The sequence below is a fragment of the uncultured Slackia sp. genome (assembly GCF_959608125.1).
Lineage (GTDB): Bacteria > Actinomycetota > Coriobacteriia > Coriobacteriales > Eggerthellaceae > Slackia.
In genome coordinates this window covers 1-57,671 of sequence record NZ_CAUHPG010000011.1, presented here as the reverse complement: position 1 = coordinate 57,671, position 57,671 = coordinate 1, and the positions used below count along the sequence as shown (strand labels likewise).

At 61.0% G+C, this 57,671-nt stretch carries 45 protein-coding genes (1 of these 45 running past the window's edge); 25 read left to right on the top strand and 20 right to left on the bottom strand.

From position 1 onward, the window contains the following. Together uvrC and Q6E04_RS04985 are read right to left on the bottom strand one after the other, a co-directional pair. A protein-coding gene (gene uvrC / locus Q6E04_RS04990) for an excinuclease ABC subunit UvrC (RefSeq protein ID WP_303249705.1) crosses the window boundary here: on the bottom strand, positions 1–1,511 show its 5' portion. The gene continues 427 nt to the left of window position 1, outside the view; only the first 1,511 of its 1,938 coding nucleotides appear in the window; it begins with the start codon at positions 1,509–1,511; the stop codon falls past the left edge of the window. An 87-nt stretch (positions 1,512–1,598) separates the two neighbouring features. After that, the gene (locus Q6E04_RS04985; RefSeq protein ID WP_303249704.1) at positions 1,599–2,537 is read right to left on the bottom strand and encodes a lysine exporter LysO family protein; all 939 of its coding nucleotides are present in this window, start codon (positions 2,535–2,537) and stop codon (positions 1,599–1,601) included. Positions 2,538–2,779: 242 nt separating this feature from the next. Here Q6E04_RS04985 and Q6E04_RS04980 point away from each other — a divergent pair, with 242 nt between their 5' ends. From Q6E04_RS04980 to Q6E04_RS04950, 7 genes are all read left to right on the top strand, one after another. Beyond that, positions 2,780–3,790: an acyl-CoA dehydratase activase-related protein gene (locus tag Q6E04_RS04980; RefSeq protein ID WP_303249703.1), complete on the top strand. Its 1,011-nt coding sequence runs from the start codon at positions 2,780–2,782 to the stop codon at positions 3,788–3,790. Next, on the top strand, positions 3,787–5,076 hold the full coding sequence (locus Q6E04_RS04975) for a 2-hydroxyacyl-CoA dehydratase (RefSeq protein WP_303249702.1): 1,290 nt from the start codon (positions 3,787–3,789) through the stop codon (positions 5,074–5,076). The genes Q6E04_RS04980 and Q6E04_RS04975 overlap by 4 nt, the downstream gene beginning before the upstream one ends. Further along, the gene (locus Q6E04_RS04970; protein WP_303249701.1) at positions 5,073–6,074 is read left to right on the top strand and encodes an acyl-CoA dehydratase activase; all 1,002 of its coding nucleotides are present in this window, start codon (positions 5,073–5,075) and stop codon (positions 6,072–6,074) included. The genes Q6E04_RS04975 and Q6E04_RS04970 overlap by 4 nt, the downstream gene beginning before the upstream one ends. A 120-nt stretch (positions 6,075–6,194) precedes the next feature. Next, positions 6,195–7,352, top strand: coding sequence for an exonuclease SbcCD subunit D (locus Q6E04_RS04965; RefSeq protein ID WP_303249700.1), 1,158 nt, complete (start codon positions 6,195–6,197; stop codon positions 7,350–7,352). After that, positions 7,349–10,597, top strand: a complete 3,249-nt coding sequence (locus Q6E04_RS04960; RefSeq protein ID WP_303249699.1) for an SMC family ATPase — start codon at positions 7,349–7,351, stop codon at positions 10,595–10,597. The genes Q6E04_RS04965 and Q6E04_RS04960 overlap by 4 nt, the downstream gene beginning before the upstream one ends. A 201-nt stretch (positions 10,598–10,798) precedes the next feature. Beyond that, on the top strand, positions 10,799–12,373 hold the full coding sequence (locus Q6E04_RS04955; RefSeq protein ID WP_303249698.1) for a right-handed parallel beta-helix repeat-containing protein: 1,575 nt from the start codon (positions 10,799–10,801) through the stop codon (positions 12,371–12,373). Positions 12,374–12,608: 235 nt separating this feature from the next. Continuing rightward, positions 12,609–14,270, top strand: a complete 1,662-nt coding sequence (locus tag Q6E04_RS04950) for a PLP-dependent aminotransferase family protein (RefSeq protein ID WP_303249697.1) — start codon at positions 12,609–12,611, stop codon at positions 14,268–14,270. A 365-nt stretch (positions 14,271–14,635) separates the two neighbouring features. Here the strand turns inward: Q6E04_RS04950 and Q6E04_RS04945 are convergent, their stop codons facing one another. Further along, positions 14,636–16,741 (bottom strand): FtsX-like permease family protein, encoded by a 2,106-nt coding sequence (locus tag Q6E04_RS04945; protein ID WP_303249696.1) that lies wholly within the window; start codon positions 16,739–16,741, stop codon positions 14,636–14,638. Continuing rightward, the gene (locus Q6E04_RS04940) at positions 16,731–17,510 is read right to left on the bottom strand and encodes an ABC transporter ATP-binding protein (RefSeq protein ID WP_303249695.1); all 780 of its coding nucleotides are present in this window, start codon (positions 17,508–17,510) and stop codon (positions 16,731–16,733) included. Before Q6E04_RS04940 ends, Q6E04_RS04945 begins: the two co-directional genes overlap by 11 nt. Positions 17,511–17,695: 185 nt before the next feature. Here Q6E04_RS04940 and Q6E04_RS04935 point away from each other — a divergent pair, with 185 nt between their 5' ends. The 4 genes from Q6E04_RS04935 to Q6E04_RS04920 all read left to right on the top strand — a co-directional run bounded on the left by Q6E04_RS04935 (position 17,696) and on the right by Q6E04_RS04920 (position 22,183). After that, positions 17,696–18,415, top strand: coding sequence for a response regulator transcription factor (locus tag Q6E04_RS04935; RefSeq protein ID WP_303249694.1), 720 nt, complete (start codon positions 17,696–17,698; stop codon positions 18,413–18,415). 2 nt (positions 18,416–18,417) lie between these two features. After that, the gene (locus tag Q6E04_RS04930) at positions 18,418–20,058 is read left to right on the top strand and encodes a sensor histidine kinase KdpD (RefSeq protein WP_303249693.1); all 1,641 of its coding nucleotides are present in this window, start codon (positions 18,418–18,420) and stop codon (positions 20,056–20,058) included. Between the two features lie 230 nt (positions 20,059–20,288). Beyond that, a complete protein-coding gene (sstT, locus tag Q6E04_RS04925) occupies positions 20,289–21,524 on the top strand; it encodes a serine/threonine transporter SstT (RefSeq protein ID WP_303249692.1) in 1,236 nt (411 codons plus the stop codon). Positions 21,525–21,637: 113 nt separating this feature from the next. Then, the gene (locus Q6E04_RS04920) at positions 21,638–22,183 is read left to right on the top strand and encodes a GNAT family N-acetyltransferase (RefSeq protein ID WP_303249691.1); all 546 of its coding nucleotides are present in this window, start codon (positions 21,638–21,640) and stop codon (positions 22,181–22,183) included. Between the two features lie 112 nt (positions 22,184–22,295). Here Q6E04_RS04920 and Q6E04_RS04915 read toward each other — a convergent pair whose 3' ends face one another. Together Q6E04_RS04915 and ahpC are read right to left on the bottom strand one after the other, a co-directional pair. Then, positions 22,296–23,939 carry an FAD-dependent oxidoreductase gene (locus tag Q6E04_RS04915; protein ID WP_303249690.1) on the bottom strand — a complete coding sequence of 548 codons (1,644 nt, stop codon included), beginning with the start codon at positions 23,937–23,939 and terminating at the stop codon, positions 22,296–22,298. 110 nt (positions 23,940–24,049) lie between these two features. Continuing rightward, positions 24,050–24,613 (bottom strand): alkyl hydroperoxide reductase subunit C, encoded by a 564-nt coding sequence (ahpC, locus tag Q6E04_RS04910; RefSeq protein ID WP_303249689.1) that lies wholly within the window; start codon positions 24,611–24,613, stop codon positions 24,050–24,052. A 786-nt stretch (positions 24,614–25,399) separates the two neighbouring features. Between ahpC and Q6E04_RS04905 the strand changes: the two genes are divergently transcribed. After that, positions 25,400–27,277, top strand: a complete 1,878-nt coding sequence (locus Q6E04_RS04905) for an MFS transporter (protein WP_303249688.1) — start codon at positions 25,400–25,402, stop codon at positions 27,275–27,277. A 65-nt stretch (positions 27,278–27,342) separates the two neighbouring features. Here the strand turns inward: Q6E04_RS04905 and Q6E04_RS04900 are convergent, their stop codons facing one another. The 3 genes from Q6E04_RS04900 to Q6E04_RS04890 all read right to left on the bottom strand — a co-directional run bounded on the left by Q6E04_RS04900 (position 27,343) and on the right by Q6E04_RS04890 (position 30,816). Next, positions 27,343–28,107 (bottom strand): TVP38/TMEM64 family protein, encoded by a 765-nt coding sequence (locus tag Q6E04_RS04900; protein ID WP_303249687.1) that lies wholly within the window; start codon positions 28,105–28,107, stop codon positions 27,343–27,345. 211 nt (positions 28,108–28,318) lie between these two features. Further along, positions 28,319–30,145 (bottom strand): HAMP domain-containing sensor histidine kinase, encoded by a 1,827-nt coding sequence (locus Q6E04_RS04895; protein WP_303249686.1) that lies wholly within the window; start codon positions 30,143–30,145, stop codon positions 28,319–28,321. Further along, the gene (locus tag Q6E04_RS04890) at positions 30,133–30,816 is read right to left on the bottom strand and encodes a response regulator transcription factor (RefSeq protein ID WP_303249685.1); all 684 of its coding nucleotides are present in this window, start codon (positions 30,814–30,816) and stop codon (positions 30,133–30,135) included. The genes Q6E04_RS04895 and Q6E04_RS04890 overlap by 13 nt, the downstream gene beginning before the upstream one ends. Positions 30,817–30,995: 179 nt before the next feature. Here Q6E04_RS04890 and Q6E04_RS04885 point away from each other — a divergent pair, with 179 nt between their 5' ends. From Q6E04_RS04885 to Q6E04_RS04875, 3 genes are all read left to right on the top strand, one after another. Beyond that, entirely contained in the window at positions 30,996–31,370 is a 375-nt protein-coding gene (locus tag Q6E04_RS04885) for a metalloregulator ArsR/SmtB family transcription factor (protein WP_303249684.1), read from the top strand. A 263-nt stretch (positions 31,371–31,633) separates the two neighbouring features. Next, positions 31,634–31,852, top strand: a complete 219-nt coding sequence (locus tag Q6E04_RS04880) for a cation transporter (RefSeq protein ID WP_303249683.1) — start codon at positions 31,634–31,636, stop codon at positions 31,850–31,852. A 32-nt stretch (positions 31,853–31,884) separates the two neighbouring features. After that, positions 31,885–33,789 carry a heavy metal translocating P-type ATPase gene (locus Q6E04_RS04875; protein ID WP_303249682.1) on the top strand — a complete coding sequence of 635 codons (1,905 nt, stop codon included), beginning with the start codon at positions 31,885–31,887 and terminating at the stop codon, positions 33,787–33,789. Between the two features lie 96 nt (positions 33,790–33,885). On the opposite strand, the gene Q6E04_RS04870 is transcribed toward Q6E04_RS04875, so the two are convergent. Beyond that, a complete protein-coding gene (locus Q6E04_RS04870) occupies positions 33,886–36,594 on the bottom strand; it encodes a hypothetical protein (RefSeq protein WP_303249681.1) in 2,709 nt (902 codons plus the stop codon). Between the two features lie 650 nt (positions 36,595–37,244). Between Q6E04_RS04870 and Q6E04_RS04865 the strand changes: the two genes are divergently transcribed. Beyond that, positions 37,245–38,546: a solute carrier family 23 protein gene (locus Q6E04_RS04865; protein WP_303249680.1), complete on the top strand. Its 1,302-nt coding sequence runs from the start codon at positions 37,245–37,247 to the stop codon at positions 38,544–38,546. Between the two features lie 92 nt (positions 38,547–38,638). Here the strand turns inward: Q6E04_RS04865 and Q6E04_RS04860 are convergent, their stop codons facing one another. Beyond that, entirely contained in the window at positions 38,639–38,890 is a 252-nt protein-coding gene (locus Q6E04_RS04860; RefSeq protein ID WP_303249679.1) for a hypothetical protein, read from the bottom strand. A gap of 138 nt (positions 38,891–39,028) precedes the next feature. Here Q6E04_RS04860 and Q6E04_RS04855 point away from each other — a divergent pair, with 138 nt between their 5' ends. Next, a complete protein-coding gene (locus tag Q6E04_RS04855) occupies positions 39,029–39,727 on the top strand; it encodes an HAD family phosphatase (RefSeq protein ID WP_303249678.1) in 699 nt (232 codons plus the stop codon). A 106-nt stretch (positions 39,728–39,833) separates the two neighbouring features. On the opposite strand, the gene Q6E04_RS04850 is transcribed toward Q6E04_RS04855, so the two are convergent. Further along, positions 39,834–40,595 (bottom strand): MerR family transcriptional regulator, encoded by a 762-nt coding sequence (locus Q6E04_RS04850; protein ID WP_303249677.1) that lies wholly within the window; start codon positions 40,593–40,595, stop codon positions 39,834–39,836. Positions 40,596–40,870: 275 nt separating this feature from the next. On the opposite strand from Q6E04_RS04850, the gene Q6E04_RS04845 reads away from it, so the two are divergent. Both Q6E04_RS04845 and Q6E04_RS04840 read left to right on the top strand, forming a co-directional pair. After that, positions 40,871–41,542 (top strand): NAD(P)H-dependent oxidoreductase, encoded by a 672-nt coding sequence (locus Q6E04_RS04845; protein ID WP_303249676.1) that lies wholly within the window; start codon positions 40,871–40,873, stop codon positions 41,540–41,542. 28 nt (positions 41,543–41,570) lie between these two features. Continuing rightward, positions 41,571–42,953 (top strand): NAD(P)H-hydrate epimerase, encoded by a 1,383-nt coding sequence (locus Q6E04_RS04840; RefSeq protein ID WP_303249675.1) that lies wholly within the window; start codon positions 41,571–41,573, stop codon positions 42,951–42,953. A gap of 14 nt (positions 42,954–42,967) precedes the next feature. Here the strand turns inward: Q6E04_RS04840 and Q6E04_RS04835 are convergent, their stop codons facing one another. The 3 genes from Q6E04_RS04835 to Q6E04_RS04825 form a co-directional block, all read right to left on the bottom strand. Beyond that, positions 42,968–43,612: a hypothetical protein gene (locus Q6E04_RS04835; protein ID WP_303249674.1), complete on the bottom strand. Its 645-nt coding sequence runs from the start codon at positions 43,610–43,612 to the stop codon at positions 42,968–42,970. 165 nt (positions 43,613–43,777) lie between these two features. Further along, a complete protein-coding gene (locus tag Q6E04_RS04830) occupies positions 43,778–45,037 on the bottom strand; it encodes a CynX/NimT family MFS transporter (RefSeq protein WP_303249709.1) in 1,260 nt (419 codons plus the stop codon). Positions 45,038–45,378: 341 nt separating this feature from the next. Next, positions 45,379–46,539, bottom strand: coding sequence for an acyl-CoA dehydrogenase family protein (locus Q6E04_RS04825; RefSeq protein ID WP_303249673.1), 1,161 nt, complete (start codon positions 46,537–46,539; stop codon positions 45,379–45,381). Between the two features lie 139 nt (positions 46,540–46,678). On the opposite strand from Q6E04_RS04825, the gene Q6E04_RS04820 reads away from it, so the two are divergent. Both Q6E04_RS04820 and Q6E04_RS04815 read left to right on the top strand, forming a co-directional pair. After that, entirely contained in the window at positions 46,679–47,134 is a 456-nt protein-coding gene (locus tag Q6E04_RS04820; RefSeq protein WP_303249672.1) for a PaaI family thioesterase, read from the top strand. 249 nt (positions 47,135–47,383) lie between these two features. Next, positions 47,384–48,694 (top strand): CaiB/BaiF CoA-transferase family protein, encoded by a 1,311-nt coding sequence (locus Q6E04_RS04815; RefSeq protein ID WP_303249671.1) that lies wholly within the window; start codon positions 47,384–47,386, stop codon positions 48,692–48,694. 279 nt (positions 48,695–48,973) lie between these two features. On the opposite strand, the gene Q6E04_RS04810 is transcribed toward Q6E04_RS04815, so the two are convergent. Both Q6E04_RS04810 and Q6E04_RS04805 read right to left on the bottom strand, forming a co-directional pair. Continuing rightward, positions 48,974–49,594: a flavodoxin family protein gene (locus tag Q6E04_RS04810; RefSeq protein WP_303249670.1), complete on the bottom strand. Its 621-nt coding sequence runs from the start codon at positions 49,592–49,594 to the stop codon at positions 48,974–48,976. A gap of 68 nt (positions 49,595–49,662) precedes the next feature. Next, on the bottom strand, positions 49,663–50,541 hold the full coding sequence (locus Q6E04_RS04805) for an enoyl-CoA hydratase/isomerase family protein (protein ID WP_303249669.1): 879 nt from the start codon (positions 50,539–50,541) through the stop codon (positions 49,663–49,665). A gap of 295 nt (positions 50,542–50,836) precedes the next feature. Between Q6E04_RS04805 and Q6E04_RS04800 the strand changes: the two genes are divergently transcribed. The 4 genes from Q6E04_RS04800 to Q6E04_RS04785 all read left to right on the top strand — a co-directional run bounded on the left by Q6E04_RS04800 (position 50,837) and on the right by Q6E04_RS04785 (position 55,252). Next, complete coding sequence (locus Q6E04_RS04800) at positions 50,837–52,048, top strand: acyl-CoA dehydrogenase family protein (protein ID WP_303249668.1); 1,212 nt, start codon at positions 50,837–50,839, stop codon at positions 52,046–52,048. A 117-nt stretch (positions 52,049–52,165) separates the two neighbouring features. Further along, positions 52,166–53,800: an AMP-binding protein gene (locus Q6E04_RS04795; RefSeq protein ID WP_303249667.1), complete on the top strand. Its 1,635-nt coding sequence runs from the start codon at positions 52,166–52,168 to the stop codon at positions 53,798–53,800. 330 nt (positions 53,801–54,130) lie between these two features. Continuing rightward, entirely contained in the window at positions 54,131–54,472 is a 342-nt protein-coding gene (locus Q6E04_RS04790; protein ID WP_303249666.1) for a hypothetical protein, read from the top strand. Between the two features lie 21 nt (positions 54,473–54,493). After that, positions 54,494–55,252 carry a phage tail protein gene (locus Q6E04_RS04785; protein WP_303249665.1) on the top strand — a complete coding sequence of 253 codons (759 nt, stop codon included), beginning with the start codon at positions 54,494–54,496 and terminating at the stop codon, positions 55,250–55,252. A gap of 113 nt (positions 55,253–55,365) precedes the next feature. Here Q6E04_RS04785 and Q6E04_RS04780 read toward each other — a convergent pair whose 3' ends face one another. The 3 genes from Q6E04_RS04780 to Q6E04_RS04770 all read right to left on the bottom strand — a co-directional run. Continuing rightward, positions 55,366–56,091 carry an MBL fold metallo-hydrolase gene (locus tag Q6E04_RS04780; RefSeq protein ID WP_303249664.1) on the bottom strand — a complete coding sequence of 242 codons (726 nt, stop codon included), beginning with the start codon at positions 56,089–56,091 and terminating at the stop codon, positions 55,366–55,368. Between the two features lie 128 nt (positions 56,092–56,219). Next, positions 56,220–57,083, bottom strand: coding sequence for an NUDIX hydrolase (locus Q6E04_RS04775; RefSeq protein WP_303249663.1), 864 nt, complete (start codon positions 57,081–57,083; stop codon positions 56,220–56,222). A 91-nt stretch (positions 57,084–57,174) separates the two neighbouring features. Further along, positions 57,175–57,671 (bottom strand): acyl-CoA dehydrogenase family protein (locus Q6E04_RS04770; protein ID WP_303249662.1); only part of this gene is annotated, 497 nt, incomplete at its 5' end.

Genomic DNA, 57,671 nt, shown 5'->3' with positions numbered 1-57,671 from the left:
AGCTGAGGCTTGCCGCCGTCGACGATCAACAGGTCGGGCTTCTTGCCGAACCGCTCGTCGGCCATGCGCTCGGGCGCATAGCGACGGCCGAGCACCTCGCGCATGCTCAAGAAGTCGTCGGCCTCTTCGAGCGGCGTCTTGATCTTGAAGCGCCGATACTGGTTCTTGTCGGGCCGTCCGCCCGTGAACACCACCATCGACGCCACCGTATACGACCCATGGATCGTGGAGATGTCGAAGCACTCGATGCGCATCGGCGGCGCATCGAGCGCAAGGGCGCTCTCCAGCTGCAGAAGCGCGTCATTGATGCGTTTGTCCTCATAGTTGGTACGCACCTTGTAGCGGTTGAGCGTATGCCCCGCGTTTTTGCGCGCCATGGACAAAAGCTCGGCCTTCTCGCCGCGCTGCGGCACCGTGAAGCGCACTTTCGCGCCATGGGGGCTTGCAAGCTTTTCGGTGAGCCACGCCTCCATGGCATCGACGTCTTCGAGTTCGCAATCGACGATGACCTCGTGCGGAATCGACGTGGTCGCATCGTAATAACGCAGAAGGAAATTGTGCAGCAGGTCGACGTCGGGCACGTCGCGGCCGCGGTCGAGCACGAACTCGTTTCCGTTGACGATACGCCCCTCGCGCACCATGAACACGTGGACGCCGGCGATAGTCTCCTCGCGCTCGATGCCGATGACGTCGGCGTTCAGATTGCGCGTGGACACCGCGCGCTGACGGTCCGTCAGCGATTCGATGGTGTCGATGCGCGCCTTGATGCGGCCTGCCCTCTCGAAATCGAGCTCGGCCGCCGCCACAGACATCTCTTCGGCGAGCTCGTCGACGAATTCACGGCGGTTGCCGGCCAGAAAGCGCTCGACGCGCGCGATGTTTTCGCGGTATTGCTCGGGCGTGACCCAGCCGCAGCATGCGCCCGGGCCCAGCCCCACATGGGCGTCGAAACACGGCCGGCAGGCCTCGTCGGCCAAGACCTCTTCGACCGTCGCCGTTTCGAGGCGGCGCTTGAGCCTGCGCCACTCGGCGCACTTCGATGCGCAGACCGGAACGACCCTGCGCACGATATCGACCAGATCCCGCGCGGCGCGGCTGTCGGTGTACGGCCCGAAATAGCGCGTGCCCGCAACGTGCTTCTCGCGCGTATATTTGATGGCGGGAAACACATCGCTTTTGGTGATTGCGATGAAGGGATAGCTTTTGTCGTCTTTGAAATCGGCGTTGAAGAACGGCGCGTATTGCCCGATCAGATTCTTCTCCAGCACGAGCGATTCGTGCTCGTTTTCGACGACGATGTATTCGAACGAATCGATCTGCTCGAGCATAAGAGGAATCTTGGCACGCTCGTCCTGCCCCATGACATACTGCTTCATGCGGGCGCGCAGCTGCTTGGCCTTGCCCACGTAGATAACACGGCCGTCTTTGTCTTTCCACAGGTATACGCCGGGAAGCGCGGGGACGCTTGCCAGCTCTTTTTTGATTTCCTGAATGCGGGTTTCGTTGCTCATGCGGGCAAGTATAGACCACAGGCGCGACTGCGCTCGACAGGGCGCAGGACTCGGCACCGTTTCGGCAGAATCGACGCGGCCGCAGACCTACATGAATGCGTGGAAGAACTCGATGAGCACAGGCACGAGAGCCGAACAGATCACGCCGTTGACGACGGAAAGCACCACCGTCTCGCCGTTCGTGCAGCGAATCATCATGGGCAGGGTCGTATCCTCGCTCGTCGCGCCGGCGGGCGCGATGCATGTGGGATAGTTGAGATGGCGCGCGATCCAGGGGATGATGAAGAACGAGATGAGCTCGCGCAGCAGGTTCGCCAGAAACGTGACGCTTCCCACCTGGGCGCCCGCGATCTGCGTCAGCATGACTCCCGCAAGGCTGTACCAGCCGAGACCGGACGCAATGGCGCCGCCGGCAGGCAACGAGAACCCGCACAGCGCGGCGGCGATCAGGCCGCCCGCCACCGAGCCGACCACGATGCCGAAAGGAATAATCAGCACGCGCACGTGATACTGCTTGATTTTGCCGATAAGGCCCTTGCTTCCGCCGACGCTTATGCCCACGAAGAACATGAGGGCGAACAGCACCCAGTCGGAATGAGCGACCAGGAAATCGACCGGCGCAAGCTCGAGCGGAGCCAATCCCGCCAACACGCCGAGAACCAGGGCGCCCACCGCGATCGCGATCATGGCCCCTTCCCCTCCGTCGGCATCGACCGACTCGCGCGCGGCGGCATGCTCGGCGTCTTCAGCATGGCGTTTGGTGATATCGGACATGAACGCGCGGGACAAAAGATAGACGACCGCCGTGGAAAACGCGATGGGAATGACAGCGAAGGCGAGGCTCGCGATACCAAGCTCGGCGAGCTCGTCGAGAAAGCCTTCCCTCCCTCCCAGCATGGCGCCCATCGAGAAGATCAGCACGCCCGTGGCGACAAGCGTCAGCGTGGAGTTGGCCTTGCGAAGCGAATCGGGAAACACCGTAGCGCCGATAGCGACTCCCACGCACATCACGATCAATATTTCCACGACGCATCCCTCTCGTCTCGCCCTTGATGAAATCTCCTGGATTTCGAAACGCACAGTATACCAACCGCACGCCGCATTTTCCGACCGACGACGCCATACGGAAACGAAAAAGCGCGAGCGCGAGCGTTCCGACGACGCCGTAAAAGAAGTTCACGATACGTTGACGGATCGCCGAATCCGACTCGCGCGCAAGATCGGGGCCGGCAATAATGAAGCACCGACCATATATAAGAAGGAATCCTATGCCCACGCAGAATAAAGACAGCGCCCCCTATGCCGACGTGCGCTCGATCGGCTTGCCGAGGGCTTTGATGTATTACCGCTATGCGCCCGCCTGGAAGGCGTTTTTCGAGGCTCTCGGCCGCGAGGTGGTGGTCAGCAGGCAATCCGACCTCGCGATGCTCGAGCGGGGCTCGGCGCGCTCCGTCGACGAATGCTGCCTCGCGTCCAAGATTTACATGGGCCACGTCGAGTCTCTTCTCGAGACCTGCGACGCCGTATTCGTGCCGAGCCTGGCCAACCTGGGACGCTTCAAGAGCTTTTGCACCAAATACCAAGCGCTTCCCGACCTCGTACGCAACACCTTCGACGAGGAATCGATCCGCATCGTGTCGTGCGTCGTCGAGAATCAGCAGTCGAAGGCGTCCATGAGAACGGCGTTTCTCGACCTGGCCGCGCAGTTCGGCGCGACGCCGAAAGAGGCGAAGGCCGCTTACAAGGCGGGAAGGATCGCGCTCGAACGCGCCGAGAAGAACGCGCGCGAATCGTTCGAGTCCTCCCTGCAAGACGTCGAGCGCGCCCGCGAACGCGAACGCGAAGCGGGCGAAGTCGAGCCGCTGGCCATCCTGGTGGCGGCCCATCCTTACGTGACGCACGACCGCCTGATCGGCGGACCCGTCGTCGATGCGCTGCACGACATGGGAGTCACGGTCCTGTTCGCCGACGAATTCGACCATGAGCGCGCCTACAAAGAGAGCGGCAAGTTCTCTTCGACGATGCCCTGGCTCGTCAACAGGGAGCTGATCGGAGCCATGCTGTGCCTGCGCGGACGCGTCGACGGCATCGTGGCGATCAGCGCCTTCCCCTGCGGGCCCGACTCCATGACCAACGACGCGGTCGCCCGCCGCGCCAGCAACACCCCCCTGCTCTCGCTGACCGTAGACGCCCAAAGCGGCACCGCCGGCCTCGAAACGCGCATCGAGAGCTTCATCGACATCCTTCGCTACCGACGGAAAGGAGGCTACCTGCAATGACGACGCCCGAATCGCCGCGCACGACCGCGCCTGAACGCGAGCGGCCCAACGACTCGCTGCCCCTGCGCGCCGCGAATTTCCTCGGCGACACGATTGACGCCCTGGACACCCTCGCCCGCCGCTACGACGACGGGCCGCGCGCCGACGTGCGCGCCGAAGATTCCGACAACGTACGCACGAGGCTGGTAGCCAAGCGCGCGAAGCGCAAGCGCGACCGCCACGCCAAAACCAAGGTCGCGTTCTTGCGCTACAGCTACTACGACGCGGTGTTTCGTTTCTTCGTCGAACGCGTTCTCGATGCCGAATACGTCGACCTGGGAGAACCGACCAAGGTCACGCTCGAGCTGGGCGCCATGCACAGCAACGACTTCGTCTGCGCTCCGTTCAAGCATATCCTGGGCGACTACATCGAAGCGCTCGACGCAGGAGCCGACGTGCTCGTGCAGTTCACGGGCCCGTGCCGTCTGGGCTACTACGGCGAACTCCAGGAGTCGATCCTGCGCGACATGGGCTACGAGTTCGAAATGCTCAACTTCGCCGAAATCGCAGGCCGCCCGCTGAAGGAGTACGCGACGACCTGCAAGAAGCTGGTCAACCCCGACCTTTCGGTAGCGCAGGGCGTCAAGGGCATGCTCGCGGCCTTCAAGATGGTCGAATGCCTCGACTCCTACCACGCCCGCTACCTCGCGCTCGCGGGATTCGACGCGCATCCGGGCGACTCGGACGCGGCGCGCGAAGAGTTCTTCGCTTCGATGGCACGCTGTGAAACGCGACGGGACGTGGAAGACGCGTATCGCGCGGGCATCGAGAAGCTCGAGTCTATCGAGCGGAACAAGCCCGCCGACGCGCTGCGCATCGGCATCGTGGGAGAGTATTTCACGGCGGCCGACCCACGCAGCAACCTCGACATCGAGCGCAAGCTGCTCGCGATGGGCGTCGAGGTGTCGTGTTCGATGAACGTCACCAACCGCAACATCCGCTACAACGAGCCCGAGCTGCGCCGTGAAATCGAAGAGTACGTCGCCTACGACATGGGCCCCACCTCGACGCTCACCATCGCATCGGCGAAACGCTACGCCGACGAGGGCTTCGACGGGATCGTGCACCTGAAGTCGTCGGGCTGCACCCCCGAAATCGACTGCATGCCCGTGCTGCAGCGCATCAGCCGCGAACGCAAGATTCCCGTGCTCTTCCTCAGCTACGACTCGCAGACCAGCGATACCGGCCTCGACACCAGGGTCGAAGCGTTCTATGACATGATCGCCATGAGAAAGGCTTCACGATGACCGACCGCACCTCCGCTTCCGAAAAGCGCCTCACGGCGTTTCTCGGCATCGATACCGGATCCATTTCGACCAAGGGCGTGATCATCGACGAGAAGGGCGAGATCATCGCCCGCACCTACCTGTGGACCGAGGGCGACCCCTCCCGCGCTGTCGGACGCGTCGTGGACGACCTCGCGTCCCAAATAGACCGCGATGGAATCGACGTAGTGGCCGTGGGCACCACGGGAAGCGCGCGCCGCCTCGTCGGCGCGATGCTCGACGCCCAGGTGGTCAAAAACGAGATTACCGCGCACGCGGTGGGCACGACGTTTCTGCATCCCGACGTGAGAACGATCCTCGAAATCGGCGGCCAAGACTCCAAGATCATCTGCGTCGAAGACGGCGTGGCGGTCGACTACGCCATGAACACCCTGTGCGCGGCGGGAACGGGCTCGTTCCTCTCGAGCCAGGCCCACCGCCTCGGCGTGGAGGTCGAGGACTTCGGCCCGATCGCGCTCACCTCGAAAAATCCGGCGAATATCGCGGCGCGCTGCACCGTGTTCGCCGAAAGCGACCTGGTCCACAAGATCCAGATGGGCTACGCCCGCGAAGACGTGATCGCGGGCCTATGCAAGGCGGTCGCCGTGAACTACCTGAACAACGTCGGCAAAGGCAAGAAGATCGTCTCGCCCGTGGTGTTCCAGGGCGGCGTGAGCAAGAACGTCGGCGTCGTGCACTTCTTCGAAGAGGCCCTCGGCTGCGAGGTGACCGTCGACGACGACGGCCACCTGATGGGAGCCTTCGGCGCCGCGCTGCTCGCAGCGGCGGCCCCGGAAAACACGCGCCGTTCCTTCGAATTCGACATCGACGACTTCGAATTCAAGACGAGAGAGGTCATCTGCGGCAAGTGCCCGAACCACTGCGAGATCGTCTGCGTCTACCGCGACGACGAGCGGATCGATTCGTGGGGCAACCGCTGCGACAAGGGAGCCCTGAAAACCTCGCGCAAACGCGCCTAGCATCGAGGACGCGGCGTTTCGACGCCGTGTCCTTTTATTTTCCCATGCATGAGGGGTTGCGCCGCGTTCGTCCGTGCGATAAATTACGAACATCGGTACGATACGAGCGAAAGGACCCTTATGCGCCTTCTGCACCTCTCCGACCTTCATATCGGCAAGCAGGTCAACGAATTCTCCCTGCTCGAAGACCAGGCCCTCATGCTGGAGACGGTCGTCGGCATCGTCGAGCAGCGCGACGTCGACGCCGTGATCATCGCAGGGGACGTCTACGACAGGTCCGCGCCGAGCGCCGATGCCGTCGCCTGCTTCGACAAGTTCCTTTCATCTCTCGCCGACACGGGCGCCGCGTGTTTCATCATCCCCGGCAACCACGACTCGGCGGAACGCATCGCCTATGCCGCGCACCTGCTCGAGAAGAACCGCGTCCACATAGCCCCCGTCTACGACGGAACCGTCGTCCGTCGCACGCTGACCGACGAATACGGCGAAACGACCTTCTGGCTCTTCCCCTTCATCAGGCCGGCAAGCGTCAAACGGTTCTTCCCCGACGACGACATCCCCGACTACACCGCCGCCATGCAACACGTCATCGAAACCTGCGATATCGACCCGACGCGGCGCAACGTGGCGATCGCGCACCAGTTCGTCACCTACAGCGGCATAGAACCCGATCGCAGCGATTCCGAGCTTTCGCTCGGCGGCATCGACAACGTGGACGCAAGCGTCTTCGACGCCTTCGACTACGTCGCCCTGGGCCACATCCACCGCCCGCAGCAGGTCGGCCGCAAAACGGCGCGCTACAGCGGGAGCCTCTTGAAATATTCGGCCTCCGAAATCGACTACGACAAATCGGCTCCGCTGATCACCCTGAAAGAAAAGGGCGACGTCGAAGTCGAACTCGTTGCGCTCGCTCCCGTCCGAGACATGGTCCGAATCAAAGGCCCCCTCGAAAAGCTGGTGTCGACCGAAGCGACCGCCGAACTCGACGAGCGCGACCGCAACCATTACGTCCACGCCGTGCTGACCGACGAGTTCGCGCCGATCGACGCGCTTTCAGCGCTGCGAGCCGTCTACCCGAACGTGATGAGCATCTCGTTCGACAACGCGCGCACCGCGGCGGCGCAGGAGGAATGCGGCGGCGTCGCCGAAAACGTCGACCGCATCGACCCGATCGACCTGTTCGCGCGCTTCTACCGCGAGCAGAACGGCGCCGACATGACCGACGCCCAATACGAAGCGGTACGCGAAGCGCTCGAAGAAAGCGAGGAGGACCGATGAGACCGATTCATCTGACCATGTGCGCGTTCGGCCCCTATGCGGGCACGACCGAAATAGATTTCACCGAGCTCGGACAAAGCGGCATCTACCTGATCACGGGCGACACGGGCGCAGGCAAGACCACCATATTCGACGCCATCTCGTTCGCGCTATTCGGCAAAGCCAGCGGCGACGGCCGCGATCCGAAGACGCTGCGCAGCGATTTCGCCGTACCGACCCTCGAGACGAGCGTCGAGCTAGAATTCGAATACCGCGGCCGCGTCTACACCGTGTCGCGCAGGCCCGCGCACGAACGCATGAAGATGCGCGGCGAAGGAATGACCCAGGTCGGAGCCGATGCCACGCTCACCATGCCCGATGGATCGGTCGTCGCCGGCTTGCGCGATGTCGACCAGGCCGTCGCCGACATCCTCGGCATCGAACGCGAGCAATTCGCCCGCATCGTCATGATCGCCCAGGGCGATTTCCGCAAACTTCTTTCGGCGAAGACCGACGAGCGGCGCGAGATATTCCGCCGCATCTTCGGAACCGAACGCTATCAGACCTTCCAGAGAAAGCTCGCCGAGCGCAAGCGCGCCCTCGACGACGAGCATAAAGCGCTGGCCGCCGAACTCGAGCTCCACGCCAAAGCCGTCTACGTCGACGAAGGAAGCGCCGAAGCCGCCGAGCTGCGCAGGCTCATAAAAGACCACGCGCTGCAGGCCGACTGGCTGTACGCGATGCTGCAGGAGGCCACGCAGCGCGACGCCGCCCTGCTCGACGAATCGGACCTGCGCCTCGCGAAGGCCGAAACGGAAAGCCGCGCCGTCGAAAGGGCCGAAAAGGAACACGAGCAGGCACGCAGGCTCCAAGACGAAATCGCCCTGGAACAATCGAAGAAAGAAGCCCTCGAGGCGAGCCTGCGCCAAGCGCGGCAAGCCCTCGACGCCGCCTCGGAATCGCTCGGACAGCGAGAGGCCTTGGCAAACAAGGCGGCCGTCGAACAAGACGCCCTGGCGCTCTACGACGCCCTCGAGGCGGCACGCGCCCAGGCGACCGAGGCCGAGGCGCGCATGCGCGACGCCGATGCGCGTCTCTCGAAGATCGCCGCGAACGAAACGGCGGCGTCGCAGAAGCGAGAGCAGGCGTCCCGCGTCATCGCAGAGCTCGCGAACGCCGACCAGGCGTACGCGGATGCGATCCTCGCCCGAAACGAGGCCAAAGCCGCTTTCGAGACGGCCGACCGATACCGATCCGCGTGGAACGAAGCCGCCGCGATCGGCAGAAGCGCACGCGACGCGCAGGCGGCGGCCGCACGCGAAGACGAGGCGTCTCGAAAGGCCGAAGAGAAACGCTGCGAAGAAGACCGGACCATCAAGGACGCAGATGCGCTTTGCGCGGCCTTGGCCGCCGCGCCCGAGCAGGCGGCGCGCCATAAGGCCGAAACGAAACGCCTGTCCGAACGCATCGAGCGCATCGAGGGGTCTCGGGCGAACGAGCGCGACGCCGCACGGGCAAGCATCGCGGCACAGGCGAAAGCGCGCGAAGCCGTCGCCTCCTACGAAGTCCTAAAGGAACGCTCGGACCGGGCGCAGCGCGCCTGGAGCAGCGCCAATGCCGCATATCTCGACGACCAGGCGGGCGTGCTCGCCGCAACGCTCGCTCCCGGCTCGCCCTGCCCTGTATGCGGCTCGACCGAACACCCCTGCCCCGCCGAAGCGGCCGCGGGCGCGCCGAGCAAAGACGAAGTCGAGCGCCTTCGCCGCGCATGGGATGCCGCAGCGGAAAAGACCGCCGCGGCATCGGCCGAAGCGGCCGCAGCGCGCGGAGCGGCCGAAGAGCGCGAACGCGCCCATCGCGCCATCGTCGAAGAGCACGGTTCCGCCGAAAGCCTGAAAGCGCAGGCCGAAGAGGCGACCGCGAATCTGCACGACGCCGAACGCAGCCTCGCCGAAGCGCGCGAAGACGCTCGAAGGCTCGATGAGGCGCGCAAGGGCGTCGAACGCGCCCGCATGCGCAAAGAGGAGGCCGAGAAGGCGGCGCGTGCGGCGCTTTCCCGGGCGGCGGACGCGCGCGCAGAGGCCGCGCGGCTCGACGCGGCCGCCAAGACGGCTCTCGAAAGCATTCCTTATGAAAACAAGGACCTGCTTGTCGACGCCTACCGCGCCGCGAAAGAATCCGTCGCGGCCGCCGAAGCGGGCGCGCAGGCGGCCGAGCGGGATCGCAGCAGGCTCGTCGAGGCGCGCAAGCTCGAACGCGAAGCCATCGAGGCGGCCGAAGCGGCCCGCACGCAAGCCGCCGAAGCCGAACGTGAACGCGCCTCGGCCCATGCCGAATACGAACGCGTCTGCGGAGAAGCCGAGTCGATGGCGAAGCGTCTCAATCACCCAGGCAAGACCGAGGCCGTCGCTTCGATCGAAGCGCTGCGCGGCCGCATCAAGGCCATCGACGATGCCTACGAACGAACCCGCGCGTCCGTCAAGAAGCACGAAGAGGACCTTGCCGCCGCAACGGGGCGCATCGAAACGCTCGAACGCTCCCTTCAAGGCATTCCCGAACACGACGCCGAAGCCCTCCGAGCGCAAGCGGTCGAATCCAACGCGCGCCTTGCCGCCGAAAGAGAAGTCAACGCCGGGCTCAGAGCGCGCAAAGAGACCAACGGGCGCGAGTTGAAGCAGATCGAGCGGATAGCCGAGCGCGTCGGGACATTCGACAGGCGCTATGGCGAAATAGCCGCGCTGGCGGAAACCGCGAACGGACAGATCAACGGAAAGGATAAAGTCGCCTTCGAAACGTATGTGCAGGGCATGTATTTCGAGCGCATGATCGAATCGGCAAACCGCCGCCTGCGCGCGATGACGGACGGCCGCTACGAACTCGTGCGCCGCAGCATTGCGACGACGAAAGCGGCGCAAAGCGGCCTCGATTTGAACGTACGCGACAATTACACGGGCAAAGAGCGCGACTCGGGGTCGCTTTCGGGCGGAGAGTCGTTCAAGGCGTCGCTCGCCTTGGCCTTAGGCTTGTCGGACATCGCGCAATCCAACGCAGGAGGCATCAAGCTCGACACGATGTTCATCGACGAGGGATTCGGCTCGCTCGACAGGCAATCGCTCCAACTCGCCATCAAGACGCTCACCGAACTGTCGGGCGGCGACAAGCTCATCGGCATCATCAGCCACGTCGACGAGCTCAAAGACGCCATCGACCGCAAGATCGTCGTGAACAAGGGCCGCAACGGCTCGACCCTGCGGGTCGAGGCCTAAGCCCCGACCCGCCGCGGCAATCGCCGACGAAGGGCGCCGCGGAAACACCGCTTCGACGCGGGCCCTTCGTCCCGTTGCGCAGGACGCGTGGAATGCGCAACGGGACGCGCAGGATGGCATAGAATGGTGTCGTTTGTCCCATCGAAGAGAAACGAGCCGTCCTTGCATTCCCGGCATAAAACCCTTTCCGCAGCCTTGCGCATGCTCTGCTGCGCCTGCGCGCTGTGCGCGATGCTGATCGCGGCGGGCTGTTCGGCGCAGGCAGCATCCGACCATGCCGTCGAAATCGACTTGAAGCAGGGCCGCAGCGCCGCCGAGCGCAACACGCAGGTCCTCCAACACGCCATCAACGCCGCATCCTATGCAGGCGGCGGCGAAATCAGGATACCCGCCGGCACCTATTACTTCGCCTGGAATCACGAGGACGAATGGGGCAGCTACGCCATCATCATGCGCGACAACGTATCAATCGTGGGCGCAGGCATGGACGAGACCTTCCTCATGCCCCTCGGCGTCTACGCCGAGACGGGCGAGGCTAGGCACGGCGTCGACATGTTCTCCTACGACGGGGCAGAAACCGGCAAGTATCTCGTCAACGCCGATTTCTCCGACTTCACCATCGACGGCTCGGCCACGCAGGGAGACCCCGAAGGCTACAACGCCTCGGGCAAGGGATTCTTCTTCACGCTGTTCAAAGACTGCGACTGGGAACGCGTCAAGGTCATGAACACCGACGGCACGGGCTTCGGCGCCGACTACCCCGTCAATTCGACGATGAAAGACTGCATCGCCACCCAATGCGGCAAGAACGCGACGTCCGAATCAGCGGGTGCATCGGGCTTCGGCGTAGGCATCGGCTACTCCGAAGACGAATCGATGCTCATCGAGAACTGCCGATCCTATGACAACACGAAATACGGCTTCTTCTTCGAACACCAGAGCATCTTTTCAAACCCCGTGACCAACGCCGAAAAGGCCGAGGGATACGTTGTGCGCGACTGCGAGGCTTCGGGCAATCTGTACAACTTTGGCGGCAACAGGGCCAACGACGTACGCTTTATCGAATGCGTTTCGGACTCCGCAACAAGCCAGGCGCGCGAGGGCTACACCCGCTGCGCGTTCCAGTTCCATAATTACTCGACCCGCATCACCGTAGAAGGCGGCGAGATATCCCAGCGTTACGATGACGTGGAGCCTGAAGACGACTGCTACGATGCGCTCGCATGGGCGCTTGCCGGCAACGTGGCCGAGGTGGGGTCGGACGGCTATAACGATTTCAGACCGCGCGATAAGGCCTCGCGCGGCGAGGTCGCCGTATTCCTGTGGCGCTACGCCGGCAGACCGGGCGACGTCTTGCTGGGACCCCATCCTTCTTTCGCCGACCCCGCATGCGACGTCGCATTCGGAAGCTACTACGCCGAAGCCGTGAAATGGCTCAAAGAAGACGACCTGAGCGTCGCCGACCCCTTCAGGGCCCAAGACACCATGACCTACGGCGAGCTCGCAACGCTGCTGTGGCGCTACGCAAGGCTGCTCGAAACACCCGAAAGCCAGGCCGCCGACGCCGCGCATTCCGCCAACGACGAAGCTTCGACTCGCTCGGAGGAAAAGGAAGCGGGCGAGCGCACCGCTGCGGGCGATGACGCGGACGCCGCCGCATGGGCGTTCAAGCACGACATCCTTCCTTTCTACGAATCCGAGAACAAGCTCGGCGAGCCATGCACCCGCGAAGGCGTCATCGAAACACTCTATGCATTCGACGGTATACAGGGCTGAACCAGCCTCGCCCGCACCTGGAAAAGCGCCTCCGCGGCGCTTTTTCTTTGCCCCGCCTACGGCGCGCAGCCCCCCCCCGGAAGCACTGGCCCGCACTCTGAAGCGATTGTCTATATACGCACCAAAAGCGACGTTTTCCCAGGAAAACATCTTTCTGGATATATCAAGATAAACCATATCGCTCATTTTGCTAGAATCAGCCTAATGCCAGATTTTCAATGAGTAAGGTCAGTTTATGCTTAGCTACGACATGAGCACACACGGCGAAGACCCCTTGTACGTGCACCTGTGCAAATGCATCAGGACCGATATCGAGACGGGCGCGATAGCGCCCCATGAAAAACTCCCCTCGAAACGTTCGCTCGCCCGCAATCTCGATGTGGCGGTGGTCACCGTCGAGACAGCCTACGCGCAGCTGATCGCCGAAGGCTACCTTTACGCCGAAGCACGCCGCGGATACTTCGCCTGCGAATTGCAACGCACAAAAGAAGCTGCCGCCGAAGACGAGCCCTGTCCCCTTCCCTGCGACGCGCGTCCCGCGCCTGCCGTATCGCCCGCCGAAGCGCGGCGCGCCGCAGCCGCACGCCCGTGGATGCGCGATAAAGATACGCGCTCCATCGCCCCGAAAACCGCACGGCCCCGCTTCGACCTGTCGCCGAACGCCGTATCCGCCGACGCCTTTCCGCTGGCGCTTTTGACGAAATCGCTACGCGACACGCTCTCGCTCGAGCCTGCCGAAACGCTGATCGGCCCAGGCGATGCGCGCGGCGAAGACCGTCTGCGCCGCGCCATAGCGCAGCACCTGCGCCGCACGCGCGGGTTCGCCGTCGACCCCGACCTCATCGTCGTGGGCGCAGGGTCTCAGGTGCTTTACAACCTCATCGTGCAGTTGCTCGACCGCCCCGCATGCGCCGCCGTCGAAAACCCGGGCTACGGCCGCCTTGCACGCGTCTACGAAGCCAACGGCATCCCCGTCGAACGCATCCCGATCGACGAAAACGGCATCGATGTAGACGCATTGCGCTCCATCGACCCTCCGCTTGTCCACACCGTGCCGACCCATCATTTTCCCACCGGAATCGATATGCCCGCCGGCCGACGATACGAACTGCTCGCATGGGCGAACGAAGCGCCAGGACGCTATATCGTCGAAGACGACTACGACGGCGAATTCAGGCTTGTGGGAAAACCTCTCCCTACGCTTGCAAGCATCGACGAACACGAACGCGTCATCTACGTCAACACGTTCTCGCGGGCGCTCGGCCCCGCATTCCGCGTCGCGTATCTCGTGCTGCCGCGCCATCTTCGCGACGCCTTTGCAGGCAAACTCGGATTCTATTCCTGCACCCTCTCTGCGATCGACCAGCTTGCCCTCGCACGCTTTATGGAGCACGGCGATTTCGAACGTTTCATCAACCGCACGAAAACCCGCTGCCGCGCCGCACGCGACGTTTTGGTCGATGCGCTTGCGAAAACGCCCGCCGCTCGCCATATCTCCCTCGAGAACATCGACTCGGGCCTGCACGCCATCCTGCGCATCGAGGCGAAATCCCCCGAGCCGCAAGAACGGAATCCTGCAACCCGCTCTGGATGGCGGCGGCCGGAAATACAAGCCGATCATGGGGCGCATCGAACCCGCGAGGCAACGCCCGATGAGCCCCATGCGGACGCGAGGGCGCGTCTCGAGCATGCCCTCGTGCAGTCGCTCGCACGCCAAGACGTCGCCGTCGCAGCGCTGTCGGACTTCGGCGATGCGCCGATGCCGGGCGCGGGCGAAAAGCAGACCGACACAAGCCGTGTTTCATGCCGCCTTGTCATCGGCCTCGTGGCGCTTCATGAAACCCGGGCCAAGGCGGCCGCAGAAGCGCTTTGGAGGGGCATCGCTCCCTTTATTTAAGGCACTCCTTGAAAACAGTGGATTCGAAATGCGCATGAACTGGGGTTTTATATCGGTCACTAAAAAATGAGTAGGCGTTTTTCTTTCTGAGAATACCGATTATCAGGCGATTCCCGCCCCCTGGAAAGCGCGTAATATGGAAAGCGTTCCGAATGACACCCATCGGACATGCCCCTTATCCGATCCGCCCGTTCCCCTCGTGACGGATCGGACCTCCTTCGATTTCGACCCGCTTACCCCGAGTCGAATCAATCCCATGGCGCACCTCTCTCATGCGCCTTTCTTCCCCAAAAGGCCGGCACACCCGCTAAGGCGTGTCGGCCTTTTCTTTTGTCTCGGTCCGAAAGCCTATCGATCGCGCGATGCTATCGCCCGCCCTGACCGACTATCGATCGCGCGCTGATATAAGTCACCAAGAAGTAGATTCCATACACCGTCAAAAACGATACGACGGCCACGACGCTCGTCGCGCCGATGTCGAAATTCCCGAACACGCGCACCACATCCGTGACCACCTGCATGGCGCACAACGTATGCGCTATCCCCAGTATCAGCGGGAAGGCGAAATACACCAGCACCTGCTTGAACAACGCTCCGTCGACCATCTCGCGAGGAGCTCCGAGCTTCGAGAGCAAATCGTATCGACGCGCGTTATCGGCCGCATCGGTCAATTGCTGAATGGCAAGGATCGCGGCGCACGCTATCACCAAAACGAAGCCGATGTAGATGGCCAGATAGCTCACCACCGCCGTCAGACCGAAGCTTTGCGAACGCACGCCATCGGCGGTCTGGACCATGGTGACCGGCTGCGTATTCGTATCCAGCGTCTGCTCGACCGCATTCGCGAAAGAACGGAACGCCTCCTGCTGGCCGGGCGCGCATCGCACATCGAGAATGGACTGATACGGCACGGCGTCCTCGGGCAGGCAGGCATCGTCGACGACGATCGCCCCGGCGCGCATCATGACGCCCGTGACCTCGAGCGTGTCACGGCACAGAACGCGCTGCACACGCACATCGTTTCCGAACACCGAAAGCATCGGCCCCTTTTCGGCGACCGCCGCCAGATACGGCGCAGTCGTGGCGAAATCGCTCCACAAGAGGCATTCCCCCTCGTCGAGCGTCACGGGATCGAGACCCGCAAGCTCGCGCGCAGCATTGAACGCGGAAAGGCCCACGGCATCCAGATTCATCGAGGATGCATCGTCGGACAACAGCCCCGCGCCCACATAGTCGAGAAGCGACTCCCCCGTCTCATCTTCCAGGTCGCCGTAAGCGACGCCTGAATCGTAGAAATCGACCTGGACGCTTTCATCCACGAGCTCGTCCCAAGAAGGAGCGCCGACGACCGCCGCGCTATCGGCAAGCCCGCTCGCCATATCGTATCCATGGGCGCGCACGAAATCGGAGAACTCCTCTCCGTAGACGGGAATCGCCTCCATGCCGTCTTCGCCGACCTCATAGAAGAAATGGGTGGTGGAAACGGTGGCGTCGTATTTCGTTCCCGCATCGACCCCCGACTGCATGGCGTTGCAGATGCCGATGCCGCCGCATACGCTTGTCATGGCAAGGAACAACGTGATCGCGATCACGCTCATGCTGACGAACGCCGAGTTCACGCGCGCCGAAAGCTGCCGCAGGAAAACCATGTTCAACCCGCGCAGATACAAGGGGCGGATCATCTGGACGAAACGAAGCAGAAAGCCCGACAGAGAATAGAAGAACAGGACCGTACCCGCGCACACGAGAATCGTGGCCGCGACGAACTGCCCATTGACGTTAAGAAGGCCGTTGTCGATGAGCAGCTTGTACGAAACGCCTATGACGACGCACGAAACCAGGAACAGCGCAAACGACAGCGGCAGGCTGCGCAGCTTCATGCTCTCGTTCTTGCGTTCGGATTGCAGGAGGTCGATCAGCTTGGCTTTGGACAAATGCCCGGCGTTCCATGCCGCCGCGACGACGAATACGGCCGAAAACGCGACGACGGTCTGCGCCAAAGCGGCCCCCGATACGGAAAACGCCACGCCCTCGACGGCGGAATCGAACATCGATGCCGCAAAATTCGAGAGCACCTGCGAAACGGCGATGCCGATGACGAGGCCCACGGCGAGAGACGCCGCGCCTACGATCAACGTCTCTGCAGCCGATATCTTGAGCAGGTCGCTTTTCTGCATTCCGAGCGTCAAATACAGCGCGAATTCCTTATTGCGCCTCTTGACCAAAAACCGATTGGCATACAGCACGAGGAACGCCAGGATAACGGCGATGAATGCCGACACGAACGAAATCACCATGCTCAAAAGCTCGACCATGGACCGCGAATCTTGCGAAATGCGAGCCACGGCCTGGGAGTCGGCGATCGAATTGAACGCATAGAAAACGGCGATGCCGAGCACCAACGTGAAGAAATACACCGCGAAATCCTTCGCGGACTTGCGCACGTTGGCGAAAGCGAGTTTAACGAGCATCGCCGGCCTCGCTTCCCAGGCTTGTAGCCGCGGCTACCACCTTCGAGAAGAATTCCTTACGCGAATCGTCTCCTCGGCGCAGCTGCCCCCACAAACGACCGTCTTTGATGAATACGATGCGGCTGCACCAGCTGGCGGTGAACGCATCGTGCGTCACCATGACGATGGATGCCCCCATCTTATTGAGCAGGTCGAACGTCTCGAGTAGCTGCGTCGCCGACTTCGAATCCAAAGCGCCCGTCGGCTCGTCGGCCAGCACCAGGCTCGGACGTGCGATCACGGCGCGAGCCGCGGCGGCGCGCTGCTTCTGACCGCCCGATATCTGATACGGATACTTTTCCAGGATATCGCCGATTCCCAACCGCGCCGCCATATCGTCGACGCGCGCGTCTATCTGGGAAGCCGGCGCCTTTTGGATCGTCAGAGCCAGCGCGATATTCTCGCGCACGGTAAGCGTGTCGAGAAGGTTCGAATCCTGGAACACGAATCCCAGTTCATCGCGACGAAAACGCGACACTTCCTTCGACGAAAGAGTCGTGACGTCGCGACCTGCGATGCAGATCGAGCCGCTCGTGACGGTATCTATCGTAGAGATGCAATTGAGCAAGGTCGACTTGCCCGAACCGCTCGGTCCCATGATGCCGACGAATTCCCCTTCGTCGACGAAAAAACTCACTCCGTCGAGCGCAAGCGTGGCCGCCTGCGCATCCTTTCGCTCTCCTCCGTATCGTTTCGTCGCGTCCCTGACTTCGAGCACATGCCCCGCCATAGCCGCCTCCTCTCGTCGAACCCCGGCGTGCGCCGGCGCGAATATCGTCTGCACCAACGATATCGGGGGGCGCCGGCGCCAACCTTGAGCCGACCTGACATTTGCCTGACGAAAAGAAGCCGCCTCGTCCACGACGACGACACGCGTGCTTTAATGGGAGCGAGAACGAGAAAGGAGCGTATGCCATGAGCGATGCGAATCTGAAATCACGACGCATTCTCCTCGTAGACGACGAACCGGAACTGCGCCGTATGGTGGCATCGATGCTTGCCGCCGAGGGATTCTCCAACGTCACGCAGGCGGGAAACGTCAAAGAGGCGCTCGAAGCGTTTCGACGCGTGAAGCCGGAGCTCGCGTTGCTCGATGTGATGCTTCCCGACGGCGACGGATTCGCGCTATGCCAATACCTGCGCGCATTCGATTCGGACTCGCCTCTTCCCGTAATATTCCTTACCGCTAAAGACGAGACCGACGACCGGCTTTCGGGCCTTCGGTCGGGCGCCGACGATTACGTGACCAAGCCGTTCAGCCCCCAGGAACTCGTCTTGCGCATCGCGGCCGTGCTGCGTCGCTGCTACCCGGCCGACCCCGAGACCGTCGAGCTCGCCGATTGCGTGCTCGACCTGGACAACGCAGACGTACATCGCAAGGACACGGGCGAGCATCTCTCGCTCACCGTGAAAGAACGCGCTCTTCTCGAAGCCCTGGCGCGCAATGCAGGGCGCATCGTCACCACCGACGCCCTCTGCGAGGCCGCATGGGGCGATTCGTTCGGGTACGAGCAATCGCTTATGACGCATGTACGCCGCATACGCGAAAAAATCGAAGCCGACCCGTCGCACCCCCGCTCGCTCGTCACGGCGAAAGGCATCGGATACAAGCTGGTCGCCCATAAGGAGCGCTGACCATGAACGATGCGAAAACGGAGTCCGCGCGAAACCCGCGACGCTCCGACAAATCCGCCCGCCGTCGGGCAGAGCGGGCCCGGAAAAAAGCGTCCGCGCCGTTCTTCTTCGGCAAGCAGGCCGTCGCATTCTCCGCGGTCTGCGTCGCGCTGCTCGTCTTAGACCTTTTCCTTTATATAGGCATCGCCATCTACGAGAACACGCAGGCGTTCGGCAACGGATCTCCGAAAAGCATCACGCTGACCATCGGCGACAAGCTCGTCCGCGGCGAAGACGGCACATATGCCCTGCACGAAAGCGAAGCCGCCTGGATGGATTACGAGCAATGCTGGGCCATGCTCCTTTCGGAGGAAGGCGAGATTCTATGGAGCCGCAATGCGCCCGAAAGCGTGCTTCGCCCTTACACCCTGTCGGAAGTGGCGGTATTCTCGCGATCGGGATACCTGGACGATTTTCCCTGCTTCGTCTGCAAACGAGACGATGGGCTGCTCGTCACGGGATTCCCGAAAGACTCCTATGCCATGAACATCGTGTCGTATCTGCCCCAGCAAAGCCTGGCGCATATGCCCTTGTACGCATTGTTCATCTTCTTCGTCGATGCGGCCGTGCTCTATCTCGTCTACATGGTGTCGAAGCGGCGCGTGGCGAAAAGCATCGCGCCCATGATCGAAGCCCTCGACGAACTTGCATGCGGCAAGCCCGTCCACGTACAGCTCAAAGGCTCGCTGAAAGACGTAGGCGAGACGATCAATGCAGCAAGCGCCGTCATGCGCCGCAAAGACGAGGCGCGCAAACGATGGGTATCGGGAGTCAGCCACGACGTCAGGACGCCCCTGGCGATATCCATGGGCCACGCCGAACGCATCGCCTCGGACGACACGGCGGGCGAATCGACGCGGGAATCGGCACGCATCATCGAACGACAGAATGCGCGCATTCGCGACCTGGTGTCTGACCTCAACATAGCCTCGAAGCTCGAATACGACATGCAGCCCGTCGATATGAAGCCCGCAAGAATCGCGCGAACGGTTCGCAACATCGCCGCCGACTATGCGAACACCTACCCCGACGGACCGTTCGAAATCGAGGCCGACGTGACCGCACGCGCGCAAAACTCGACCCCGTCGATCGACGAACGCCTCATCGACAGAGCGCTGCGCAACCTGGTCGATAACGCCATCAGACACAACGAGAAGGGATGCACGATACGTCTATTCGTCGATACAATCGACGGCAAGACCGTCATCGGCGCGGCCGACGACGGCAAGGGGCTCGACGAAGCGCTGATCGCGCGGCTCAATCGCGAGGCCTACGACATCTCCCTCGACCGACCGGACGAAAGCTCGTCGGAAGGCCCCGTGCCGCCGCCCCATTATCACGAATACTGCCCCGACGCCGCACAGGCGGCGACGGAAAGCGAACCCTCGCGCGATCGACCCCTGCTCGAACCGAAAGACCTCATCGGACTTAACGAACACGGACTCGGCCTCTCGCTGGTGGCCCGCATCGCCGCGGCACATGAGGGACGCGTCGAGTTCTCGAGCGGACGGCAGGGAGGATTCGTCGCCACGATGACCTTGCCCGCGACGCCTCGGCAAAAGCAACGGCCGGCATGCACCGAAGCCGCATGCCGGAAAGCGTAAACAGGCGCTGCCGACTGCGCGACGACGAACGCGTATCGGTCGAATTCTCCCCGAAGAAGGGCCACTCGCACCCGCGAGCGGCCCTTTACCCTATTTGGGAGGTACTCCAGCGAAACAAAACGCGAAACGGCTATAGTGGCACCCATGACATTTCAGGTGGCCAGCGCGACTGCATCGATAGTATTCGAATCAGTCGCGCCGCGATCCATCGATGAACGAAAGGACCTGTGGTGAAAAAAATCTGGCAAAAATGGAACGAGATCAGCCTCATCAAGAGAATCCTGGTCTTCCTCGTCTTCGGCGCCGTGCTCGGCGTCGTCGCACCGACCCTCACGTGGCTCAGCATCTTCGGCGACCTTTTCGTCGGCGCCCTCAAGGCGGTTGCGCCCATCCTCGTCTTCTTCCTGGTCATCGCCGCGCTCACCAATGCGCGCGCCGACGGGTCCATGAAGACGATCGTCGCGCTTTACGTGCTTTGCACCTTCATCGCCGCGCTTGTGGCCGTCGTCGCAAGCTACCTCTTCCCGATCGAACTCACGCTCGAAGGCCTCGAGGCGGCCGACAAGGCATCGCCCGAAGGCGTCGGCGAAGTTTTGAGCACGCTCGTCATGAATCTGGTGGCAAACCCCGTCGACGCCCTCGTCAACGCCAACTACCTGGGCATCCTCGCATGGGGCGTCCTTCTGGGCGTGGCATTGCGCATCGCCTCCGAAGCTACCAAGAACATCTTCACCGACATCTCCGACGCCGTGGGTCACGTCGTGCGCTGGGTCATCAGCCTCGCCCCCTTCGGCATCTTCGGCCTGGTGTATACCGCCGTGTCCACCAACGGCCTCGAAATCTTCACCGAATACGGCAAGCTGCTGCTGGTTCTTGTCGGCTGCATGGCGTTCCTGGCCTTCGTCGCCAACCCGCTCATCGTCTACTTCTTCACCCGCAAAAACCCCTATCCGCTGGTCATCCGCACGCTGAAGGAATCCGGTCTCACGGCGTTTTTCACCCGCAGCTCCGCCGCGAACATCCCCGTGAACATGGAGCTGTGCCGCAAGCTCAAGCTGGATAAAGACGTCTACTCCGTCTCCATCCCGCTGGGCGCCACCATCAACATGGGCGGCGCGGCCGTCACCATCACCGTCATGGCCATGGCCGCTTCCCATACCCTGGGCATCTCCGTCGACCTTCCCACCGCCGTGATCCTGTCCGTGCTGGCCGCCGTGTCCGCATGCGGCGCATCCGGCGTCGCGGGCGGCTCGCTCATGCTCATCCCGCTTGCATGCTCGCTGTTCGGAATCGGCAACGACATCGCCATGCAGGTCGTGGCCGTCGGCTTCATCATCGGCGTGATCCAGGACTCCTGCGAGACCGCGCTGAACTCCTCTACCGACGTCCTGTTCACGGCCGCCGCGGAATACCGCGAGCGCCGCAAGAACGGCCAGGTCATCGACTATAGCGAGTGGGAAAAATAAATTCCTTTCGCTTACCATGAAAAGGAGCCGCATGCGGCTCCTTTTTTGTATCGTCGCGCAACGATGCGCGCCGTATCCCATCCCCTCCTCCAGCAGAACGAAAGGAATGCGCAATGCACTGCCGCATCATAGAATCGCACTCGATCGACAGAGGGCTTTTCTCCGACTTCATCCGCCGTCAAGACGTCGACCTATGCCGTCGATGGCGAAACGGCGCATGGACGATCGAGATCGACCCCTTCGTCGACGACTGGGACGAACAAGACTATCAAGAGCTCATCGCCCATCTGCGCAACCTCGTCGAACGCGGCGGCTTGCTCCTCGGAGCCTTCAGCGACGGTTCGCTCAAAGGGTTCGTATCCGTCGATCCGGAGCCCCTCGGCCCGAACGGAATCTATCGCGACCTGTGCGACCTCTTCGTTTCGGCCGATATGCGCGGCCAAGGCATCGGACGAGAGCTCTTCCGATCGGCCGCCCGTTGGGCGCGCAAGCAAGGGGCGGACAAGCTCTACCTTTCATCGCATTCCGCCATCGAAACGCAGGCGTTCTATGAATCCGTCGGCTGCATCGACGCGGCCTATATAAGCCCTGCGCATGTCGAGAAAGAGCCATTCGACTGCCAACTCGAATACGACTTGCGGCAAACGAGCGCTTTCTAAAACGCCTTCAAGCGCAAAAACGCCCCGGCGCGCGCAGCTCGTCTTCAACCTCGTTCTTCAGGGAAGACGGCCGCACGCGACCAGGGCGTCCGTTTCGGCGAAGCGGGAACGCTTACGCCAGGTCGTCGAGCATCTGCTCGATGTTCTTACGTCCGAACAGGACCTTTTCGCCGTCGTTCACCACGACACACGGCACACTCATCACGTTGTAGCGCTCCTTGAGCTCGGGTGCATGGGCAATGTCGTAGACCTCGGCGCGCACGCCCTCGTTTTCGGCGGCGATGCGCTGTGCGGCGACCACCGTTTCGGGGCACATGGTGCACGAAAGCGAAACGATCACCTTGATGTCGACCGGGCCCTGCACCGCAGCGATTCGTTCGCGCGCGGCGTCGTCGAGCGGCTGGCCGGGGCCCGCCACGTTATACAGGCCCAAGACGAACGAGGTGAACTCGTGGCCGCCCGGCACGCCGTGGAAGGCCAGGCCGCTGTCGGTTCCGTCGGCGCGCAGCACGCGCACGAACGGAGCCGCGTCGGCAGGAGCGGCCTCGCCGCGCACCACGTCCACGCGGTCGGTCAGCCCCGCGAGCGCCTCGGCGTATGCGACGAGCTCGGCCGAAGCAGCGGACGCGTTTTCATGCAGCTCGAGCACGACCGGAGCCGCCATGCGGGAGAACACCGCGCCCAGCTGAGCCAGCATGCTTTCGTCGAAAAGATCGGAAACGGCGGCGGAGCCGGCCTGAGGCGCAGCCTCGGGTTGCTCGGCCTGCGCCCCAGCGGCGGCCTGCTCGACGCGCACGGGAACGATACCTGTCTTCTGCTGCATCTGCACCGCGTAATGCTCGATCGATGCCGCGGCCTTCGCGCCGTCGGCCGTGGCGGTGACCACCTGACGCAGCTCCTTGGAGCATACATCGCCCGCCGCGAACAGGCCGGGCGCGGCGGTGCGCTGGCCCTCGTCGGTGACGATATAGCCCCATTCGGTCATCTCGGCCAAGTCGGCCGCAAGCTCGGTCGCAGGCTCGTAGCCCGCGAACACGAACAGGCCGAACGTGTCGCCTTCGGGAGCGCGATAGACGAACTCTTCGCCCGTGACGTTGTTGCGATAATGCAGCGCACGCATGAGCTCGCCGCCTTCGATGGCGGTTGCTTCCGTATTCGTCAGCACGGTGACCTTCTCGTGATCGCGAGCCGCGGCGGCGGCGCCGGGAGCACAGGTGAAATCGTCTCCGCGCACGAGGATAGTCACGTGGTCGGCGTATTTGGTCAAGAACACGCCCTCTTCGGCCGCAGAGAAGCCGCCGCCGATGACGAACACCTCTTTGCCCGCGAAGAACTCGCCGTCGCAGGTGGCGCAATAACCCACGCCGCGGCCCGCGAAACGGTCCTCGCCCTCGATGCCCGCGCGACGCGGGCGGGCGCCGGTAGCGACCAACACGGCGAAGGCACCCAGGTCGCCCTTCGACGTACGCACGGTCTTCACATCGCCGTCCATATCCAGACCGAGCACCTCGGCCGCCATGAACTCGGCGCCGAAGGATGCGGCCTGCGCGCGCATAGTATCGGTCAACGCCGCGCCTGAAACCTTCTCGACGCCCGGATAGTTCACCACTTCGGACGTGATGGCGATCTGGCCGCCGAAGCGATCCTTCTCGACGACGAGCACGCGCATGCGGGCGCGCGCCAGATACAAGGCCGCGGTGAGACCGGCGGGGCCGCCGCCCACGACGACGGCGTCATATATATCCTTATGTTCCATATAAACGTTCCTTTGCAGAAAAAGAGGCCGCGATGGCGGCCTCTTCGGGATTCTTGTTCGTTTCCGGATAACGCCGTCCGGCGCGGCCGAACGGCCGAAAGCGTCCGGACTTACAGCTGGCCGACCAGATCGAGGCTCGGCTTGAGGGTCTCGCCGCCCGGCTGCCACTTGGCAGGGCAGACCTGATCGCCGTGCTCGGCGACGAACTGGCAGGCCTGGACCAGGCGGAGCAGCTCGTCGGCGTTACGACCGACGCCGCCGGCGTTTACCTGGTAGGACTGGATGCGGCCCTCGGGGTCGACGATGAAGGTGCCGCGCTCGGCGAGGCCGTTCTCCTTGATCAGGACCTTGAAGTCCTTGGCCAGGGCATGGGTCGGGTCGGCGAGCATGGGGTACTGGATCTTCTTGATGCGCTCGGACTCGTCATGCCAGGCCTTGTGCACGAAGTGAGTGTCGGTGGAGACGGAGTAGATCTCGCAGCCGATCTTCTGGAACTCCTCGTACTTGTTGGCGAGGTCCTCCAGCTCGGTCGGGCAGACGAAGGTGAAGTCGGCGGGATAGAAGAAGAACACGCTCCACTTGCCCAGAACGTCGTTCTTGGTGACGGTCTTGAAGTCGTCCTGGTAGAAAGCTTCGACGGAGAAGTCGGCGATTTCCTTGTTGATCAAAGACATGGTATAACTCCTTGAAAGGTATGCGGCGGGGGTTTCGTTTCCCGCCATCTCTATGTGACGCAACCCATTCTACCCAACGCGATTTTAATTGCAACCATTTTTGTAACAATTAGCGAAATAAGCCGGCGCGCGGCTATGAAATCAGAGTGTGCGGGGCGTCGTTTTCTCGTAATGATCTCGTGAACGTGCGTATTATCCCAGTTCATAGTCTTGTTTCTGTTTTGACCTAGTTTGTTTATCTGAATAATTGCACTTTCATCGAAAAATCTCTTGACTCGAGCGAAATGACGCGGTATAAGTTTCCTGTGGTTAACATCCACCGCGAAAGCAGCAGCCGCCTGAGACGGGCGCCCCTTTCCGTTTCGGGCGGCCGGCGATTCGCAGGCGGCAGCATTACGGGTTCGCCCGCCCGGGCTGCGCTGGATTCCACGAAATGCTTTTCCGAAGACGGCCGCGCTCCTACCCCCTTGGCGCGCGGCCCGCCGCCCTTCCTCCTTGCACGGCACGCCGTGCGGAAATACTGACGTATGCAGGAAACGCGCCGACCTGCACTCGAAAGGCGCAGCGGCCCCTTCGCGGGGCCGCTTTTCGTTTCGGAACGAAACGCCCCCTACGCGTGAGCGCGATATGAAGCTTTCATGGTCGGCGCTTACGGCGCCGTTCGCCCTTTCGTTACAATAGCGTTCGCAGCATGCAGTTCCTTCCAACGTAAGTCTAGGCTGCCGTCCAAGGCTTACCCGCATAAGGCGCCTTGGCGTTTCGCACATCGGACACGAAAGGACGCCCATGCAGGGAAAACCCCTCATATTGCTGCTCGGCGTGCTCTATAGCGCAGCATTTCTCGCAGGATTCAACGAAAACCTCGTCAACATGGCGCTTATGTCGATCATGGCCGAATACGCTATCGATTCGATCACTGCGCAATGGCTGGTCACAGGCTATATGATCGTCGCCACCGTCGTCGTGACATGCATGGCTTTCTTCTACCGCCGCTTCAAGCTGCGCACGCTGTTCTTCTCGGCTTCCGCCCTCTCTTTCGCAGGATCGGTCATGGGCCTGTTCGCCCAAAGCTTCGCGATGCTTCTATGCGCACGCCTCGTTCAAGCCGTCGGCACGGGCATCTTCATCCCGCTCATGATGAACACGATCCTGGCCGTCACGCCCAAGAACAAGTTAGGCACCTATATGTCGATCGGCAGCTGCATGATCACATTCGGCCCCGCGTTCGCTCCCGTGGTCTGCGGCGCGATCGTAACCGGCTTCGGATGGCGATTCGTCTTCGCAGTGCCCGCCGTCGCCATGGCCGTCATCGCGCTGCTCGGTTTCTTCTTCGTGAAAAACCTCGAGGTCGGCCGCGCGCATCTAGACCTCGCGTCGGTGGCGCTTTCCTCGGTCGCCTTGTTCCTGTTGTCATTCGGCCTGGCCAATCTGGCGATGAATACGCCCGCGGCCGTCGCGGCGCTGGTCGCGGCCGTCCCTATAGGAGCCGCGTTCATCGTTCGCCAGCTCCGTTGCGAGCACCCGTTGATCGACCTCGCCCCCGCCAAAAGCATCCGTTTCTGGCCGACGCTGCTCCTCGCCACCGTAGCCATGATGTCGACGTTTTCCATGAGCGTGCTTCTGCCTCTGTATTTCGAAGGAGCGCTGGGCACCACGGCGTTTTTCGCCGGCATCGTCATGCTCGTGCCCGTCCTGGCCAACACCTTCATCACGTTGCTCGGCGGGCGCATCATGGACAAATACGGCGAGTGGCCCCTGCTGCCTATCGGATTCGCCGTGGTGACGGTCGGCTTCGGGCTTGTCGCGGCAAGCGCTCCGAGCCTGTCGCTTGTCGCCATGCTGACCGGTTCGCTCGTCACGCTGTCGGGCGTCGGATTGATCTTCTCGCCCTCGCAGACCGCAGGCCTACGCACGCTTGCACCCGAACTGCACCCCTTCGGCGTGGCGCTTTCCACCACGTTCGTGCAGATAGCCGCCTGCATCGGCCCTTCGCTTTACACGGGCATCATGTCGTCGGTCGAAGCCGACGCGATCGCGAACGGAACTTCGGCACAGCTCGCATGCGCCGAAGGCTTCGGCGCCGCGATGACCGTAGCCGCCGCGGTGGCGGCGGTCGGTTTCGGCACTGCGCTCGTCTACGCGCTTGCGGCGAAACGACGCGAGAGCGCCGCTGCGCCCGCCGTCGAATACACGGGGCTGAACGCCATCATGGAACGCGACCCCTTCCTTCTGAACGAGTCCGATACGGTCGCGCATGCCATGGAATCCTTCGTCGAACGCCGCGTAGGCGGCATGCCCGTCGTCGACGCCGAAGGACGCGGCACGGGCTTTCTTTCCGACGGCGACATCATCCGATACCTCGCCGACAAGCATCCCCTGGTCATGGACGGCTATTCGCTCATCGCGATGGCCGAAGAAGGCGGCTTCGACGAACGTTTGCGCGAACTGATGGCGCTGCCCGTGAAAACGGTGGCGACCGACCGCCTGGTCTCGATCGACGATCGCTCGACGTTCGAAGAGGCCTGCGCGCTTCTTGCGCGCCACAAGCTCAAGAAGGTGCCCGTCGTACGCGACGACAAAGTAGTCGGTACGATCAACAGGTCGACCGTGATCCGCTACGCGATGCAGCGCGCGGGTCAAGCCGACGCGAAACCGCGTTCGTAAGCAGAAAAGCGGCCCCGATGCATACCATGCATCGGGGCCGCTTCGATTTCGCCTCCATCGCGCCCTCATGCGGCAAGGCGCGCATCGTCGTCGCAACGCTCCCTCAACGCCAACCCTGCCGATGAAAGCGCCGCCGCCCGTTCGCGTTTTTTCTCGCGACGGACGACCGCCGCATATACCGCCAAGCCGACGGCGGCAAACGCTGCGGTCAAAACCACGACCGCAGCCGTAGCGGTCCAATCCCCCGCCGCCGCGAATCCCGCCATCGCCGTCGAAGAAACGATCGAGGGTATGCGCCCCACCGTGGTTATAAGGGCGATGCGCCACGCAGGACAATTCGTCAATCCCGCGATATAAGTCATGATGTCTTTCGGCGTGCCGGGAATGAGAAAGCATACGAACATGAGCAATTCGAACCGGGCCGAATCCTGCAGCCATTTCATGGACGCGATCTTCTCACGCGAGAAGAACAGCTCCACGGCCTTCATGCCCAACGTACGCACGACCGCAACCACGACCAACGTTCCGACCAAACCCGCCATCAGGCACAAGGCCGTTCCTTCCCAGAATCCGAATGCGTATCCCGCGCCTAATTCGAGCGGCTCGCCCGGCAAAACGGCCACGACGATCTGAAACACGATCAACGCGCCCATGGCCAACGGGGCGAACACGCCTTGCCCGTCGACCCATGCCTGCATACGCGGGCCATCGGCGAAGAATGCGAACAATTCGGGGCCGTACGTCGCCCCTGCGACGACCAGCGCGACAAGAACCGCCGCCGCTGCACACCAGACGATGATGCGGCGTTTGCTCGTTTCGACCGTTTTCATATTCGACACACCTTTCAGCATTGCAGGTTCGCACGGTGTCGGCATAGAGCCGGCATCCCGATGATCGAGCGATCCTTCGATACTGAAAAGTCTACGGAGCGAATATCAAATCGCCATCAACGCAAGGAAACGCGATTCTGACGAAATACCGACGAAACCGCGTTTCCCGAAAGCATTCGCCGCATCGGAACCGCGACGAATCGACGGCCGGTCATGCGATCGGCGCCTGGACAGAGGCCTCGACTACGGCCCCGCCCGATTCCGCATTCATCAACCGCACTCCGCCGCCGTGTTTCTCGCATAGTTCGGCGCAGATATTGAGTCCCAAGCCGAAATGCGCCGAATCGTCGCGGCGCTTCTCGGCGGAATCGCGCCAGAACGGCTCGCATCCGTGCTCGAGCGCGGCCGCGTCGAAACCAGGCCCGTCATCGGCCACGCGAACCGTGAGCAAGCCGTCTTCCCACGCGCACGACAGGCTCACCTTCGATTCGGCGAAACGAAGCGCGTTCGACAGCGCGTTTTCCACGATGCGCGAAAGGGCGACGTCGTCGAACGCGGCGCTGCGAGGCAAGCCGCCGGCTTTCGCCTCGAAATCGATTCCCGACGCCCGAACCAGATCGGACGCCTCGGCCGCAGCGCGCACGAACCATGCGCCTACATCGCCCGCATGCGGTTCGACCGTGCATTCGTCGAGGTCGGCCAGGTCTTTCATCGACTCCACGTAGCGCTGGAGCCGCTCGGTCTGGCGAGACATGGCCGCCGACGCTTCGGCGAGCCCTGCGGCATCGACGCGACCTTCGGGGGCGAATGTCGAGAGCATTTCCGCACGACCCTTCAGGACGGTGAGCGGCGTACGCAGGTCGTGCGCGAACGCGGCATTCACCTTGCGGCGGTTTTCGGCCACACGCCACATGGCCTTGTTGTTGCGCTCGAGCGCCGATCGCATATCCTCGAAAGAAACGCACAGGCGGTCGAGTTCGCTGCGCGACCCTTCGGGCGGCGCGGATACGGGAACGGACAGGTCGCCCTCGGCGATGCGGCGGGCGGCGTCGTCCATCGCCTGTATGGGGCGCTGCAGCTTGCGTTTATAGAAGCCGCGGCTCGCCGCGAGAAAACAGATAGCGAAGATCAGCGGCACCGATACGAACACGGCAAGATTGACGACCTGATACAAAATGCCTGTCGGCACGTAAACGTAGTAGCACACCAAAGAAACCGCAGGTCTCTTGCCGTTCTCGTCGACAGGGAGAGAGTCCCGCATGCTCTGCGCATCGCCGCGACGAGCATTCGCGGTCTCATCGTAGGCAGGCACATCCTGCAGAGAAAGACGCGTCTCCTCCCCTTCGCGGTATTCCGCTTCGTCGATATCACGCACTTCGGCGTCTTTCGCTCCATCGGGCACGTTGCCGAGCGAGATAACACTGTAATAAGGCGAGTTATAGGAACGCTCTGCTATGTAAAGGGACGCTCCATCCCTGACGACGACGGACGAACTATCGGCGCCGTCGTCTTGAGCGCGCGACGAAAGCGCATGGCTCTCCGATTCTTCCCGCGAATAATCATCGAACCCTTCGTACCAGCTTATTTTCTCAGCGGACACGAGCGCGTTAAGCTCCTCGTCGTAAATATAGAGCCCGGGATACACCGACCTATCCCCATAGAGAATTTCTTCAGACACCGCATTGAGCAGTGAAACCGCGCCGAGCGAAAGCACGAAGGCCGCCGCCATGCCGATAAGCGCATAGAAAAAGAAGGCGGATCGCACCGAGCAGACATCTAAAGCGTTTCTCGTCGAGCGCAACGGATGACGCAGCCATGCGAACGCCGCTTTGCGCACACGAGCGCCGCGCGAGGCGGGGGCGACATCGGACGAATCTTCCGCACACGACTTTTCATCCCATCCGCCAGAACACGACGCGGACGGGCGGGAGCCTTCCTTCGGCCCGCACGCCTCCGCGCAAGCGGCGTCAGACGCATCGAAGGATGCGCCCGCTCCTTCCTGGCGCTCTTCCGAACCCGATCGCTCTATCCCTGCCATGTGTAGCCCACTCCCCATACCGTTTTCACGTAATCCTTCTCGGCGCCTGCTTTCGCGAGGGCCCTGCGAAGCCTGCGCACATGCTCGGTCACGACCGCGGAATCGCCTGCCGCACCCCAAACGCGCTCGTATATCATGTCGCGGTCGAACACCTGGCCGGCATGCTTCGACAAAAGCGCGCAGATCTCGTATTCCTTGCGCGCGAGGGGCACCGCAACCCCGTCGGCGCATACCTCCATGGCGGCGTAGTCGATGGAAAGCGCGTCATCGACGCGGATGGCGTTCATGCGCTTCATGCGTTCGCCTCGAGCGAGCTGGGCTTTCACGCGGGCGCCGAGCACTTCGAGCGAAAACGGCTTGGTCACGTAGTCGTCAGCACCTGCAGAAAATCCGTCGATGGCGTCGGCGTCTTCCACGCGTGCCGTCAAGAAGATGATCGGACAGGTATGAACGTCGCGCAGCATGCGGCAGATCGAGAATCCGTCGATATCGGGAAGCCCCACATCGAGCAGAATGACGTCGGGAGAACGCTTCGCCTTTTCAAGCGCTTGCGCGCCATCGAGCGCCACCGTCGCCAGATAACCCGACATCTCGAAATAGCTCTTAAGCATATCGGCGATATCGCGTTCGTCGTCCACGATCAACACGAGCGGCTTTCTTGCACTGTCCATGACGCTACCGGTCCCTTCGAAACATCCTTGCGCAGCATATGCCGCGCCTGAAACACGATACCGCGCAAATATCAACTTTCGGTCTACAGAAATCGAGAAGCACATCCGACGCCCCCTTGACATTCGTCTCGCCGTTCTTATACTTATGAACAGTTGTTCATATGTTGAAAGGTTAGAAGATGTCCGACGACGAAACGCTCGCACACGACCACGCGGCCGCCTCGTGCTGCGGCGGCGCCCATCCTCAAGGAAACGACGCCTTCGACGAACTTCCCGACGAGGAGCTTCTCTACGACCTCGCCGACCTGTTCAAAGTGTTCGCCGACACCACGCGCATCAAGATCCTCTACGCCCTTATGGGCGCCGAGCTGTGCGTGGCCGATATCGCCGGCATCGTCGGTGCCACGCAAAGCGCCGTATCCCACCAGCTGCGCACGCTCAAACAAGCCCATCTGGTGAAGTTCAAACGCGAAGGCAAAAACGTGCGCTACTCGCTTTCCGACGATCACGTCTACACCATGCTCGCCCAAGGCATGAGCCATATCTGCGAATAACGCGCCGACCGGCCGTCGAATCGACCGCGACCGAACGAATCTTGGAAAAAAGAGGGCGTTCAGGTCGAAAAATGCGAGGTTTGGCACGCAAGACGGCATGAACCCGCCCTATTCGTCCGAATAAATCGCCATATAGATGCAATTCGGGTATTAAGAAAGCATTTTCAACCTCAATCAAACGATACGCCGCCTTTTCTCGTGGCAAAGCCTCGAAAAAACGGCAGTAACCCGCGAAAGAATCCAAAGAACGAAAGGAACCCGCCATGCGCAAGTCCTACAAGCTCGACGAAATCGATTGCGCCAACTGCGCCCGCAAACTCCAGGACAAGATCGCCGCGCTCGACGGCGTGCAAGACGCTTCAGTCAACTTCATGGCCCAAAAGCTCACGCTGCAGGCGGAAGACGCCGAGTTCGGCGCCGTGCTCGAGCGCGTCGTAGCCCTGATCTCCGATATCGAGCCCGACTGCGAAGTCATCCGCTAACGGGCCGCGCATGCAGCCGATCGGAGCTTTCTATGAATAAGAAACAGAAAAAACTGCTCAAGCGTATCGTCGCGGCGCTCGTCCTGCTCTTCGCCGTCATGGCGCTCGACAAGACAGGCGCGCTCGAGGCGGTCTTCGGCGCACGCGGCGCGGTCTACGCGAGCTTCGCGCTCTACCTGGCCCCCTACCTCATCGCCGGCCACGACGTCTTGCTGAAGGCGTGGCGCAACGCCCGCCATGGCGAAGCGTTCGACGAAAGCCTGCTCATGTCGATCGCCACGCTGGGCGCGTTCGCGATGGTGCTTTTCCCCGATTCCGATCCGCATATGGCCGAAGGCGCGGCGGTCATGCTGTTCTACCAGGTAGGAGAACTCTTCCAGAGCTACGCCGTCGGCAAAAGCCGCAAATCGATCGCCGCGATGATGGACATCGCGCCCGATTTCGCGAACATCGAACGCGACGGCGAGCTTGTGCAAGTAGACCCCGACGAGGTAGCCGTGGGCGATATCATCGTGATCAAGCCCGGCGAGCGCGTCCCGATCGACGGCGTGGTCGTCGACGGCGCCTCGCAGCTCGACACCGCGGCATTGACCGGCGAATCGGTGCCGCGCCATGTCGAAGCGGGCGCAGAAGTCATCTCGGGCTGCATCAATATGACGGGCGTTCTGCGCGTGCGCACCCTCAAACCCTTCGGCGCCTCCACCGTGAGCCGCATCCTCGAACTCGTGGAGAACGCGAGCGAGAAAAAAGCACGCACCGAGAACTTCATCACCCGCTTCGCGCGCGTCTACACCCCCGCGGTCACCTTCGCGGCGCTCGCGATCGCCGTCATCCCGCCGCTTCTCGGCATGGGCGCCTGGTCCGACTGGATTTTGCGCGGATTGACGTTTCTCGTGGTGAGTTGCCCGTGCGCTCTCGTGATCAGCGTCCCGCTGTCGTTTTTCGGCGGCATCGGAGGCGCCTCGAGGATCGGCATCCTGGTTAAAGGCTCCAACTATCTCGAGGCGCTCAGCCGCGTGGACACCGTGGTGTTCGACAAGACCGGCACGCTGACCGACGGCACCTTCGACGTGACCGCCGTCCATGCATGCGACGGCTTCGATGCCGATACCGTGCTCGAGACCGCCGCATATGCCGAGGCCTTTTCCGACCATCCGATCGCAGCTTCGGTCAAACGCGCCTTCGCGCTGCCTATCGACCGAAGCCGAATCGGCGAAGCCGCCGAAGAATCGGGGCACGGCGTTTCCGCGACGATCGACGGACGCGCGGTGCTCGTCGGCAACGACCGGCTCATGGCCGCGCACGACATCGCATGCGGCGCGTGCGATCTTGCGGGAACCGTCCTGAACGTCGCGGCGGACGGACGCCTCGTCGGCCGCATCGTGATCGCCGACACGGTGAAAGACGATGCCGAGCAGGCGATACGCGACCTGCGCGCGGCCGGCGTCGAGCGTTGCGTTATGCTCACGGGCGACCGCGCCGACGTGGCGCAAGTCGTCGCAGACCAGGTAGGCGTCGACGAAGTGCACGCGCAGCTGCTGCCCGCCGATAAGGTGGAGGAAGTCGAGCGCATCATGGACACGGTGCGCGAGAATCTGGCCTTCGTAGGCGACGGTATCAACGACGCGCCGGTTCTCACGCGCGCCGACGTGGGCATCGCCATGGGCGCCATGGGGTCGGATGCCGCGATCGAGGCCGCCGACATCGTACTCATGGACGACAAGCCGTCCAACATCGCGCGCGCCATCCGCATTGCACGCAAAACCATGGCTATCGTGTGGCAGAACATCGTGTTCGCCATCGGCGTGAAGGTGCTAATCCTCGTGCTTGCCGCGCTCGGCATCGCCAACATGTGGCTCGCCGTGTTCGGCGACGTGGGCGTGGCGGTCATCGCCATCCTCAATGCCATGCGCGCCATGAACGTGAAGAAGATGTAGCAGCGCACGCCATACCCCCTGCGTGCGCTGCAAAAGGAAGGGCTCCGAAGACGCGACGGTCTTCGGAGCCCTTCGGCACGGATAGGACGAAACGCCTTATCCCCTGGCCATCAGCTTGTCTTTGCCTGCCGAAAACGACCTGACGGTAGGCATGAGCGCGTCATCGCGCACCACGCGGGCGGCCGCCGCGGCCAGAACGCAGCACAACGAATCGCATCCCGAATCGGCCGAGGCCTTCGCCATGTCGAGCATGCTCTCGCAATTCGAGGCGAGCGCGCCCACGGCAACGCCCTCTTTGCGCAAGATCTCGTTCTCTTCCTCTTCGGTATGGCGCTGCAGGCCCTTCACGCTCTGCAGCAACTCTTCGAACTCGACCATGGCCTGCTCGGCCATCGCCGAACGCAACGACGCGCATCGGCGATAACATGCCGCCGCGGCGTCGTAGCGCTCGAGTTTCCAGAACGCATACGCCATCCAATACAGCGCAAGTCCCGCATCGGCCGGGTGCCACGCCACTTCGAGCGCCTTGGAGCACATGGCGATTTCCTGCTCGTATTCGCCGCGCATGAAGTAGGCCCGAGCCGCGCGCAGGTACGAATACGCTCGCGCGGGCGCAAGCTCGATGCAGCGCTTCGCATGCTCGAGGGCCGCATCGGCGCCGGCAATCGACGTGGTGTATACCTGGGCGAGCGCGTCATGGACCAAAAACGCCTCGTCGGGAAGCGGCAGCACGCGCCTTCCCGCGGCGTCTTCGGAACAATGGCGCGCATACATATAGCGCGTCTCGTAGCTGTCGAAGAAACGGTAGCAGGTCTGGGCGGTGTCGGAGAACCCTTCGGCGGCCTCGACTTTCGCCAACAGCTCTTCGAGCACGACGATGGCCTGGGCTTCGTCATCCGAACGCACGAGCGCAGTGGCGCGGGCCATGAGCGGCTTGAATCCGTATGCGTCGACGAAAGCCTCTTTCACCTCGAGATACGAATGCTCATCGAGGTCTCCCAGCGCGAAACCGTCCATGAGGGCGGAGCAGATCCGACGCACGAGGATATTTTCAGTGCGGTCATGAATGCCTTTCAGGCATTCGAGCGCGGATGCGACGCCGGCGTCGAGGGCCGCCGCCACCTCGTCGGCATAAGCCGCACGGACCCCGTCTTCGAAGATGGTCAAGTCGCACGGCGCCGCCACGCCCGCAAGCTCGCGAGCCTCTTCGGAAAACGCAACCTCGTCGCGATGGATCAGCGCCTCGCGCGTTTCGGCGAACACGCCCTCCCCCTGCTCGAAGCTCGCGGGAACGGGACGCATCGCGAACGAATCGTCCAACTCGAATGCAATGCCGAGCTCGCGGAGCAAAGCGAACGGGTCGGAGAAGGCATGCTCGCCGTCGGCCGCGAACGCTTCGCAAAACGCCGCGCGCTCGAACACGCCCGCCGCAACCGTCTCGCCGCCGCCGTCGCGCCGGCAATTCAGGTAGATGCGTTCGATGTCGGACGATACGGAAAACGCCTGCGCGGCGAACAGGATGGCGGCGTGCGCGACATAGCGGGCCGCCTCGCCGTTACGGGCCGCCTCGTCGCGCGGCACATACCGGCACGCCCCCTCGTCCCATATGGAAAGGGCCATGACGTCGGCAGGCGGACAGAATACATTCACGCCGAAAGAAACGCCGCTCTCGTCGCTGAAGAATTCGTAACCGACCCGATACGGCAGCCGAAGCAGTTCGCACGAGCGCGCGAAAGCAAGATGCTTGTCCCATTTGCTCGTCAAACGCGGAGCCTGCAACGGGTCGCGCGCCTGAGTGCAAATGCGGTCGCAGAGCCACATATCGGCCACGCTGCACAGCGCCTCATCGGCCGCACGCGAGCCGCCTTCGAAATTTTGCTCAAGATACTCCGTCAGCAGCAAGAATCTATTCAGAGCCGCTTCAGCACGCAGAAACGCGAAGCGCGCATCGGCGGTTTCGGGGCTCATGGAAAGCCCGCCGTTCTCGATGACGACGCCCGATGCGTCGGCATAATAGAAATCGACGTAATACGTATTGGCGTAGAATGCCGTGCGCAGCAGGCGCACCGCCGGGATGCACGACTGTCCGGCGGCCAGCTCGACCGCCATGTCTTCACGCGTCTTGCCGACGACGCCCGAATCGCGCAGCAGCGTGACCAGATAACGTTCGATATCGCATACGGCGGAAACGTCCCCGAAAGGCGACTCGACTTCGAGGATTTCCCTATTCACCGCATCGAACAGGTCTACGGTGTCGAAACGGGCGAACACCGCGCCCAAGTCGAAGGGCCGCGAAGCATCCTGTTCGCAGGCGAATCCGACGAAACGGAAATATCCCTTGCCCATGAAGTCGACATACGACTCCCATGGCCCCGGCAGCGCGGATGCGAAGGGACGGGCTCCCATGACGCTTTCGACGCGATAGCGCTCGCCGGCATCGGACCGCTCGCACGCATACGTGCCGACGGCCGTCTCTTCGCCGATGCGGGAGACAATCGACAGAAAACCGCGCTCGCGAGCGCTGCCCTCCTGGGAATACGCCATGAAATCAGGGAAACGAGCAGGCGGAACGGACAAGGGTCCGCCCGTTTCGAAGACGCGTCCGTATTTATCGGCGTATGCAACGATCCTCGCTCGCGAAAGCGCAGGCGAATCGAATTCTACCAGATAGAACGCTCCCCCTTCGGGGAGCACGATGCCGCTTTCGACCAGGCCGAACACATGCCCGTCAGGCTGTCCCGGCAAAACGTCGAAAGCCCTTCGCTTCGCCGACGCATCCAGTTCGAAAGGAAAAGATACCGCCATATGCCACCTCGCCGTCTCATCGCGCGCAACCGTCTTGCTCGATGCCGATTATACGGCACCGCGGCCCAGGCAGCGCCGGCCGACGGTCAGCGAGAGGCGCGCTTGGGACGAGGAAGGTGAGGAACGCCCATAGGAGGCGTTTTACGCGGCGCAGCTTCGCCCGTCACTACAACAGGCTCGGTTTCGAGCAAACAGCGCTTCAAGAATTCGGCTTCCTCGGCCGTCAGCCGGCGGCCCGAGCCGGAGGAACGGATCTCACGCGTCGTATCCGCAGAATCAACCATCTAGAACTCCCCTCGAAGTCGCGGCAGAATGGCCGCGGCCCAATGCCGGCGCGACTCTCTCTTCTCGCCCGGCGGCGACCGCCACGTTCACGTCGCACGCGTCGCCTCGATGCATACTATGCGATGTTTCCTCCGTCTTTTCGCATGAAGACGAGAATCGCGACCGACGGCCGTTTTCAACCGACGACGGCGGAGAAACGAGCCGGGACGGCGGCAAGCGGAAGCCGCATGAAAAGCCCTCTTCCCGCAAAACGATGTCGCCTTCGCAACGCTTTATCGCAGCAAAGTGCTGTATCATTGGCGCGCATGTACGAACCGTCGCCGCGGCAAGAAAAACTCCGCGCGACCCAGAACGAAAGGAACTCCATGGCAGAAGAACGCCCCATCATCGGGGTCGACGACCGCGTGCCCGTGGCAAAAGCGATTCCTCTGGGCATCCAGCATTTCATGAGCATGTTCGGCTCGACCGTACTCGTGCCGTTTCTCACCGGGCTTTCGCCGTCTTTGGCCATCATGTGCTCGGGTATCGGCACGATTCTCTACCTCCTGGTCACGAAAGGTAAAATTCCCAGCTACCTGGGATCGTCTTTCGCATTCATCACGCCTATCGCGATGGTGGCGCAAAGCCAAGGCGTCGGAGCCGTCGGCGGCGCGCTCATCGTGACAGGCCTGGTGTATGTGATCGTGGCTGGCATCATCAAAGTCGCGGGAACGGGCTGGCTCGATTTCATCCTGCCTGCCCCCGTCGTCGCTCCCGTCATCGTGGTCATCGGATTGGGACTGTCGGCGACAGCCATCAAGATGGCCTTCTTCAACGGCGGCTACGATTCGGGCGTGCCGTTCAATTACGAAGGCTTCGCCGTCGCGGCGCTCACGCTTGCCGTATCCATCGTCTTTTCCACATGCTTCCGCGGATTCTGGTCCACCATCCCGGTGCTCATCGGCGTCACGGCCGGATACATCGCCTCCTGCTTCGTCGGCCTGGTCGATTTCCAGCCCGTGATCGATGCCGCCTGGATCGGCCTTCCCACCCTCACGGCTCCGACATTCGACCTGGGCGCCATCATCTTGATCGCCCCCGTCGCGATCGTCATCATCATCGAGCATATCGGGCATCTTCTGGTAGTGGGAGAAGTGGTCGGGAAGAACTACAACGACATGCTTCCCCGCTCGCTTCTCGGCGACGGCCTGTCCACGATGCTTTCGGGCTTCCTGGGCGGCACCCCCACCACCACGTACGCCGAAAACATCGGCGTCATGAGCGCCACGCGCGTCTATTCCACGCAGATCTTCTGGTATGCGGGCGGCATCGCCTTGCTCGTAGGCGGCTTCTGCCCCAAGATCGAAGCGCTCATCAATTCCATCCCCACTTCGGTCATGGGCGGCGTGAGCCTTTTGCTGTTCGGCCTGATCGCTTCGAACGGCCTGCGCATGCTGGTAAGCAACCGCGTCGATTTCAGCAAGGCACGCAATCTCATGATCGTCTCGGCCGTGCTGGTGGTGGGCGTCGGCATGGAAACCGCCGGCATCAAGATCCCCGTAGGCGTATACGAACTGCCGGGCATGGCGACGAGCGCCATTATCGGCGTGGTGTTGAACCTCTGTCTTCCTAAAGAGACCGTCGCCGATGACACCTACCCTGCCGGCTCCGCAGGCGGCGACGTGTAGACGACAGGCGTCGCGCCCGAAACGAAAAGCGCCCTCTCCCCGACGTTCGAACGACGCAAGGGCGGGGCGCTTTTTCGCGCACCGAAGATGCATTATGCGGGAACGAAGAAAACCCAGAACGCGAAGGCGGCAAGCGGCAACCCCGCCAAGAACAGGACGACCGCCGCGACGGCGATCCATACGAAGGATCCTCCTCCGGCGCCGCGCTTGCTGCGCAAGCATGCGAAAACGACGCCGAGCACGACGGCCGCGACCATGCATCCTGCTCCGAAAAAACCCGTCAAAGCGACTGCAAGCCCGAAAACCAGCATGCCGCCCATCACGAACGTGAAGCAACCTCCCACACCGCCGCCTTTCTTCGCACCGATTTCGCACGCTCTTGACGCAGGCGTTTCATTACGGACCCAGAATAACCCACGAAGAATTATCAGAGCGCAGGCCGGACGCGACAGCGTCATTCGGCCTGGACGAAAGGGGCGACGATGAGACCTTCTCTGGCAGGCGTCGGATTCATCTTCGACTGCGATGGAACGCTGCTCGACACCATGGACGCATGGCTCTCCATGGAAGATACGTTCGCCGCACGGGTCGGCGGGCATATCGACTCCGCCATGCGCGAGAAGCTGTGCACCATGACCATGCCCGAAGAGGCCGTCTTTCTCCACGAGACGTTCGGCGTGGGCGACTCCCCCGCCGCCCTCGAAGCCGAAATCGACGAATACTTCATGAGCTACTACAGCGAGCACGCGCAGGCGACGCCTGGCGCAGAAGCGCTGATCGAGGAGGTGCGGCGCCGCGACATCCCGTGCGCGATCGCGTCTTCAAGCCCGCACGCCTATCTGGAAGCCGGCCTGGGCCGCACGGGCCTTCTGGACGCGTTCGCATCGGTCTTTTCCACCGAAGACGTGAAAGCATCCAAGCGCGAACGCAAGATTTACGACGCCGCAGCCAAATCGATGAAGGCAGTTCCTGAATTGACCTGGTGTTTCGATGATGCGGTCTATGCGCTGCGCGCCATGAAGAAAGCAGGTTTCAAAACAGTGGGGGTCTATGACCGCGACACCTCGGGCACCGTCGAGCAGCTGCGCGATACGGCCGATACGACGGTCCTCACGCTCGAAGACGTCGATATCGACGAACTTCTCGCGTTGCAGGCCGCGCATCTCGCGGCATCGGCATAAGGTCGGCGCCGCAGCGCCGACGCAAGCGAAGGAGGGCCGCCCGAGCACCGTCGACCGGCCCTCCTTTCGATTCGCAGCCCATGTCTGCAAGATGCGGAGCATCCCGTTATCCTGCGCAATACTCCCTCAACGCATCGCGCAGGAACCGAGCGCCGCCATCGATGCGTGCATCGTAATATGCGCGGAAACGCTCATCGGCGACATAGCCTTCCGCCAATGCCGCATGGGCTTCGCGCGTGTACATGCTGTCGGGCCAATACATTTTGAGCCACGCCTCGTGCATGGCGCAAAGTTCGCGCGCGTCGCGCCCACACACATCCTGCGTGCGCACGGCGACGGCGAGCTTGTCCAAGATGGCCGCCGCCAGGCTTTCGGCCGATTCCCACTGCCCCTCGTCCATCGCAAGGACCTTGTCGTTCGAGGCGTCGACCGCCGCATCGCCGTATGCTGCACGAACCTCGTTTCCGTACAATCGCTCGTTCTCTTCTACCGCAAGGCGTTTCATGCCTTCGAATCGTTCCGTATCGCTCATAGTCTCTCCTCGCTCCAAGCTTGCGATAGCCCGTTCGACCGATCGCATCATGGCTTCGGTCTGCTCGATGCGTCGCGCAAGCCTTTCCAAATGCTCATGCAGCGCGGCCCGTGCGTCGAAAGCGGGGTCGTCGAGCAAAGCCTTGATGTCCGCAAGAGCCACGCCCGCATCGCGATACAGCAGAATCTGCTGCAAACGCGCCGCATCCTGCGCGTCGTAGGCGCGATAGCCGTTCGACAGCCTCCGCGGGGAAAGCAGCCCCATCTCTTCGTAATAATGAAGCGTGCGCACGCTGACGCCCGAAAGCGCCGCGAACTCTTTGACGGCATAGCCCATCGCTTCCTCCTTGCCGTTTCGCTGCATTCTTGATTTCGGTCCGGACCGATGCCGGCGCACGCACGGCCCGCAGAACAGGGCGCATCCACGCCGACGCTTCGCAGTCTAGGCCATCACGCGACGTGAGGGTCAAGAGCGGGAACGGAAAAATCCAGCGGGCGGAATCGCGACCGAAGGCTGCCTGAAATACGCAAACCGGCCGGCGAGCGCGGCAATGTCCGCGTCGAATGATTATGATGAAACCCATATGGCACGCCGCCGAAAGGAGAATGCATATGAATCCGATGAATCCTTTGAACGAAAACCTCGAAACCATGTTCGCCACGCGTTTTACCTGCAAGCGCTACGACCCTTCTCGAGACGTCACGGACGAAGACATGCACACCATTTGCGAAGCTGCGCGCCTGTCGCCCAGCTCGTTCGGACTCGAACCCTGGAAGTTCTTGGTGGTCAAGAACTCCTCTCCGTTGACGGCCGACCTGCTTGAACGGGCCTGGGGCATGAAACGCAACGCCTCCTATACCGTGATTATCCTCGCCCGCAAGCACATGGAACCCGATAGCGACCATGTGAAGCACATGATGGCCGATATCCAAAACGCCACGCCGGAGAATATGGCCCAGCGACGGGATATGTTCGCCGCATTCCAGAAGAACGACCTCGGCGTAGCCGACGACCCGCGCCTGATGTTCGAATGGTCCTGCCGCCAATGCTACATCGCGCTAGCCAATATGTTGACCACCTGCGCGCTCCTGCGTGTCGACGCCACCCCCGTCGAAGGCCTGAAATACGAAGAAATGAACGCCTTCCTCGCCGAGAAGGGGCTTATGGACCCCGACGAATTCGGCGTCGCCGTCATGATGCAAATCGGCTACCGCGACCCCTCGCACATCATGAACCCCAAGACGCGCCAAGCCCCTGCCGACATATTCACCTTCCTGGAATAGAGCCGCATCGACGATACGAAGGAGCATCATGCCCGAGCACGTCATCCACACGATCGAACCGGTCTTCGACCGAAATAGCAGCGTCCTCGTGCTCGGCAGCATCCCTTCGCCCAAAAGCCGCGAAGAAGGGTTTTTCTACGGACATCCACGCAACCGGTTTTGGCGGGTGCTCGCGGCGATATTCGATGAACCCGTTCCCGCCACGCCCGAAGACAAGCGCGATCTGCTGCTGCGCCGGCATATCGCGCTGTGGGATGTGATCGCCTCGTGCGATATCGAGGGGGCAAGCGACGCGAGCATCCGCAACGCCGAGCCGAACGACCTGGGGCGCATCTTTTCCGTCGCCGATATCGAGGCCGTCTTCGCCACGGGCGCGAAAGCGGGCGACCTATACGCGCGCCTGTGCGAGAAACGTTTCGGCAGACCCTGCACCGTCCTGCCCTCGACGAGCCCCGCAAACGCGAAAGAGAGCATCGAATCGCTGACGAGCGCCTACGCCGATGCGCTGCACGGGCACCTGCGACCCTTCGAGGCGCCCGTGCTCGATGTGGCACGCGTCGCGGAACTCGAACGCCTGATCGAACAGTCGGGCACCTCGCTCGCTACGCTCATGCGCCGCGCGGGGTACGCACTCGCACGCGAAGCGCGCCGCGCGGTCGAAGCGACGGGATGCGGCGCCGATGCGCGCGTCGCGATCCTCTGCGGAAACGGCAACAACGGCGGAGACGGATGGGTGGCGGCGCGCGCGCTCGCCGAAGAGGGGTTCGGCGTCGATGTCGTCTGCGCGAGGCCGCCCGAGCGCCTGGACGCCCGCCCTGCACGCGAGGCCGCCCTGGAGGCGCAGGCCGCGCTCGCACGCCATCCGCATGCGCGCATCATTTCGAACCCCGACCCCTCATCGCTGCGCGCCGTGCTCGCGAACGCCCAAGTAGCAATCGACGCGCTGCTCGGCACCGGCTTCGAGCACGATACGGTGCGCGCGCCTTTCGACGACTGGATATCGGCCGTCTGCGACGCACGCTCCTGCGGCCTGCATGTCATAGCCGCCGATGTGCCGAGCGGCATGAACGCCCAGACAGGCAAAGCGGCGCGGCCTTGCATCAAAGCCGACGCAACCGTGACCATGATCGCTCCCAAGCCCGGTCTTGCCACCCCGTACGCGTTCGCCTTCTGCGGCATCGTGCGCGTCGCTTCGATCGCATATATCGAGCCGTTGCTCGACGGCCAAGGCGCGCATCCGGCCGAGCGAGAAGCCGCTAGAGCCGTCGCGCGCAACGCAGAGAACGCAGCGAAAACGAAGAGGAACGCCGAATTCTTCCGCGCCGAAGCGGAAGATGATGACGGATACGATCCGTATTCCGACCGAAATCCCGATCCCGAACCGCTTTTCGAACAGGACCCCTGGAGCTAGACGACCTAGAACGGCTATTCGGCGATTCGCTGTGCAAGCGATGCGAATTTCACGGGCGACCAGTCGTCTTCTCTGCAGCATGCGCCATCGAACATCCCCTCGACTGTAAGCGAGGCGGCGCGCTTCGCGTCGCCCATGGTATCGAGGTACAAAAGCGGCCCTTCGGCCTTCTCCCCCATCGTTTTCGCGAATGCGATGCGCACGGCGGCGATTCTTCCCATCACGAACAGCTCCTGATCAAGAGTATCGCCGCCACGCCACACGATTATAGTTCGACCTAGCGCGCGAGCGGGAATCGCAGCAACGATATCGTCGACCAAACCGTCGACCTCAGCGCCCGAAACCGAACCGAGGTCGCCTGCCTCGACCATGATAAAGGGCCCGCATTCGGAATCCACGCCTTCCCGCAAGCATCCGGAACGCAAATCGTCGATGCTGCAATCCAATACGGCCCCGACGTCGAACCCCTTGTCGGCAAGCGTCGAAACATCAGGCGAACGCAATGCACCATCGGCGCACCACGATACATCGGCTATCACAGGCGCCGCAAGGGACCGATCGGCCTCCAGGTCATCGAAAGCCGCCGCCATAGAAGCGACCTCTTCGCCGATCTGTTCGATATCCTTATTCCCATCGAAAAGATACAGCAGCTTCTTCATCGTTTTCTCCTTTCCGAAAACGGCCACGCGCGCGAACGCATACGATAACGTCGAAAGGGATGAAACCCGCAACAACAAAAAGGATGCCGGGCGCATCATGCCCGGCATCCTACCCCTATCGCAATCGACACGAAAGGCCGACCTTCGTCGCAACGTCTCGAAAACCTACTCGGTCCAAGCGGCGACGATGCTCTTCTGCTTGGCGAAGCAATACAGGCCCATCGCCAGGATGGCGACGAACATCACGAGAGCAACGGCGAACACTGCGTTGAATCCGAAGGAGCCGCCGATCCATGCCCAAATCAAGGAAGCGAAAGATGCGACCAGATTGAACACGGAGCTGATGCGAGAGTAGATCACGGAGTACTCACGCGTACCGAAAATCTGGCGAACCATGATCGGAACCAAGGTGACGGCAGTCGCATACATAAAGCCGAAGATGAAGGCGCCGCCGTAAAGGATGAATTCGGAAGCCGTGCCGAACCAGCAGAGCAGAACGCCGATGACTCCGCAAGAGAATGCGAAAATCAGCGTAGTACGGGCGTTCTTGTCCGCGAATCCCCCCAAAGCGACCTTGGCGATGGCCTGGCCGACCATCATGACGGTAGCCATGATGCCGCCGACGACCACGACGTCGAATGCGACGTCGGTCAACGACTTGGTGTAGGTCGGGAACTGCTGCGCAACCAGAATGGCGATATTGATAAGTCCCGCGAAGAGGCAGATCACATAAAAGACCGGGGACTTCATAGCGGCACTGGCGCTAAGGCCGCGAGGCTTGACGGGAGCGCCCGAGTCACCGACGGCGGTCGCACCGTAAGGACGAAGGCCGCAATCTTCGGGACGGCTCCGCACGCAGAACAAAGTGAAGGGAACCGACGTGACCAAAGCGATGACGCCCCAAATCATATAAATAGTATGGAAGTCCATGCCGCTCGTGGTAAGCGCGGTGAAAACGGAGGACCATACGGCGCCGCCGACGCCGGTCATGCACATGCAAATGCCGATGAAGAAACCGGCGCGCTCGGCGAACCAATTATTGATCAGCGTAGGAACCGCAAGCCACAGAAGAACGACTTCGCCGATGCCGAGCAGAATGCCCGCCGCATAGAAGAAGACAATCGAAGACGCCATGCTCATCAGAAGGAAGCCGGTGCCCACCAAGACGGCGCAAGCGGTCAACACGATGCGCGCGTCAACGGTCTGAAGAAGCTTGCCCGCGAAAGGCGAAGCGACCGTCATGGCAAGATACATGATGGTCACATAAAGAGCGAACGACGTCGTGGGGATATCGAGGGCCGTAGAAACGACCGGCTGGAACAGACCCCAGGTTGAGAAACACAATGCCGAACATCCGAATGTGATCATGATGCCCGTGAGAACAATGAGCATATGGCGAACGCTCATCTTCTCTTTCGTAGCCACTGCACTCAAGAGAAACCTCCTTCTCGTTCGCTCGAGCGGGCCGATTCCGCAATCGCCGATCGCCCGAGCCCTTTCACGTTATATTCATAATCGCGCCATTGTTCCTTCTTATGTATGGTCAAAGTGTCAATAGTAACCATTTGATTCAATAGTTTCTCTAATAAAAAGATATTACTGACTGAATATGTGACGAAAACCTAATATCCATTTACACATATTTATATATTTATCCTATTTATTTTTCTTTATCTATAGGATCAGCATGAAGAAGGCCCCGACAAATGCCGGGGCCTTCTATCGATTTCGTCTAACGCACCGCGATAAAGGACGAAACGCCTCCCTTATTTTTCGTATTTGTCCATAATCAACGGCGTTGCCACACGAACCATGATTTGGTCGGTACCCTCCGCGAGCTGGTTGCCGCGGCAATCTCGCCAAATGCGAGCGACCCTCGACTGCTCCGTATAGCCTTCGCTGCCGATCACCTGCATGGCATCCGAAGCGACTTGAGTGGCCGTCATGGGAATGAAACGCTTCATCAAAGCCGAAGATAGGCGCCCTTCTTCGGAACGCTCGTCGATCTGCCACGCCGTCTTATACAGTATGGAGCGCATAGCCTGCACACGCACCTCCATATCGGTGACAAGCTGAGCGATCTGCTGGAACTCGATGATGTTTCGACCGAAGCGCTTGCGCTTGCGCGCCGTGGCCACCGCATCTTCCAATGCGGCCTGGGCCATGCCCAAACACGACGCCCCTATGAATACGCGGCCCGTGTCAAGCAGCTTGAACAACGCGGGAAACGAAACCTCTCTCGTATTCAAGCGCCACTCGGGTTGCATCTCGACGTTGATGAACTTCATTGCGGCGAACGGCACCATGGCCTGACCGATTTTTTCGATCGGATACGCACGCACGCCCGGCGTATCGCTCGGAACGAGCCACAAAGACAGATGGGGGTATTTGCTCTCGGACGCGTCATCGGCATCGATCGCCGCCACCAATATATAGGGCGAATACTCTCCATTGAACACGAAGGATTTCTCCCCGTTGAGGAGAATGCGGTCGTCGACCGTGCGTACGGTCGTCTTGATGCCCATGACGTCAGAACCTGCATCGGATTCGGAGATGGCCACGGCGAACATGAGTCTTCCCTCGCTTCGATAAGTGGCGAGGAGCCTGCGCAGCGTATCGTCCGCAGCGAACCGTTCGACGATTTCGAGATCGAAGAAATCGTGCTGGAACGGCAACGTGGTGCCGGCGCAACGCGACAGCTCTTCGAGAATCAAAGCCTTAGACACAAGATCGTAGTGGGCGACGCCGAACTCGTCGACGAAATCGCAGGATCCGAAATAAACGTCGGCGAATTCGTGGACCACCTCGTCGGGCAGACCCTGCCCGGCGCACCAGCGCTTCACGCTTTCCGGGGTGAAAACACGTTCACCGAACGTACGGAAATTACGGGCGATTTCCTGCTGTTTTATACTCAAATTCAAATCCATGACCGTTCCTTTTCCGTGACGGTTTCGTATTACATTGTAAGAATAGTAAATTCAGGAAGGTTTTCGATATTCAATTTCCTGAAAATAGGTAAATGATAGCGGAATCATAGCTATTGCCATTCCGGAGAAAGGAGTCGCCATGGAAGATTATATCAAGCAGGGAGCACGCAACCACATTCACGACCTCGATGGTTTCGACGACATGGTCCTGACATCGCTCGAAGAGGGTCGCGCCGTCGTACAGGCTCATACGGGCACAGGATTCGCGAATACACGCTGCTTCGTCCACGGCGGCGTGCTCATGGCGCTTTGCGACATGACGACGAGCGCTGCGGTCTATTCGTACGGGAAACGCAACGTGACGCTCCAGTGCAACTTCAATTTCGTACACGGCGTCGACATCGACGACGATGCCCTGATGACATGCGAGGCGGTCGTCGTGCATAACGGCCGCCAGACCGTCGTCGTCGAAACGACGGTCAAAGACGCGAACGGGCGCGTTTGTGTACGCGCGACGTTTACCCAATTCGTCGTTCAAATCATGGGACCCGATGACGAACTGCCCATGACGCCCGCCCAAAAGGCGAGCATCTAGTCACAGAAGCTCTTTTTCGTCCTTTTTCTATCACTTGGCTCTATGGAAATCATCTATTCGAGACATAATTTTAGATATGTCCCTAATATATTTTGAAATAGTCTTTTTATCTGCAGTTATCTCAGCATTGTAAGAATAGTTTTTACCTAATTATAAATAATTGTCCATAGATAGCAGCAAACCAGAATAGGATGATAAATCCGTCCAGTAGTACACAGCAACACGGGATGTGGCATGAAAGGAGTCGCTATGCTCGTTAGTGAGAAACTGAATGGGTATGGTCCTCTCGCGGGAGTCAAGGTCGTCGAGCTCTGCGAATGGGTCGCAGCACCGGCAACCGTAAGGGTCCTGTCCGAGATGGGCGCTGAAATCATGAAGGTCGAACCCCTCTGGGGAGACGCCCAGCGCACCCAAGGTCCTGGATTCGGCTGCGAGCAGACCGAAGAGGAAGACCCCACGATCGACCTGAATAATACCAACAAGAACTGGATCGCGCTCAACCTCAAAGATCCCGAAGCCATGGAAGTCATGATGAAGCTTCTCTCCGAAGCCGATGTCTTCGTGAACAACTGGCGCGACAAGGCCCTTGTCAAGGTCGGTCTGGACTACAACAGCCTGAAAGAGAAATTCCCCACGTTGATTTGGGCTCAAATGCGCGGCTACGGCGAATACGGCCCCGAAAAAGACACGCCTGGCTTCGATGCCGTATGCTGGGCTGCCCGCGGCGGCGTTGCCAACGTCTTCCGCGAGGACGGCGAATCTCCCGCCATCCCGCCTCAGGCTTTCGGCGACTACAATGCCGCATCCATCCTTTCCGGCGGCATCCTCGCCGCCCTGTTCAACCGCACCCGCACCGGCAAGGGCGACAAGGTCGTCTGCAACCTGTACGGCGCTGCCATCTGGGGCGGCAATATCGGCGTCATGGCCACGCAGTTCGGTGCGCCTTACCCGAAATCCCGCCATCACGTGCCCAACCCGTTCAATAACACCTACAAGACCAAAGACGATAAGTGGATGCTCATCTGCATGCCGCAATACGATAAGTATTACAACATGATGATGGAGATTACGGGCAACAGCGAGCATATCGACCAGCCCGATACCTGCAACCTGCCCGCACTCAAGAAGTCGGAAAAGCAGCCTGAGGTCATCCAATGGCTTGAAAGCGCCTTCGTCACCAAGACTTTCGAAGAATGGGACGAAATCCTGCGTGAGCACGAGGTTCCGCATCAGAAATGCTTCCGCTACACCGACATCATCAAAGACGAGGAAGCCTACGACAACGACTCCCTGCGCTGGGTCGAATACGAAGAATTCGGCAAGAAGGCGTTGCCCATGTCTCCCCTTCGCTTCGATTCCGCCGGCGACCCGCCGGTCATCCTCTCCAAGCCGATCGGCTATCACACCGTCGAGATCATGAAGAATCTCGGCTATGACGATGAAAAGATCGCCGCGATGGAGGAAAACGGCGGCATCAAATGCTGGCACGGCAAAGAGCTCCCCGACACCATCTTCAAGTCGAAGCGCCAGGAAGCCGGCGAAGCTGCTTGCAATTGGTAATCGCATCGATTACAGCCCTTTCTCAAGACGGGACCTTCGGGTCCCGTCTTTTGTTTCCGCCGTCGCACGATTCCGTCGCTGCACCGCCAATCCCTGCCCGGCCCCGAACCGCTTCCGCCGCCCCGACGCATCGGCACAAGACAACGCCGTCGCTCGTGACGAACCATGCGGCTTCGCCGCGGATTCGATTCATAGCGCACTGATTTTCGAAAAGAAAAGCGTATCGCCACATCCCGCAGGACAAGCGATACGCTCGCGATTCTTGCGATGCGACGTCGATCAGGAAAGCGACGTTATCATCGAAACCATGTCAGCGCCGAGTTGACGCGCGTACTCAAGCGCCACCGGATCCAATGCCGCGCTCTTTCGGTACTCGACCCCGCCCCCTTCGGTGAAAGCCTTCGCCTGCGTGCCTAAAACCTGGGAGGCACGAACGGGTCCCGTCGGCCGCGGATTTACGACGATCATTTCATGTGTCGCGCAGAAATCCCTTAGTGCGGCACCTGCAGCCTCCCCACCGCAATTGCTCAGACCCGACGTGACCGCGACGCCGGCAACCTTGCCTTTCAACTGATTTTCGACCATATGGAGCGGACGCGTCCGGTCGATAAAGCACTTCATACGCGCACTCACATTAGAGAAATAATTCGGAGTGGCGAGCATGATCCCATCGGCGTTGCGCATCTTCATATACAGAGCATCCATATCGTCGTGAATGGCGCATGCCGTGCTTCGCAGACAAGAATTGCAACCGATGCAGTAATTGATATCGAGTTGGGCCAATTCGACCATCTCCACGGACGCCCCATGCTCCTCAGCGACGGCAAGAGCCTCCCTCAACAGCGCAGAGGTCGATTTCCCCGCACGGTGGCTGCCGTTGATGCCGACGATATTCATCATCTCTCCTTTCCCGATAAAAAAGGGCGCCGAAAAGGGCGCCCTTTCTCTCGATGCTCGCAAGCGGTCTTTTACATATTGTGGAATGCGTACTTGTCGGGGTTCGCCTTCACGTCTTCTTTGTTGTGGGGGTTCATCTTGAGCGTGCCCATGATGCCGTCCTGGGTGTTGGAGGCAAGAACCTGGTTGCGGTTCTCCATGCGGATGACGTTCTCGAAGCTGGTGCCGTCGAGAGAGGCCTGCAGGCATTCCTTGGTCAGGCGCAAACCGAACGGGGCGGTAGAAGCGCAGATTTCTTCGGCCAGCTTGACAGCCTCTTCGACGACGTCGTCGTCGGCGACGACCTTGTTCGCGAAGCCCCACTCGAGCAGCTCTTCGGCGCCATGGCGGGCAGGATTCATGAGAACCTGTGCGGCACGGGCATAGCCGATGATCTTGGGCAAGAAGAACGCGCCGCCCATGTCGGTGCCGGTATAGCCGATGGACAGGTAGCCCGCATTCATCTTGAAGGACTCGCCCAGGATACGCATATCGCATGCGCAGGAGATGGACAGGCCGCCGCCGACGGCATAGCCCTTGAGAGCGCCGATGATCGGCTGCTCGCAGCGACGCATGTTGACGATCTGGTCGGAGCACATACGCTGCATGATATAGAAGTCACGCTGGATACGACCCATGTCCGCGGGAGGCTCGAGCGCGAGGTCGTTCAGGTTGAAGCCTGCGCAGAAGGACTTGCCCTCGCCGGTCAGGACGATAACACGGCACTCATGGTCCATACGGACCTTGATGAGGAAGTCGTTGAACTCTGCCATCTGCTTGTAAGACATGGCGTTGAGATTGCCGGCGTCGTTGAATTTGCACACATACACCGGACCGCGCTTCTCGATGATGAGCTTTTCGTATTCGTACTCGAAAACGGGCAGATGGTAGCTTTCCTGATAAACGCTCATGGGTTCCACACTCCTTTGTTCCAATCAGTATGAGGAAACTCCCTGCTTCGAATTGTACGCACGGCGGTTTTATCTATCGACGGACAAATTATTCTTATTGTTGGCTTTATATGACTTCTTTTAAGAAATGCAGCACGATAAAATAGACCCGTGTTTTAGAAAACGAATTTGATGTTTGGACAAATATCAATATTTGTTTAAAAGATTGCATCAATGGTTTCGCTGCATTCGATTGATTTCGATACGGCGAAATAGGCGGTCTGCAATGCCCCGAACACGCGGAGAAGGAGGATTTATGGGCAAGCTGACGAAAGAAGAATTCAAAGACTACCTCAAGAAGGTACGCGCCCTCGCCGAGGGGCCCTTCGAGGAAATGCAGAAAGAAGTCGAGGTCACGAACAAGTTTCCCGAAGAATTCTTCGAGCTCGCACGCAAGAACGACCTCTATCGCTACGCGCTGCCCGAGGAGTACGGCGGCTGGGGCTTCAGTGAAAAGGAAATCCTGCAGGTCCAGGAAGAGTTCTCGCGCGGACCGGGCGGCATGCGCATGCATCTGCACTATGCAGCCGACCTGAACTGGCGCATCCTCGACGATTACGGCTGCGAGGAGCTCAAGGCCGAATACATGCCCAAGTTCCAAGACAAGAGCATCTTCACCAACTTCGCCTTGACCGAACGCACCGGCGGAACCGGCGCCGACGTCCACACCACCGCGGTGAAAGACGGCGAAGGCAACTACATCCTCAACGGCGAGAAGTGGCTCATCTCCCACACCGACTGCTCCCAATTCTCGTACGTGATAGCCGTCACCGATCCTGAAAAGCAGGGAGACGAACGCCTGAGCGCGTTTTTCGTCCCTATGGACAAGCCCGGATTCGAACTCATCCCTATGCCTCACATGATGGGATGCCGTGGCGCAGGCCATGCCGGCCTGAAGTTCACGAACGTGAAGCTCGAACCGAAATACCTGCTCGGAAAAGAAGGACAGGGCATGGAAATCGCCATGCACTCGCTGGCTGTTTCGCGCGTCCACATCGCCGACTCCAATCTCGGCATGGCCCAACGCATGCTCGAAATGTCGATCGCCCGTTCGCGCGACCGCATCACGTTCGGCAAGCCCATCTCGAGCCGCCAGGCCATCAAAATGAAGATCGCCAATATGGCGGCTTATGTCCATGCCCTTCGATGCATGGTCATCGATTTCGCCGAAGATTACGATATCGATCCGCATGGGCCGATGATCAACGAGAAGGCGGCCATGTGCAAGCTCGTCTCGATCGACACGGTACGCATGGTCTCAGACGAAATGCTCGAGATCTTCGGCGGCGATGGGTATTTCGAAGACTCGCCATACGGGCCGACCGAACGCCTGTATCGCGATGCTCGCGCCCTCTTCCTCGAGGAAGGCTCTCCCACCATCCAGCGCATCACCATCGCACGCGATGTATACAAAAGAGACGGGTATCTCGAATACCTCGATTGGATTGCAGGGGGCAATCTGGACTAGCGATCGACCTTCAGGATAATCTTGGGGAAGTAGTCCTGGAGAAATATCGCGGGGGTCGCACGAAGGCGATGCGGCCCCCGCGCGCAGTCGTTTCTTTCCAGCCGAAGGAGCAAAGGAATGATTACCGATTTCCATATCGATGAAAATCGTAAGCAGGAGTATTACAAAAAGGGATACTGGGGGACCGACACCATCGCCGACGCGTGGAGCAAGCAGGTCCGACGCTACGGAAACAAGGAATACGTACGCGACAACTACTGCAAATACACTTATGAAGAAGTAGACCGGGCCGCCACGCGGCTCGCCGCATGGCTCGAAGACCAAGGTGTCGAACGGGGCGATGTCGTCACCATCCAGCTTCCGAACTGGTGCGAATTCACCATTTTGATGTACGGCGTGTATAAGGCCGGGTGCGTTTTGCACCCCCTGCCGAAAAGCTTCAACGAAGAAGACCTCGTCAGGGCCATGAACCTGGTCGATTCGAACGTCTTGATCTGCCCTACGTTCTCGCACAAAACCGACTACGAACAGCAGGCGCTCAATATCAAGGATAGCGTCCCCACGATCAAGGCCATCTTGCTTGTGGACAAATGCGCTCCCGAGCACAGCGACCTTCCGACGCTTACGAAAGTTCTGAAGAACACCCCCGAACGCGACATCGCCTCAAGCGCGTCTTCGGACGATATCGCCTGCATCCTTTCCACGTCGGGAACCACCGGCGTACCGAAAGCGGTCATGCTCACGCACAACAACATCATATTCTCCGAACGCTCCATGGTAGAAGCATTCGGACTGGGCGAAGACGACGTCGCCTATATGCCCTCGCCGCTCAGCCACGCCACGGGAATTTTCCACGGGCTCGTCACGCCGATGCTTTCCGGAGGAAGCATCATCCTGGAAGAGGAATTCCGTGCCATTTGCGCCGTTCCGCATATCAACGCCTGCAGGGTGACTTGGTGCATGTCGGCCACCCCGTTCGTCTACGACATCCTGAACTTCCTCGACGACTACGGCACGGAGCTCTCCACGATGCGCTTGTTCATGTGCGGCGGCGCGCCCGTTCCCGCATCGCTGATAGAACGCGCACATAGCCACGACATCCTTTTGTGCGAAATCTACGGTTCGACCGAAAGCTGTCCGCATGTCTACGTCCCCAAGGACGAATGCCTTGCATGGAACGGGTCTTGGTCGGGCATTCCTTTCGACGGCATCGAAATACGCATCGTCGACGAAGAAGGAAACGATGTCGAGCCCGGCATCCAGGGCGAAGAGCTCTCGCGAGGACCGCATCTGTTCGTCGGATACCACAAAAACAAAGAAGCCGACAAGCGCGCCCTCACCGACGACGGATGGTTCCGCAGCGGCGACTTGGGATATATCGACGAAAACGGACGCCTGCGCATCAACGGGCGTAAAAAAGAGATCATCATCCGAGGTGGAGAAAACATCTCGGCAAACGAAATCGATGCCCACATTCTCGGCTGCCCCGGCGTCGGCGACCATGCCACCATCGGCATGCCCGACGAGCGTCTCGGAGAGCGCATCTGCACCTTCATCGTAGCGAAGCCCGGCTGCGAGCCCCCCACCAAAGAGGCCGTCATCGAGCACCTCAAGGCCCAACACGTGCAAAAACGCCTCTGGCCCGAACGTGTCGAGCTCATCGAGCGCATTCCGCGCACATCCACCGGCAAAATCAGACGATTCGTCTTGCTGGAAGAAATCAAGCATCGCATGGCGCAAGACGACCGATAAGCGACTCGCTTCCCACATTCGCCGCTTCCGGTCGGAAGCGGCGAAACGCATCGTTTGAAACGCACGGCCGCATGGAGACGCCCATGCGGCCGTCATGCCGTCAGGAAAGCCACGCCCTGAAACGTAAGAAAGGAGGCCGCGATGTATGGGCCCACAAGAACGCGCGCGACATGGAAGCCGCGCGTCGGCGAAGGCGACCTCGCTTTTTTCGAAACAGACGACGGCGTCCTGGCGCTCGGCCTCCACGGCGCACGCTCGGGACGATACGACGGCACTGACAGATCGAACGTTTTTTCGCCTGATTATCTCCTCATCGACGGAAAAGAAACGATGGAGTTCGCAGAAACCGCGCCGGATGTCGAGCGTTTCCACATAGGGTTCGACATCGTCGGGGGATTCGAGAACAATGCGATCAGGGTTTTCTGGCCAGACGACGAGCATCCTCGCTGGATCGCGCTCAAGACCTTCACCGGATTCCAGGTGAAATATCCGCAACCCGGCAAACGGCCTCCCGTCGTTTTCGCGCTTGCCGACGAAGACGCCTACTGCTACTGCAACGAAACCCCTTGCAGACGATGCTCGTTCAACTGCAAATCAGGGTTCATCCTCTATGCGCTTTACGAGGGAGCAGGCATCGTCCGCGTCCCCATAGAGCGCGCATCGAACGACTGATTTCGTCGAAAGGACCCTCCCATGCCCCGTATGTACAACCCTGTCATAGACGTCTCCTGCCCGCTCGCGGTCGATGACGCGCTTCTTGAGAAGGTGTATCGCACGCTTGATGCGAGCCCCGCTACCGACCTGGGGTCGCGCATAGCGCCCATCCTTTCATCGTGCGCTGCGGCCGCCGACGCGAAAGGGGCCTACAAGCTATACAATCCCGCGATCTGCACGCTTCCTCCCGCCTATACCGAACCGGCGATCAAGCTGGTTGGCACGATGATGGTCCTGCATGGACGCACGGCATACGAGAAGCTCGACAAAGCCAAGCACTGCGCGCTCCTTGCCGCAACGCTTGGACTCGATGAAAGCGCCCTGAAAGCCGGCATCGCGCACGACCGCGACGACGAAATCGTCGTCGATGCATGCCTCGATGCGCTGCTCGAACGCTGCGGCAACATGGTGGGCAACGCCATCACCGAAACCGCCATGTCCCGAGAGCTCTACACCGACGACCTTCTTCGCTTCGGCGACGAAGGCTTTCCCGAAGGCCAGCTTTCAGACATCCTTTTCTATACCAAGGCAGAAGACAAACTCGGGTTGTCGATCGACTCTTCGGGAGAGACGACGAAGATCGCTCCCCCACACAGTCTCGTCGGGATGATAGCGCTCTTCGATCCGTCGAAAGGCAAGAAACGCTCCTGCGCGCTATGCCATTATCGCGAGTTCTGCAACATCCGTGCAATCGGCCTGACCTGCCACGGTCGAAAAAGAACATTCAAAGACGAGTGAGCATGCATGCGGCGCGAATGCGTTCGCATAGCGAGCGGCCGTCCTCGGTTTTCGACCCGAAGACGGCCGCTCGCCCGAAAGTCGAAATGAAACTTCGACGATTCCTTGGAAAATCAGAACAGGGCTTTTTCATTTAGATAGTCGATCTGGGCCGCCAAGCTCATCTTGGCGGCCTCGTATAGGCATTCGTCCTCTATGTCGGCATACACATGCCGTGCCACGATCTCGACATCGCAGCTCCCGGCCTCCTCCATAGCTCGCCGCACCTCGTCGAGACGCTTAAGGCGGTGCTCGATGTAGTCGTCGATTCGGCCGAGCGCAAAGGATGCGTCCATGGCCTCGCGATGACCGGGAAGCACCGCGCCTACGACACCTCGCTCTAAGAGGGCTCGTATTCGAGAAAGCGTATCGAAATAAGCGGCCAAGTCGCCATCGGGAGAAGAAATCACGGACCATCCGCGCGAAAAGAAGATATCGCCGCTGATCAACGCGCGGTCGTCATCGAGAAGCAACGCGACGGAATCGGAAGAATGCCCCGGCAAAGAGATTGCATGCGCTTCCACCTCGCCTCCACAGAGAAACACCGCGCCGTCGTCGAGCGTGGAATCGGCTTTGGAAAGAACGCGCGAGCCATGCGAGCGGACGAGAGAGTCGACTCCCGCCACATGATCGGGATGGGCATGAGTCACTACCACTTCGGCGATATCCGCACCGCGCGAACGCACGAAGTCCTCAATCGCGACGAGGTGCTCATCGTCGTCATGCCCGGGATCGACGACTGCACACGCTTCGGCTCCTGCAGGATGGACGATCCAGGTATTAGTGCCCTCGAAAGCCATCGGCGACGCGTTGCGCGCTCGAATGCAGAATACGTCGTCGAATACGCGATACGGCGTCTCGTAGGCGCATCGGAGGGCATCGGAGGGGAATACGGGTATCGCCGTGCTCCCCCCTGTCGCACGCGCGCTCATGGCAGCACGCATTCGAGCGTCATGGACTCGCCTTCGCCTGCGGCCTTAAACATGATTCGCCCGATGGCAGGATATTCGCCGAGCAGAGACTCCAAACTGCCCGCATGAACGCAGGTCTTCAGATTGTACGCCGTCGGGGGAACGACGCGCAGGCGACCCGCATCGCCTTCATCGAGCATCAGCCAGGGGTCGACCCAGTCCGAAGCCGTCGCCTCGCTCGTCATCAGATGAGGCTCCTGCCCCTCGGGAAGACGCGCCGCGAAAAAGAACGTGTCGTAGCGCCTGGGATGGAATTCCGGCGTGACCCAACGTGAGCGGGGGTGCAGAAAATCGGTACGAAGCGCAAGTCCGCACGATTCGAGAAGCCGAGAAAATGACAGCTCGTGAGCTTCGAGGGAGCGGCGCGCATCGAGCCAGAATGCGGAATCCGCCGCGGTATCGACGAAAGACGTCTCGTCACGGCCTGCAAGCAAGACGCCGCATTCCTCGAACAGCTCACGTGCCGCAGCGACGACCACCGCGCGCGCGGCCTCTTCCCCTATGCCGAGGCGATGCGCCCATTCGGATGCCGGCGGGCCCGCCCAGGCGACGACGGAAGCATCGTCTTCGCGAACGCTTCCTCCAGGAAACACCACGGCCTCGGGGACGAACGCCATCGTTTTCGCCCTCTTCATCATGAACACTTCAACCCCCGCATACGCATCCGCGCGCTCGCGCAGCAGCAGCACCGTCGCGGCCGGCTTGGGCATGACGGGAACGCCGCCCATCGCGACGAACTCCTCGACCAGCGAACGCTGCGACGCGGCAGGAATACGCACCGTCGAGCCCGATTCTATAGGCATGTCGGAAAGCTTGAACATGAGACCGCCTTTCGCACGAAAACCTTCTGCTTAGACAAGAAGGGCGCCGAAGCGCCCTTCTTTGAAAATCTCGCCTATGCCGAGATTCTTATTAGAGAGTCCACAGGTAGTCGGGATCGTCGACGCCCTTCTGATACTCCTTGAGAATGCCGCGACCGGCGATGTGAACCATGATTTCGACGGTGCCGCCACCGATCTGGAAACCGCGGCAATCGAGCATGAGGCGGGAGACGCGGGTCTCGTCGGTGAAGCCGAGACCGCCCATGAGCTGCAGCGCGCGAGAGCAGACATCGGTCAGGGCAGGCGCGCCATAGCGCTTCAGCAGTGCGGCGTCGTTGTTGACCCAGATGCCGTTGTCGAGCTTCCAGCAGGTGCGATACAGGAAGTTACGGGTGTTGGTCAGAGCGATCTGCATCTCGCAGATATGCTCCTGGACGAGCTGGAAGGTCTTGATGCCCTTACCGAACTGCTCACGCTCGGAAACCCAAGCGCAGGCGTCTTCCATGGCAGCCTGAGCCTCGCCGAGAAGCTCGGCCAGAAGCACGCAGCGCTCCCACTCGAAGTTCTTCATGAGCTGCAGGAAGCCCT

Coding starts and splice junctions, on each gene's coding strand:
- Q6E04_RS04870 (WP_303249681.1), bottom strand. CDS start 36,594: ATGGCGGTATCTTTTCCTTTCGAACTGGATGCGTCGGCGAAGCGAAGG.
- Q6E04_RS04815 (WP_303249671.1), top strand. CDS start 47,384: ATGCTCGTTAGTGAGAAACTGAATGGGTATGGTCCTCTCGCGGGAGTC.
- Q6E04_RS04975 (WP_303249702.1), top strand. CDS start 3,787: ATGACGACGCCCGAATCGCCGCGCACGACCGCGCCTGAACGCGAGCGG.
- Q6E04_RS04850 (WP_303249677.1), bottom strand. CDS start 40,595: ATGGGCTATGCCGTCAAAGAGTTCGCGGCGCTTTCGGGCGTCAGCGTG.
- Q6E04_RS04800 (WP_303249668.1), top strand. CDS start 50,837: ATGGGCAAGCTGACGAAAGAAGAATTCAAAGACTACCTCAAGAAGGTA.
- Q6E04_RS04920 (WP_303249691.1), top strand. CDS start 21,638: ATGCACTGCCGCATCATAGAATCGCACTCGATCGACAGAGGGCTTTTC.
- Q6E04_RS04900 (WP_303249687.1), bottom strand. CDS start 28,107: ATGAAAACGGTCGAAACGAGCAAACGCCGCATCATCGTCTGGTGTGCA.
- Q6E04_RS04795 (WP_303249667.1), top strand. CDS start 52,166: ATGATTACCGATTTCCATATCGATGAAAATCGTAAGCAGGAGTATTAC.
- Q6E04_RS04935 (WP_303249694.1), top strand. CDS start 17,696: ATGAGCGATGCGAATCTGAAATCACGACGCATTCTCCTCGTAGACGAC.
- Q6E04_RS04865 (WP_303249680.1), top strand. CDS start 37,245: ATGGCAGAAGAACGCCCCATCATCGGGGTCGACGACCGCGTGCCCGTG.
- Q6E04_RS04855 (WP_303249678.1), top strand. CDS start 39,029: ATGAGACCTTCTCTGGCAGGCGTCGGATTCATCTTCGACTGCGATGGA.
- Q6E04_RS04905 (WP_303249688.1), top strand. CDS start 25,400: ATGCAGGGAAAACCCCTCATATTGCTGCTCGGCGTGCTCTATAGCGCA.
- Q6E04_RS04960 (WP_303249699.1), top strand. CDS start 7,349: ATGAGACCGATTCATCTGACCATGTGCGCGTTCGGCCCCTATGCGGGC.
- Q6E04_RS04785 (WP_303249665.1), top strand. CDS start 54,494: ATGCCCCGTATGTACAACCCTGTCATAGACGTCTCCTGCCCGCTCGCG.
- Q6E04_RS04820 (WP_303249672.1), top strand. CDS start 46,679: ATGGAAGATTATATCAAGCAGGGAGCACGCAACCACATTCACGACCTC.
- Q6E04_RS04835 (WP_303249674.1), bottom strand. CDS start 43,612: ATGAAGAAGCTGCTGTATCTTTTCGATGGGAATAAGGATATCGAACAG.
- Q6E04_RS04810 (WP_303249670.1), bottom strand. CDS start 49,594: ATGATGAATATCGTCGGCATCAACGGCAGCCACCGTGCGGGGAAATCG.
- Q6E04_RS04845 (WP_303249676.1), top strand. CDS start 40,871: ATGAATCCGATGAATCCTTTGAACGAAAACCTCGAAACCATGTTCGCC.
- ahpC (WP_303249689.1), bottom strand. CDS start 24,613: ATGTCTTTGATCAACAAGGAAATCGCCGACTTCTCCGTCGAAGCTTTC.
- Q6E04_RS04790 (WP_303249666.1), top strand. CDS start 54,131: ATGGAGTTCGCAGAAACCGCGCCGGATGTCGAGCGTTTCCACATAGGG.
- Q6E04_RS04890 (WP_303249685.1), bottom strand. CDS start 30,816: ATGGACAGTGCAAGAAAGCCGCTCGTGTTGATCGTGGACGACGAACGC.
- Q6E04_RS04940 (WP_303249695.1), bottom strand. CDS start 17,510: ATGGCGGGGCATGTGCTCGAAGTCAGGGACGCGACGAAACGATACGGA.
- Q6E04_RS04915 (WP_303249690.1), bottom strand. CDS start 23,939: ATGGAACATAAGGATATATATGACGCCGTCGTCGTGGGCGGCGGCCCC.
- Q6E04_RS04775 (WP_303249663.1), bottom strand. CDS start 57,083: ATGTTCAAGCTTTCCGACATGCCTATAGAATCGGGCTCGACGGTGCGT.
- Q6E04_RS04885 (WP_303249684.1), top strand. CDS start 30,996: ATGTCCGACGACGAAACGCTCGCACACGACCACGCGGCCGCCTCGTGC.
- Q6E04_RS04825 (WP_303249673.1), bottom strand. CDS start 46,539: ATGGATTTGAATTTGAGTATAAAACAGCAGGAAATCGCCCGTAATTTC.
- Q6E04_RS04875 (WP_303249682.1), top strand. CDS start 31,885: ATGAATAAGAAACAGAAAAAACTGCTCAAGCGTATCGTCGCGGCGCTC.
- Q6E04_RS04780 (WP_303249664.1), bottom strand. CDS start 56,091: ATGGCTTTCGAGGGCACTAATACCTGGATCGTCCATCCTGCAGGAGCC.
- Q6E04_RS04970 (WP_303249701.1), top strand. CDS start 5,073: ATGACCGACCGCACCTCCGCTTCCGAAAAGCGCCTCACGGCGTTTCTC.
- Q6E04_RS04980 (WP_303249703.1), top strand. CDS start 2,780: ATGCCCACGCAGAATAAAGACAGCGCCCCCTATGCCGACGTGCGCTCG.
- Q6E04_RS04955 (WP_303249698.1), top strand. CDS start 10,799: ATGCTCTGCTGCGCCTGCGCGCTGTGCGCGATGCTGATCGCGGCGGGC.
- Q6E04_RS04840 (WP_303249675.1), top strand. CDS start 41,571: ATGCCCGAGCACGTCATCCACACGATCGAACCGGTCTTCGACCGAAAT.
- Q6E04_RS04880 (WP_303249683.1), top strand. CDS start 31,634: ATGCGCAAGTCCTACAAGCTCGACGAAATCGATTGCGCCAACTGCGCC.
- Q6E04_RS04965 (WP_303249700.1), top strand. CDS start 6,195: ATGCGCCTTCTGCACCTCTCCGACCTTCATATCGGCAAGCAGGTCAAC.
- Q6E04_RS04945 (WP_303249696.1), bottom strand. CDS start 16,741: ATGCTCGTTAAACTCGCTTTCGCCAACGTGCGCAAGTCCGCGAAGGAT.
- Q6E04_RS04805 (WP_303249669.1), bottom strand. CDS start 50,541: ATGAGCGTTTATCAGGAAAGCTACCATCTGCCCGTTTTCGAGTACGAA.
- Q6E04_RS04950 (WP_303249697.1), top strand. CDS start 12,609: ATGCTTAGCTACGACATGAGCACACACGGCGAAGACCCCTTGTACGTG.
- Q6E04_RS04895 (WP_303249686.1), bottom strand. CDS start 30,145: ATGGCAGGGATAGAGCGATCGGGTTCGGAAGAGCGCCAGGAAGGAGCG.
- Q6E04_RS04930 (WP_303249693.1), top strand. CDS start 18,418: ATGAACGATGCGAAAACGGAGTCCGCGCGAAACCCGCGACGCTCCGAC.